General features: G+C 59.6%; 56 protein-coding genes, 4 pseudogenes and 1 riboswitch (1 of these 61 cut by a window edge). Of the genes and pseudogenes, 9 read left to right on the top strand and 51 right to left on the bottom strand.

The genetic code is table 11. The features are described from left to right. From BN871_RS09210 to BN871_RS09145, 16 genes are all read right to left on the bottom strand, one after another. Window positions 1-803, bottom strand: the 5' portion of a protein-coding gene (locus tag BN871_RS09210) for an NAD(P)H-dependent glycerol-3-phosphate dehydrogenase (protein ID WP_048745531.1). 229 nt of this gene lie to the left of the window's left edge; the window shows 803 of its 1,032 coding nt (coding positions 1-803); the start codon lies at window positions 801-803; its stop codon lies off the left edge, out of view. An 8-nt stretch (window positions 804-811) separates the two neighbouring features. Continuing rightward, on the bottom strand, window positions 812-1,411 hold the full coding sequence (gene plsY / locus BN871_RS09205) for a glycerol-3-phosphate 1-O-acyltransferase PlsY (protein WP_048745530.1): 600 nt from the start codon (window positions 1,409-1,411) through the stop codon (window positions 812-814). Window positions 1,412-1,423: 12 nt separating this feature from the next. Beyond that, window positions 1,424-2,746: a ribosome biogenesis GTPase Der gene (gene der / locus BN871_RS09200; RefSeq protein WP_048745527.1), complete on the bottom strand. Its 1,323-nt coding sequence runs from the start codon at window positions 2,744-2,746 to the stop codon at window positions 1,424-1,426. A gap of 100 nt (window positions 2,747-2,846) precedes the next feature. Continuing rightward, window positions 2,847-3,029, bottom strand: a complete 183-nt coding sequence (locus BN871_RS09195; RefSeq protein ID WP_048745525.1) for a capping complex subunit for YIEGIA — start codon at window positions 3,027-3,029, stop codon at window positions 2,847-2,849. Next, window positions 3,022-3,948, bottom strand: coding sequence for a YIEGIA family protein (locus BN871_RS09190; RefSeq protein WP_048745523.1), 927 nt, complete (start codon window positions 3,946-3,948; stop codon window positions 3,022-3,024). Before BN871_RS09190 ends, BN871_RS09195 begins: the two co-directional genes overlap by 8 nt. A gap of 2 nt (window positions 3,949-3,950) precedes the next feature. Beyond that, window positions 3,951-4,589: a hypothetical protein gene (locus BN871_RS09185; RefSeq protein WP_157060246.1), complete on the bottom strand. Its 639-nt coding sequence runs from the start codon at window positions 4,587-4,589 to the stop codon at window positions 3,951-3,953. Window positions 4,590-4,742: 153 nt separating this feature from the next. Continuing rightward, window positions 4,743-5,993, bottom strand: a complete 1,251-nt coding sequence (gene rpsA / locus BN871_RS09180; RefSeq protein WP_048745518.1) for a 30S ribosomal protein S1 — start codon at window positions 5,991-5,993, stop codon at window positions 4,743-4,745. Between the two features lie 127 nt (window positions 5,994-6,120). Then, the gene (locus BN871_RS09175) at window positions 6,121-6,693 is read right to left on the bottom strand and encodes a 1-acyl-sn-glycerol-3-phosphate acyltransferase (RefSeq protein WP_048745515.1); all 573 of its coding nucleotides are present in this window, start codon (window positions 6,691-6,693) and stop codon (window positions 6,121-6,123) included. Continuing rightward, on the bottom strand, window positions 6,690-7,397 hold the full coding sequence (gene cmk / locus BN871_RS09170) for a (d)CMP kinase (protein WP_048745513.1): 708 nt from the start codon (window positions 7,395-7,397) through the stop codon (window positions 6,690-6,692). The genes BN871_RS09175 and cmk overlap by 4 nt, the downstream gene beginning before the upstream one ends. Window positions 7,398-7,515: 118 nt before the next feature. Beyond that, window positions 7,516-7,671: a hypothetical protein gene (locus tag BN871_RS27560; RefSeq protein ID WP_157053894.1), complete on the bottom strand. Its 156-nt coding sequence runs from the start codon at window positions 7,669-7,671 to the stop codon at window positions 7,516-7,518. Window positions 7,672-7,750: 79 nt separating this feature from the next. Beyond that, window positions 7,751-8,401 carry a flagellar brake protein gene (locus tag BN871_RS09165; RefSeq protein WP_174806338.1) on the bottom strand — a complete coding sequence of 217 codons (651 nt, stop codon included), beginning with the start codon at window positions 8,399-8,401 and terminating at the stop codon, window positions 7,751-7,753. A 92-nt stretch (window positions 8,402-8,493) separates the two neighbouring features. Continuing rightward, window positions 8,494-9,840 (bottom strand): germination protein YpeB, encoded by a 1,347-nt coding sequence (gene ypeB, locus BN871_RS09160; RefSeq protein WP_048745510.1) that lies wholly within the window; start codon window positions 9,838-9,840, stop codon window positions 8,494-8,496. Between the two features lie 80 nt (window positions 9,841-9,920). Next, window positions 9,921-10,079, bottom strand: coding sequence for a hypothetical protein (locus BN871_RS28285; RefSeq protein WP_021878400.1), 159 nt, complete (start codon window positions 10,077-10,079; stop codon window positions 9,921-9,923). 58 nt (window positions 10,080-10,137) lie between these two features. Then, window positions 10,138-10,833, bottom strand: a complete 696-nt coding sequence (prsW, locus tag BN871_RS09155) for a glutamic-type intramembrane protease PrsW (protein WP_048745508.1) — start codon at window positions 10,831-10,833, stop codon at window positions 10,138-10,140. Between the two features lie 104 nt (window positions 10,834-10,937). Continuing rightward, window positions 10,938-11,552 carry a genetic competence negative regulator gene (locus BN871_RS09150; RefSeq protein WP_021878398.1) on the bottom strand — a complete coding sequence of 205 codons (615 nt, stop codon included), beginning with the start codon at window positions 11,550-11,552 and terminating at the stop codon, window positions 10,938-10,940. A gap of 164 nt (window positions 11,553-11,716) precedes the next feature. Beyond that, window positions 11,717-11,908, bottom strand: coding sequence for a hypothetical protein (locus tag BN871_RS09145; RefSeq protein ID WP_048745507.1), 192 nt, complete (start codon window positions 11,906-11,908; stop codon window positions 11,717-11,719). A 344-nt stretch (window positions 11,909-12,252) separates the two neighbouring features. Between BN871_RS09145 and BN871_RS09140 the strand changes: the two genes are divergently transcribed. Further along, entirely contained in the window at window positions 12,253-13,116 is an 864-nt protein-coding gene (locus BN871_RS09140; protein ID WP_048745506.1) for a polysaccharide deacetylase family protein, read from the top strand. Here the strand turns inward: BN871_RS09140 and BN871_RS09135 are convergent. The 3 genes from BN871_RS09135 to BN871_RS09125 are packed head-to-tail and all read right to left on the bottom strand — an operon-like array spanning window position 13,071 to window position 14,850. Further along, entirely contained in the window at window positions 13,071-13,991 is a 921-nt protein-coding gene (locus tag BN871_RS09135; protein WP_048745505.1) for a metallophosphoesterase, read from the bottom strand. The genes BN871_RS09140 and BN871_RS09135 overlap by 46 nt on opposite strands. After that, complete coding sequence (locus BN871_RS09130; protein WP_021878395.1) at window positions 13,976-14,260, bottom strand: hypothetical protein; 285 nt, start codon at window positions 14,258-14,260, stop codon at window positions 13,976-13,978. The genes BN871_RS09135 and BN871_RS09130 overlap by 16 nt, the downstream gene beginning before the upstream one ends. Further along, complete coding sequence (locus BN871_RS09125; protein ID WP_048745504.1) at window positions 14,257-14,850, bottom strand: CPBP family intramembrane glutamic endopeptidase; 594 nt, start codon at window positions 14,848-14,850, stop codon at window positions 14,257-14,259. The genes BN871_RS09130 and BN871_RS09125 overlap by 4 nt, the downstream gene beginning before the upstream one ends. 61 nt (window positions 14,851-14,911) lie before the next feature. On the opposite strand from BN871_RS09125, the gene BN871_RS09120 reads away from it, so the two are divergent. Then, window positions 14,912-15,832, top strand: a complete 921-nt coding sequence (locus tag BN871_RS09120; RefSeq protein ID WP_021878393.1) for a hypothetical protein — start codon at window positions 14,912-14,914, stop codon at window positions 15,830-15,832. A gap of 3 nt (window positions 15,833-15,835) precedes the next feature. Here the strand turns inward: BN871_RS09120 and BN871_RS09115 are convergent, their stop codons facing one another. Beyond that, on the bottom strand, window positions 15,836-16,177 hold the full coding sequence (locus BN871_RS09115) for a rhodanese-like domain-containing protein (protein ID WP_048745503.1): 342 nt from the start codon (window positions 16,175-16,177) through the stop codon (window positions 15,836-15,838). Window positions 16,178-16,538: 361 nt separating this feature from the next. On the opposite strand from BN871_RS09115, the gene serA reads away from it, so the two are divergent. Beyond that, on the top strand, window positions 16,539-18,131 hold the full coding sequence (gene serA, locus BN871_RS09110) for a phosphoglycerate dehydrogenase (RefSeq protein ID WP_048745502.1): 1,593 nt from the start codon (window positions 16,539-16,541) through the stop codon (window positions 18,129-18,131). 114 nt (window positions 18,132-18,245) lie between these two features. Here the strand turns inward: serA and BN871_RS09105 are convergent, their stop codons facing one another. From BN871_RS09105 to BN871_RS09000, 22 genes and pseudogenes are all read right to left on the bottom strand, one after another. Beyond that, a complete protein-coding gene (locus BN871_RS09105) occupies window positions 18,246-18,803 on the bottom strand; it encodes a histidine phosphatase family protein (RefSeq protein ID WP_048745501.1) in 558 nt (185 codons plus the stop codon). Between the two features lie 150 nt (window positions 18,804-18,953). Further along, the gene (locus BN871_RS09100) at window positions 18,954-20,396 is read right to left on the bottom strand and encodes an ATP-binding protein (RefSeq protein WP_048745499.1); all 1,443 of its coding nucleotides are present in this window, start codon (window positions 20,394-20,396) and stop codon (window positions 18,954-18,956) included. A gap of 2 nt (window positions 20,397-20,398) precedes the next feature. Further along, on the bottom strand, window positions 20,399-21,115 hold the full coding sequence (locus BN871_RS09095; RefSeq protein WP_021878388.1) for a response regulator transcription factor: 717 nt from the start codon (window positions 21,113-21,115) through the stop codon (window positions 20,399-20,401). 36 nt (window positions 21,116-21,151) lie between these two features. After that, window positions 21,152-22,411 carry a c-type cytochrome biogenesis protein CcsB gene (ccsB, locus tag BN871_RS09090; protein WP_048745498.1) on the bottom strand — a complete coding sequence of 420 codons (1,260 nt, stop codon included), beginning with the start codon at window positions 22,409-22,411 and terminating at the stop codon, window positions 21,152-21,154. Beyond that, the gene (locus BN871_RS09085; protein ID WP_021878385.1) at window positions 22,408-24,066 is read right to left on the bottom strand and encodes a cytochrome c biogenesis protein ResB; all 1,659 of its coding nucleotides are present in this window, start codon (window positions 24,064-24,066) and stop codon (window positions 22,408-22,410) included. The genes ccsB and BN871_RS09085 overlap by 4 nt, the downstream gene beginning before the upstream one ends. Window positions 24,067-24,120: 54 nt before the next feature. Further along, the gene (locus BN871_RS09080) at window positions 24,121-24,651 is read right to left on the bottom strand and encodes a redoxin domain-containing protein (protein WP_048745497.1); all 531 of its coding nucleotides are present in this window, start codon (window positions 24,649-24,651) and stop codon (window positions 24,121-24,123) included. Between the two features lie 76 nt (window positions 24,652-24,727). Then, a pseudogene (locus BN871_RS09075) lies at window positions 24,728-25,475 on the bottom strand (pseudouridine synthase). A 139-nt stretch (window positions 25,476-25,614) separates the two neighbouring features. Beyond that, window positions 25,615-26,148 carry a spore maturation protein gene (locus BN871_RS09070; RefSeq protein ID WP_021878382.1) on the bottom strand — a complete coding sequence of 178 codons (534 nt, stop codon included), beginning with the start codon at window positions 26,146-26,148 and terminating at the stop codon, window positions 25,615-25,617. A gap of 23 nt (window positions 26,149-26,171) precedes the next feature. Next, window positions 26,172-26,858 (bottom strand): nucleoside recognition domain-containing protein, encoded by a 687-nt coding sequence (locus BN871_RS09065; protein WP_021878381.1) that lies wholly within the window; start codon window positions 26,856-26,858, stop codon window positions 26,172-26,174. A gap of 21 nt (window positions 26,859-26,879) precedes the next feature. Further along, window positions 26,880-28,019, bottom strand: a complete 1,140-nt coding sequence (locus tag BN871_RS09060) for a D-alanyl-D-alanine carboxypeptidase family protein (RefSeq protein WP_083436342.1) — start codon at window positions 28,017-28,019, stop codon at window positions 26,880-26,882. Between the two features lie 190 nt (window positions 28,020-28,209). Next, window positions 28,210-28,671 carry a GerW family sporulation protein gene (ytfJ, locus tag BN871_RS09055; protein ID WP_048745494.1) on the bottom strand — a complete coding sequence of 154 codons (462 nt, stop codon included), beginning with the start codon at window positions 28,669-28,671 and terminating at the stop codon, window positions 28,210-28,212. Then, the gene (locus tag BN871_RS09050; RefSeq protein WP_048745492.1) at window positions 28,644-29,330 is read right to left on the bottom strand and encodes a DUF2953 domain-containing protein; all 687 of its coding nucleotides are present in this window, start codon (window positions 29,328-29,330) and stop codon (window positions 28,644-28,646) included. Before BN871_RS09050 ends, ytfJ begins: the two co-directional genes overlap by 28 nt. A gap of 115 nt (window positions 29,331-29,445) precedes the next feature. Further along, window positions 29,446-30,060 (bottom strand): SMC-Scp complex subunit ScpB, encoded by a 615-nt coding sequence (gene scpB, locus BN871_RS09045; RefSeq protein ID WP_048745490.1) that lies wholly within the window; start codon window positions 30,058-30,060, stop codon window positions 29,446-29,448. Beyond that, window positions 30,029-30,811 (bottom strand): ScpA family protein, encoded by a 783-nt coding sequence (locus BN871_RS09040; protein WP_048745488.1) that lies wholly within the window; start codon window positions 30,809-30,811, stop codon window positions 30,029-30,031. Before BN871_RS09040 ends, scpB begins: the two co-directional genes overlap by 32 nt. A gap of 86 nt (window positions 30,812-30,897) precedes the next feature. Further along, window positions 30,898-31,368: a 6,7-dimethyl-8-ribityllumazine synthase gene (gene ribE, locus BN871_RS09035; protein ID WP_048745486.1), complete on the bottom strand. Its 471-nt coding sequence runs from the start codon at window positions 31,366-31,368 to the stop codon at window positions 30,898-30,900. Between the two features lie 37 nt (window positions 31,369-31,405). Continuing rightward, window positions 31,406-32,638, bottom strand: a complete 1,233-nt coding sequence (locus BN871_RS09030; protein ID WP_048745484.1) for a bifunctional 3,4-dihydroxy-2-butanone-4-phosphate synthase/GTP cyclohydrolase II — start codon at window positions 32,636-32,638, stop codon at window positions 31,406-31,408. 24 nt (window positions 32,639-32,662) lie between these two features. Next, complete coding sequence (gene ribE / locus BN871_RS09025; RefSeq protein WP_021878375.1) at window positions 32,663-33,337, bottom strand: riboflavin synthase; 675 nt, start codon at window positions 33,335-33,337, stop codon at window positions 32,663-32,665. A 3-nt stretch (window positions 33,338-33,340) separates the two neighbouring features. Further along, on the bottom strand, window positions 33,341-34,453 hold the full coding sequence (gene ribD, locus BN871_RS09020; protein ID WP_021878374.1) for a bifunctional diaminohydroxyphosphoribosylaminopyrimidine deaminase/5-amino-6-(5-phosphoribosylamino)uracil reductase RibD: 1,113 nt from the start codon (window positions 34,451-34,453) through the stop codon (window positions 33,341-33,343). Window positions 34,454-34,731: 278 nt separating this feature from the next. Next, window positions 34,732-34,936, bottom strand: a riboswitch (FMN riboswitch). Window positions 34,937-35,152: 216 nt separating this feature from the next. After that, window positions 35,153-35,584 carry a peptidylprolyl isomerase gene (locus BN871_RS09015; RefSeq protein WP_048745482.1) on the bottom strand — a complete coding sequence of 144 codons (432 nt, stop codon included), beginning with the start codon at window positions 35,582-35,584 and terminating at the stop codon, window positions 35,153-35,155. A 783-nt stretch (window positions 35,585-36,367) separates the two neighbouring features. Next, window positions 36,368-37,318, bottom strand: a complete 951-nt coding sequence (locus BN871_RS09010) for a sensor histidine kinase (protein WP_053086960.1) — start codon at window positions 37,316-37,318, stop codon at window positions 36,368-36,370. A gap of 1 nt (window position 37,319) precedes the next feature. Then, window positions 37,320-38,063, bottom strand: coding sequence for an ABC transporter permease (locus BN871_RS09005; protein ID WP_021881488.1), 744 nt, complete (start codon window positions 38,061-38,063; stop codon window positions 37,320-37,322). Window positions 38,064-38,157: 94 nt separating this feature from the next. Beyond that, window positions 38,158-39,055, bottom strand: a pseudogene (locus BN871_RS09000) (ABC transporter ATP-binding protein). Between the two features lie 316 nt (window positions 39,056-39,371). Here BN871_RS09000 and BN871_RS08995 point away from each other — a divergent pair. Then, a complete protein-coding gene (locus BN871_RS08995) occupies window positions 39,372-40,616 on the top strand; it encodes an MFS transporter (RefSeq protein WP_048745479.1) in 1,245 nt (414 codons plus the stop codon). A gap of 354 nt (window positions 40,617-40,970) precedes the next feature. On the opposite strand, the gene BN871_RS08990 is transcribed toward BN871_RS08995, so the two are convergent. Beyond that, entirely contained in the window at window positions 40,971-42,038 is a 1,068-nt protein-coding gene (locus tag BN871_RS08990; protein WP_021881485.1) for a branched-chain amino acid aminotransferase, read from the bottom strand. 197 nt (window positions 42,039-42,235) lie between these two features. On the opposite strand from BN871_RS08990, the gene BN871_RS08985 reads away from it, so the two are divergent. Next, window positions 42,236-43,150: a LysR family transcriptional regulator gene (locus BN871_RS08985; RefSeq protein WP_021881484.1), complete on the top strand. Its 915-nt coding sequence runs from the start codon at window positions 42,236-42,238 to the stop codon at window positions 43,148-43,150. 129 nt (window positions 43,151-43,279) lie between these two features. On the opposite strand, the gene BN871_RS08980 is transcribed toward BN871_RS08985, so the two are convergent. The 3 genes from BN871_RS08980 to BN871_RS08970 all read right to left on the bottom strand — a co-directional run bounded on the left by BN871_RS08980 (window position 43,280) and on the right by BN871_RS08970 (window position 47,383). After that, window positions 43,280-43,765, bottom strand: coding sequence for an S-layer homology domain-containing protein (locus BN871_RS08980; RefSeq protein ID WP_048745477.1), 486 nt, complete (start codon window positions 43,763-43,765; stop codon window positions 43,280-43,282). Then, complete coding sequence (locus tag BN871_RS26720) at window positions 43,737-46,304, bottom strand: metallophosphoesterase family protein (protein ID WP_232312927.1); 2,568 nt, start codon at window positions 46,302-46,304, stop codon at window positions 43,737-43,739. Before BN871_RS26720 ends, BN871_RS08980 begins: the two co-directional genes overlap by 29 nt. A gap of 149 nt (window positions 46,305-46,453) precedes the next feature. Next, a complete protein-coding gene (locus BN871_RS08970; protein ID WP_048745475.1) occupies window positions 46,454-47,383 on the bottom strand; it encodes an aromatic acid exporter family protein in 930 nt (309 codons plus the stop codon). A gap of 212 nt (window positions 47,384-47,595) precedes the next feature. Here BN871_RS08970 and BN871_RS08965 point away from each other — a divergent pair, with 212 nt between their 5' ends. After that, window positions 47,596-48,969 carry a carbohydrate-binding protein gene (locus tag BN871_RS08965; RefSeq protein ID WP_048745473.1) on the top strand — a complete coding sequence of 458 codons (1,374 nt, stop codon included), beginning with the start codon at window positions 47,596-47,598 and terminating at the stop codon, window positions 48,967-48,969. A gap of 187 nt (window positions 48,970-49,156) precedes the next feature. On the opposite strand, the gene BN871_RS08960 is transcribed toward BN871_RS08965, so the two are convergent. From BN871_RS08960 to BN871_RS08950, 3 genes and pseudogenes are all read right to left on the bottom strand, one after another. Beyond that, window positions 49,157-49,885 carry an ABC transporter permease gene (locus BN871_RS08960; RefSeq protein WP_021880491.1) on the bottom strand — a complete coding sequence of 243 codons (729 nt, stop codon included), beginning with the start codon at window positions 49,883-49,885 and terminating at the stop codon, window positions 49,157-49,159. A gap of 1 nt (window position 49,886) precedes the next feature. Further along, window positions 49,887-50,600 carry an ABC transporter permease gene (locus tag BN871_RS08955; RefSeq protein ID WP_232312925.1) on the bottom strand — a complete coding sequence of 238 codons (714 nt, stop codon included), beginning with the start codon at window positions 50,598-50,600 and terminating at the stop codon, window positions 49,887-49,889. Beyond that, window positions 50,597-51,522: pseudogene (locus BN871_RS08950) on the bottom strand (ABC transporter ATP-binding protein). Before BN871_RS08950 ends, BN871_RS08955 begins: the two are co-directional and overlap by 4 nt. Window positions 51,523-51,667: 145 nt before the next feature. On the opposite strand from BN871_RS08950, the gene BN871_RS08945 reads away from it, so the two are divergent. After that, entirely contained in the window at window positions 51,668-52,117 is a 450-nt protein-coding gene (locus BN871_RS08945; protein ID WP_021880488.1) for a hypothetical protein, read from the top strand. Between the two features lie 69 nt (window positions 52,118-52,186). Here BN871_RS08945 and BN871_RS08940 read toward each other — a convergent pair whose 3' ends face one another. Together BN871_RS08940 and BN871_RS08935 are read right to left on the bottom strand one after the other, a co-directional pair. Then, a complete protein-coding gene (locus BN871_RS08940; RefSeq protein ID WP_048745472.1) occupies window positions 52,187-53,569 on the bottom strand; it encodes a HAMP domain-containing sensor histidine kinase in 1,383 nt (460 codons plus the stop codon). Continuing rightward, a complete protein-coding gene (locus tag BN871_RS08935; RefSeq protein WP_048745470.1) occupies window positions 53,566-54,246 on the bottom strand; it encodes a response regulator transcription factor in 681 nt (226 codons plus the stop codon). Before BN871_RS08935 ends, BN871_RS08940 begins: the two co-directional genes overlap by 4 nt. Before the next feature lie 452 nt (window positions 54,247-54,698). On the opposite strand from BN871_RS08935, the gene BN871_RS08930 reads away from it, so the two are divergent. After that, a complete protein-coding gene (locus BN871_RS08930; protein ID WP_021880486.1) occupies window positions 54,699-55,766 on the top strand; it encodes a YafY family protein in 1,068 nt (355 codons plus the stop codon). A gap of 55 nt (window positions 55,767-55,821) precedes the next feature. Beyond that, window positions 55,822-56,254, top strand: a pseudogene (locus BN871_RS08925) (RNA methyltransferase); the annotation flags it as partial.

Below are 56,254 nucleotides of genomic sequence, written 5' to 3'. Positions count from 1 at the left end.
CAGTTGCGGCTATGCGGGCTCGTGCAGGTCGCGATGAGGTCGCCGACTCCGGCAAGCCCGGCGAACGTCATCATCGTCGCCCCCATCGCGGAGCCGAGCCGGCCGATTTCAGCCAAGCCGCGGGTCAGCAGCGCCGCCTTGGCGTTGTCGCCAAAGCCGAGTCCGTCGGAGAGGCCGGCTCCCAGCGCGATGATGTTCTTGATGGCGCCGGCGACCTCGACTCCGATGACATCGGGGTTGGTGTAGACCCGGAAGCAGGAATTGATGAAGGCGTCCTGCGCCCGTTTGGCCGGTCCAGGGAAGATCGAGGCGACGACAACCGTCGTCGGCAGCTTGCGCACGACCTCCTCCGCGTGACTCGGTCCGGAGAGCACGACGATTTCGCGCTCATCCCTTCCAAGCTCGCCCGCAAGCACCTGGGACATGCGCTCCAGCGTCTCCGCTTCAAATCCTTTGGTGGCATGGACGATGACGGCGTCCGGGCCGATCGACCCCGCCGCGGCGGCTGCTACTTCCCGCATTGCCGAGGAAGGGGCTGCGAACAGCACCAGCTCGGCTTCGCGAAGAGCTTCCTTCATGTCCGTCGTCGCGCGGAGCGCAGCCGCCAGCGGAATATCGGGCAAATAACGGGAGTTGGTGCGGCGCTGGCTGATCTCCTCCGCCTGTCCGGCGCTGCGGGTCCATATGGTCACCTCATGACCGTTGTCCGCAAGCACCGAAGACAGCGCCGTTCCCCAGCTGCCTGCGACAAGTACCGCTACGCGGAGGCGCCGCCGACCGTTGGTTTCCGCATTTGTCGGCATTGTGCTGCTCACCCTTTCTTCGTTCCGAGCTTGTTTTCCTGGCCGCGCGCCAGCTTGACGATATTGGTCCGATGGCGGACAAAAGCGAATAAGCATAACAGCATCGCTGCCCATAACGCCGGCTCGGCGCCTTCGAGGAAGAAAATGAATAATGGCGTCAACAAAGCGAAGACGAGCGAGCCGAGCGAAACGTAGCGGGTCAGAGCGATGACCGCGATCGCAATGATGCCGGCGATCAGGCAGGGAAGGAACGACAGAACGACGAGTGCTCCTACTGTCGTGGCGATTCCTTTGCCTCCCTTGAAGCGGAAATAAAGCGGCCAGTTATGGCCCATGATCGCGGCCAGTCCGCAAATGGCGGGCACCCAGTCCGAGTCCGGGACGAGCAGCTGCCCCAGCAGGACGGCGCAGACGCCTTTGGCGATGTCCAGCAGGAAGACGGCGATGCCGGGGCCTTTGCCGAGCACGCGGAGCGTATTGGTCGCTCCCGCGTTGCCGCTTCCATGCTGGCGGATATCAATGCCCTTCACATACCGTCCAATCAGTATGCTGAAGGAAACCGAGCCGAGCAGATAGCTCGCTGCAATCGCAAGGATGGATATGAGCAACGTTCTTCTCCCCTAGTCCTCATCCGACTTCCGACGCGTGAACAGACGGATCGGCGTGCCCTCGAAGTCGAACGCGGCGCGTATTTTGTTCTCCAGGTAGCGTTCGTAGGAGAAGTGCATGATCTCCGGCGCATTGACGAAGATGACGATCGTCGGCGGCCTTACGGCTACTTGCGTGACGTAGTTGATGCGCAGACGGCGGCCCTTGTCCGTAGGAGGAGGGTTGATCGCGACCGCATCGGAAATGACGTCATTGAGAAGATGGGTCTGTATGCGCAGGGAATGCTGCTCGGATACATGGTTGATGATCGGAAGCAGCTTGTGCAGGCGCGACTTCGTAAGAGCGGACAGGAAAGCGATCGGCGCATACGACATGAACAGGAAGTGATCCCGGATGTTCTGCGTGAAATGCTGCATCGACTTGTCGTCCTTGTCCACCGCGTCCCACTTGTTGACGACGAAAATGGAAGCCTTGCCGGCTTCATGGGAATAACCGGCTATATGCTTGTCCTGCTCGATGATGCCTTCCTCGGCATTGATCAGGATCAGAACGACATCCGCCCGCTCGATCGCCTTGAGCGATCTCATGACGCTGTATTTCTCCGTCGTTTCGTACACTTTGCCGCGCTTGCGCATGCCGGCCGTATCGATAAGAACATAACGCTGGCCGTCCTTCTCAAACGGGGTGTCGATCGCGTCGCGGGTCGTTCCCGCCACATCGCTGACGATAACGCGCTCTTCGCCGAGCAGCGCGTTGACGAGCGAGGACTTGCCGACATTCGGCCTGCCGATCAAGGCGACCTTGATGACATCCTCGTCGTAATGATCTTCTTCCAGTTCGGGAAGCTTCGATACGGCTTCGTCCAGAAGGTCGCCGATGCCGGTGCCATGGGAACCGGAAATGGCGATCGGGCTTCCGAAGCCGAGTCCGAAGAACTCGTAAATGTCTTCCATCCGGCCCTGATTGTCCACCTTGTTGACGGCTACGACAACCGGCTTGCGCGAACGGAACAGCATTTGAGCCACTTCTTCATCCGCAAGGGTAAGTCCGGTTTTGGCGTCGACCATGAAGATGATGACATCCGCTTCCTCGACAGCCAGTTCAGCCTGCATCCGGACTGATTTCATGATTTCGTCTTCGCCGTCAATCTCGATGCCGCCTGTATCGACGATGCTGAACGATCTTCCATTCCATTCACCGGTTCCATAGATCCGGTCACGCGTGACGCCAGGTTTATCCTCAACGATAGCCAGGCGGTCGCCTATGACCCGGTTGAAGATCGTGGATTTCCCCACATTAGGCCTGCCCACGATGGCTATAACGGGTCTTGCCATAGTATACACCCTCTCAAAAATACTCACGCCATCCATCATAGCAAAAAACAGCCTGGTTGGCTAACTTTTCAATGGTTTCCTATGGAAACGCAGGGTTCGCCTACCGGCTTCTGTCCACCAGGATGAACGATCCGTTTTTCAGATCATGCGCGGTCGCGTCCATGATCTTCTCCAGGAAAAATGCCGTTTCCTGGGCTTTTTCAGCATCTTTCTCAATAAAGATCGGAGCTCCGCCAGCCACGGATTCATGGCTGGTGCTGACAATGGCGACAATGCTAGCCATTCGATCCGCCCTCCCCCTGGTTGACTCCCGCTTTGGACGGCATTCGGACCGCCATCTCCAGCAGCGGGACACGCCCGGCGATTTCGCACGCCTTGGACAGGTCGCGCTCATGCGGAATGATGAAGACGCCGAGGCAGCCGCTGTCCAAATCCAGCTTGGCCAGAGGCACCAGGGCCGGCTCCCCTGTGTCGCTATGGAGGCCGAGAATCGTGGACAGATCGTAGAGAATCGCCTGCCTCTGTCCAAGATTCGACAAGGTGACCCGGCCGTTGGCGCTGCGGGGCTTGACGATGAGACCAAGGCCATGCTTCGCGATGATGTCCCGATTGCTCTGCAGCCCGACATTCATGATATAGATGTTGTCGACATAGAGATCCGGACCTTCGATCCTGACCTTGCCGGGAATAATATCCGCAATGGCAGAGATCGATTTTCCGGACTTCAATTTCCAAACGATAATTAAGGACAGCAATCCTCCTGCGATCCCGATCCAGAGATTGAAAGCGACGGCGAACAGGCTGGCGGCCATGGCGGCCATGATGACCAGATAATTGCGGCCTTCGAAAACCATAGCGATCCCCTCGATGTACGAAGTCCCTCTGGAGACGATTTCCATGGAATCCATCTTGCTCAGCGTCTCCCTTTCCATATTGCGCACCTCGCGGAACTGCTGGGCGGCAACCGTCAGAAAGGTGAGGGCCGTCAGGTTTTTCTGGTAAAGAGCCGGAACCGCCACCGCTCCAAGCGCCGAGGCGATCACTCCGAGCGAGATATGGATGATCTGGCCGTGCGGGTAAGTGGGATACTGCCTGTAATCCGTGCGCAGCAGCAGGATCCGGGCAAGCAAGCCGAAGGCGATGCCGGCCATCACGCCGACGACCATTCGATGCTCATGCAAGTAATTCGACAAGTCGTCCATCCTCATATATCCCCTTCCCTGTTATCCATCCGCTGAACGAACAAGCGCGAGAATCCGGACGCTGCCGCGGAAATGACAACGGTCAGAAGACGGCATGACGCTGCGGCTGCGGCAAAGCCGTCCCACCAGCCGGCCTTGCCGATGACGGACGCGGCACCAATCGTTGAGGGAAGCCATGCGGGAAAAACCGAGGCGATCCAGTAGCCCACGGCGATAATGACCAATTGATTGACCGCCCGCAGAGAGAGCAGGGCAGCGAGCATGCCGCATAAGATCGGAATGTCCCAGCCCGCCCTCACGACGGTCAGCAGCGGGCTTGAAGCATACATTGTGTTCATCCATGCCATAAGCAGCCCCAGAAGCAGGCCGCAGCCCGCCGTATAGAAGCGGTCTCCGCGCGGAACTCCGAGCCGCCAGACCGCCAGGCAGGCCAGCAGCAGGGCAGCGGCCGACGCGCTTGCCCTCAAGCCCCATGGCAGATCAACCTCGATCCGGGACAGCATGATCATGCCGGCGATGCCTGCCGCCGCCATCCTCCAGCCCAGTCCTCCAGCCGCTTCCTTGTTCCAGCCGGTCGCAAGCAGGATGAGCCAGACGGCTGCGAGCTCCAATGCCAGAAATCCTTCTTCCATTCCACTCATTGCCTGCACCTCCTACGCGTATTATGCGCGAAGTGCCGAGGTTTGAATCGCGGAGCGGAAGCAAATAAAAAAAGCCTTTCCGACCTGAATCGGAAAGGCTTTCGAGCCGATGCGGCCCTAGCGCACGAGAAGCGCGGGGCTGCATCGCCTGGATCACTTGAATTTGCTCAGCTTGTCGCCGAAGCGCTCGCCAAGGTTGAAGCTCATGCTTTGGTTGCTCAGGGAGACGTTCGGGTTGTCGATCTTCTCCTTGAATCCGCCGCGGTCGGAACGCTCGCGCTGAGGACGCTCGGCGCGCGGAGCTTGCTCCGGAGCTTCTTCCGTTTCTTTGATGCTCAGGCTTACGCGCTTCTCGGACGGGTTGAAGTCAAGGATTTTGGCTTGAACTTCTTGGCCTTCCTTGAGCACTTCCTGAGGAGTCGCCACGTGGCGGTGAGCGATTTGGGAAATATGAACGAGGCCTTCCACTCCAGGAGCGATCTCAACGAAAGCTCCGAAGGTTACGAGGCGGCGAACGGTACCCGTTACGATGTCGCCCGTTTTGAATTGGCCGCTTACGGATTCCCAAGGTCCCGGTTGGGCAGCTTTGATGCTGAGGCTGATTTTGCCGGCGTTAGGGTCCAGCTTGAGGACTTTGACGCGGACGGATTGGCCTTCCGTTACGACATCCTTCGGATGCGCAACATGCTGCCAGGACATTTCGGAAACGTGAACAAGACCGTCAACGCCGCCGATATCGACGAACGCGCCGAACGGAGTCAGGCGTTGAACCGTTCCGTCAAGCTCTTGGCCGACTTCAAGGCCGGAAATGACGTTTTGCTTGTTTTTCTCGAATTCCTGCTCCAAGACATCTTTGGCGGAGAGGATGATTTTGTTGTTTTCGCGGTCGATTTCCTTGATCTTGACGTTCAGGGTACGGCCCTTGTAGTCTTTGAAGTCCTCGACGAAATGACGCTCCACCATGGAAGCCGGAATGAAGCCGCGCACGCCTACGTCGACGACGAGACCGCCCTTGACGACGTCAGCCACGGTAACTTCAAGAACTTCGCCAGCTTCGAATTGGGCTTGCAGGGAATCCCAAGCCTTTTCGCCGTCGACGGCTTTCTTGGAGAGAACGAGCTTCTCCTTCTCGTCGTCGATCGTGATGACCTTCAGCGTGATTTCCTCGCCGAGCTTCACCGCGTCATTGGCGCTGTCCAGCTGTACGGAGCTGAGCTCGCGCAGCGGAACGACACCGTCATATTTATAACCTAGGCTTACGGTTGCCTGGTTGTCTTCAACTTTCACAATCGTGCCGGTCACGATGTCGCCCTTTTTGAGGGAAACGATGTTCTCAAGCTCATCTTGGCTAAGACCTTGCTGAGATTCTTGGACAGAGTCCTGGATCTTTGTTTCTTCTGACATTGAAATAACCTCCTCAGTTCATACCCCAACTTTATTTAAACCCATATTGCACCATTGAAACGGAAGGGCGGGAACTTGGGCTCCCGATGGATCCCTACCCTGACAGGAACAAGGGAATAAAACATGCTTACGCTTGCTTGCGCAGTTCTTCGATTCGCATCATGATGGCTCTGGTCACCTGTTCCAGCGCATCTCCGGATGAATTCATGAATTCGGATAAGTCCACGGGCTTGCCGTAGGAGACGACCGTCTTGCGGAACAGCTTGTAAGACCCCGAGATGGCGACCGGTATGACGACCGCTCCGCTGCGCATGGCGATCATGGCCGCGCCTTTCTTGGCCGCGTCGCCTCCGCTGTTGCGGCTTCCTTCGGGGAAGATGCCCATGACGCTGCCTTCCTTGAGAAGCGCGATCGCCGTCTTGATGGAGTCCTTGCTCACTCCGCCGCGCTTGACGGGGAATGCGCCCAGAGCCCTGATCAAGGGGCCGAACAGCGGCACGTCGAACAGCTCGGCCTTAGCCATATAGTGGACCTTGCGGCTGAGCTTGATGCCGACAGTCGGCGGATCGAAATTGCTAATGTGGTTGGAGCAGAGAATGACAGGCCCATCGGCCGGTATGTTCTCCAGTCCCCTGGCTTCGAGACGGAACAGCAGGGCGTAGGCGCCTCTCAGGACAGCGCGGCAAAAGGTATAGATCATGGCAAGTTCGCCTCCGCCAGTTTTTTGCGGCTGAGCGATGCGATCGTGTCGATGACCCCGCTGGCAGAAATGCCGGTCGTATCCACCAGAATATGATCCGGCGTGCGGATCAGAGGCGAAACGGCGCGCTGCATGTCCTTGCGGTCCCTCTCCTCGATCTCCTTCTCCAGCTGCTGAAGCGTCAGCCCCGAAGCGGGATCCGTCTCTCGGAACCTTCTGAGCGCCCTTTCCTCGACGCTGGCCGTCAGATAGATCTTGAGCTCGGCATCCGGCAGCACATGCGAGCCGATGTCCCGGCCGTCCATGACGACGCCCTTGCCGTCCGCGAGCTTGCGCTGCTTGTCCGCCAGCAGCATCCGGACCCGATCGTTGGCCGCGACTTGGGAAACATTCAGATTGATGTCCCTCGAGCGGATCAAGGCCGTGATATCCTCTCCGTTCAGCAAGACGATCTGGCCGTCGGGTCCCGGAGCCAAGGAAATGTCCAGCCCCTCCGCATGTTCCGCCAGCGCGCCGTCGTCGCCGATGTCGATGCCGGCGTTACGCGCGCTCCATGTAACTGCGCGGTACATGGCGCCAGTATCGATATAAATATAGCCTAATGCCTCGGCAACGCTCCGGGCAACGGTGCTCTTGCCGGCACCGGCGGGTCCGTCGATCGCGATGTTGATGCGCTCGCCTCCCCCGTCGTGATGGGTACTCAAAGGGCGTTCCTCCAAGCGATGTCCATGAGAATTTCTCGTTCAAAATCAGTAAAAAAGCAGGCTGTGCCTGCCAAATAATTATATCACAGTCGACTGTTGGATGCAAAACAGTAACCGTCTATCGGAATTCCTCCCCCTCCTGGCTGCGGCGGCTGACGATATCCCCCCGGTCGGGAAGCAGGCATGCGGCAGCCTGGACGGCCAGCAAAGCTGCGAACAGAAGAAGAGCGCATGCGGCAAGTCCCCAAGTGACCTTGTCCTCCATCCTCCTCATCGGCCCATCCCTTCCAATCGTAGGAATATAGGCCTATGTTGCCCATTAAAAACTCCGTTATGTATGCCCGGGAACGAGATTACTTCCGGAATTCCAATTGCCGTTCGAAGCAGAAACGGATGATCCTTTGCCGGTCCGGCTCCGAGATCGTCGTGAATTTGATCATCGCCTGCTTCTTGCCCGTCTCCGTCATGTCGACACGGACAATTTCGCCCTTGAAGAAGGCATGCTCAAGCGTCCCGTTCTTGTAGGGCACGAGCAGCCAGCACTCCAGCTCCATTCCCTGCTCGACCGGCTTGGCCTTGTCGCAGAGGAACGAGATGCCGCCGCCGCCGATATCGTCCGTCATCGCCACGAACCGGATGCGGCCGCGGATGGACACCGCAAGCTCCAGATCGGCCGGCACCCGCAGGAAGCTGCGCCTCTGGATTTTCGTCATGCTGTCGGGATCGGCCTTGCGGATTCGAACGAGGCGGATGACGTCTTCCCGGAAGCCGAGAACATGGGAGTTGAAATAATGCTTGATGCCTTCCGAGCTGATGACATGGGCCGAAAGCTCGTCCCCGATATAAAGCTTTTTCAGCTTGCGGCTGGGCTCATGAAGCGGAACCTCGATGTATATGGCCTCGGCATCCTCGTCCGCGATTCGGGACTTGAAGACCATCTGAGCTTCTTCTTCGTCGGAAGAAGCCACTTGAATATATAGATTTTCGTTAACCCTAGGCAGCAAAATAGGCTCCCCCTCCCGTAATGCCATGATTATAGCATGTCGGATGATGGGGAGCCATATCGAAAAATGGGCTTTTTTGCCTGGAAGGCGGTCTAGGAGCGGCTCTCTCCCGGCAGTTCCTCCACCGCTTCCTCGAGCCCGCTGTCCGCATTCAGGTAGATGCGGTATTTGGTGCCGTTGCTCTCGCCTTTGAATTCGTAGCAGAGCACTTCCTGATTGTCGTCGTTCTTGATCAGGGCCAGCTTGGCCGGCGACTTTTTCATCGCCTCGCTCAGGCCGCCGCGCACCTTGGCCTCCGTCATCGCCGGCTTGCCGAGCTTGCGCTCCTTGTGCGAGAAGACATAGTCGCTAGCCTGCAGGCCGATCACATCGCCTTTGTCCAACGCGACCTTCACGCTGAGCTTGTCCGGATAGATCAGCACGCCGTTGTCGTTACCTACATAAGTGAATACCGCTTCCTTGCCGTATTCGTCGTAGGTGACGGGCGTCATTTTCTTGTAGCCGTGCTTGTCCAGGAATTCATCGGCTTTGTCGCGGGCTTCCTTCATGCCGATCTTCTTGTCGGCCACATCGCGGGGATGGACGAACCAGATCAGATCGCCTCCGCGGGAAGTAAAGTCCATCGCGATGTTTTTGCCTGTCCCCTTTTCCTTGACGACGGCGGAGAAGGATTTATAGTTGGTGTCCTTGCCGTTCTCGACGACCCGGATGCCTTCCGTCGAAGGCATGTCGAGGAACCTGGCCGCCTTGGTTTTGATCTCCTCGGCGGTAACGGGCCTGCCGCTCAGCATGCTCACGGATCTCTTCTCATACAAGCCGCTTACCGTCGGTCCCCAATCGACCGAAGCCATTTTGTCCATCCGGGAATCGACGTCCTTGAATCCGTCGACGATGACGTTGCCGGATTTCTGCTTGTCGGCGGCCATCGCCAATTCGACATCCATCCAACGGAGCTTGTCCTGGAGCACTTTATCCTGCACTTTTCCGAGCTCGTGGGCGATCTCGGCCGATTTTGCATACAAGGTTTTCATCGTGCTCATCTCGCCGTCGCTCAGCGGCTGCTTCGTCAAATCCCGCATGGATGCCTTGTAGGCGAAATTCGAAATATGCGACAGGAAGTCCTCGGTTTTATTGAAAGGAATCATCCTGACCGGCAGCTGGTTGATCTCGCTCTGCGCCTGGCTGGTCAGTCTCCACACATTGACGAGGCTTTTGCGCTGGTAGCCCTGGGAGGCGGCATTGACGGCCAGCGTGCTGCCGAGCTGGTGATGGAGCTGGTCCACATGATAGCTCAATTCATGGAATGCTTTCTGATACTGGTTTTCCGCCTTGACCAAGACCGAATTCTTCTCTTGATGCTCCTGGTAGCCCCAATAGATCGCGCCGACAAAAAGCAGCGTCATAACGGGAAAAAGCACACGGCTTAAACGTTGGTACATACGGCAAAAGCTCCTTTCTTATGCCAAACCTGGTGTTAGTTTGGTTGAAGGAAAGGAGCTTTATGCATGGGGCTATGACTTTATACCGGCAGCTCTTCGATTTCGAAATCATCGGTATTGCTGCACAGGCATTGCTTGAAGCCGGTATCGACTCTTCCCTGGTCCCTGCGGCCGCGAAGAACGAACTTCTCTCCGCAGAGCCGGCAGCGAATGCTGATCTTCACTCTTGCCTCATCCATATGCTTGCGTCCTCCCGCATTGAGCGTTTGTCTCTACAAGCAAGTATGGACGGAACGGTCAAAGCTTAACCTCTTCCTCCCTGCCCACGATCCGAAACGGAGAGCGGGAATTGGCCCTGCCGATCTTCCGGAGGCCCCAGATCCACAGCACCGCCATGAACGGCACGATGATCCATGCCCATTCCCTCGCTGTCGAGGTCAGGATCCAGTCGTACAAGCCGTGCCACAAGACAGGCAGAATCAAAGACAGCAGCAGGAACCTGCGGATATGGCGCTTGGGAGCGAACTTCGCCTTGCCGAAATAGTAGCCCATCATGATGCCGAACAAGGCATGTCCCGACACGGGCAGCAATGCCCTCAGCATCATCGTTCCGAAAGTGGACGGATAGAATACGGCGTACATGATGTTCTCCAGGGTGGCGAAGCCGAGGGAGACACTGGCCGCATAAACGATGCCGTCATACGGCTCGTCGAATTCCATGTGATTGTAGATGATATGATAAAGGACGAACCATTTGAACAATTCCTCGACGCCTCCGGAGAGGGCGAAGGAGAACAGAAGCGGATGGCTGCCGAGCCAGAGCTCCAGTCCTCTTTGGATGACCATGATCGGCACGACGACCAGCATGCCGGTGACGAACAGCCTGAAGACAAGATGGATGGGCTCGCTGTCGTAACGGTCCTTCAAGTACAAATAGGTGAGCAGCGAGATGCCCGGAGCCACTGCGGCCGTCAAAATTGAGAAAAGCAGCAAGGGATCCCCTGCCTCCTTCTTGTTGATGAAAGTATAGGTTCAGTCCCGTTCAGCACAAAAGAAGAGCATTCCCGATGGATCGCGAATGCTCTTGGCAACTGGGGCTAGGATTTAAAATGATGGCAAAGCCCGCGAACAGCATCGGCCGGCATGACTATCTTGCCGTACTCCTCCAAAACCGCGTAGGTAACCGAGGTCGCGTCTCCAAACTCCGCCAGGATGGCAATCATCGCATTCTGTCCCGCCGGTTCCGCCGAAGCGGTATCGAAAGCGAGAATCCAGCGTCCGTTGTATGCGTACAGTCTTCCTTCTTCCGTCAGTTCCGAGGCCGAAAGCTGCTTGGCTGCGGAGATGACATCCTCGAAATCCTTGAACATGTACATGATCGTGTCGCTGGATTCGAGCGTCACTTCCATCTCGTACATATCCTCGTCCGCATCGTCCTCGTCGGCACGTCCCGCGTCCGAGCTCACATTCATCTTGCCGCGGGTGACGATCACCACCATGCCTTGAGCCGGCATCGCGATGACTTCGACCGCAAGCGGTCCGTTCGCATCGAAGCCGAGTTCCGAATAGGCCTGGTCCATCATTTCGCTGAACAGCTCATGCACTTTCGGTATCTCGCGCCACATGTCGTCCTTCTGGATCCCGCGCTCCAGCAGGTCGTCGAACGTCAGAAAAATGCGAATTTTGTCTTGCCCCAACCGTTCGATCTTCATGACAGGATCCTCCTCTGCAGCATCGGATATAACAGCGTATGAAGCGCAAGCCATAATGTGCGGCATACGTGCCATATAACTATATTACCATCTATGAAGGAGGAATGCACGAGCAGGTCAAAAAAAACAGCCGCCTCCCAATATAGGGAAGCGGCCGGGAAGATTCAATGGGCAGCCGGGGACGACGAAGCTTCTGCGATGATCTTTTCCGATTCCTTTTTGACCTCCGGATCGCTGTTCACGAGCGCAGCGATCCGCTCCCAGGAACCGCTGTCCGCGACCCGGCCGGAGCTTTTCGCCGACGAGGATCTTGCGGGGCCGCGGCGCGTCGCCGCGCCGCTTTTGTCTCGGATCATTCCAGACATCGCTCTTCCGGCGGCCTTGGACCACAGCTCTCCGGCAATTCCCGACGCTACCGCTGCCGCCCCCGGCCTTTTGCGGGCAACATACAGGCTGCCGCCGCTCCAATCAAACTTCCGGCAATAAATCCTCCCAGTTTCATTTTATCTGCCTCCTAAGCGCCGTATCCGGCTGTTCATGATGGGAGTAGTATGCCCGGCCGACTCCTTCTCATCCATTCCGATTGGGTAAGCGAAGCAAGGTTTAATATGATAAAATGGGTGTCTTGGATCCGTTTTCCCGGTGTAGGGAAGGCTGGATCCCCATGAAAACAGCTTTGCTTGTGGAGGTTGAAACGCACATGAAATCCTATGCACTCCAGTCCATCGGACTTGCTGCCGCGGCAGCCGTCCTGCTGTCCGGCTGCGGAGGGAAGACGGACGGCGCAAGCGCATCCGGAACACCTGCTCCCTCCTCGCCGCCTGCCGTATCGGCCTCTCCTGCGCCGTCGGCGGCAGCGCCTTCGCCGACCTTGTCGCCGTCACCTTCGCCGCAGCCTTCGGCAACCCCGCAGCAGGCCGAAGCCAGATTCAAAATGAGCTCGAAAACATTCCGCTTCTCCCCCGTCGATCCGGAAACGTCGAACAAGGCCGTCCTGCTCACGTTCGATGACGGGCCGAAGGAAAAGGAAGAGCTTACGTCCATGCTCGACACGCTGGACAAGCACGGCGCCAAGGCGATCTTTTTCGTCAACGGGTACAGGGTGAAGCAAAATCCCGAGCTGCTGAAGCTCATCGACGAACGCGGACAGACGATCGGCAACCATTCCTGGGACCATATCGATCTCCATAAAAAAAGCAAAGCCGAGGTGCAAAAGCAGCTCGGCGATGTATCGGATCTGGTTGAGGAGCTGACGGGCAAACGGCCGCAGTTTTTCCGGCCGCCATTCGGAACCGGCGGAGATGTCGGCAAGGAAGTCGCCAAGGAAGACGGCATGCTGTACATGACCTGGTCGAACGGTTCCCTTGATTGGGATCTCAAGGCGACGAAGAAAGATCCCCAGCTCGTCATCAAAAACGTGCTGGAGCAGCTGCATCCCGGAGCCAACATCCTGATGCACGAGCTTCCGTGGACGAAGGAAGCCCTCGACAGCCTCCTGACGAAGCTCGAGGAAAAAGGCTACGGCTTCATCGACCCTGCCTCGATCGACTTGGAGCAAGGCTGATTGTCGCGGGTCAGCGACAGCAGATGGATGACAGGCGGACAATTCCAGCGGATCGGCGCTTTTGAAGTGCCGTATCCAGGACTCACCAGCATGCGGACCCTTTCGGGTCCGTTTTTGTCTTTTCCGGGCCAGCCCGCAAGATCGAACCATCCGGACGGAAACCTGCGGACGCTGGCCGTTCTCATCGCGGGTCCGATCCACGGCAGGATGATCTGCCCGCCGTGCGTATGCCCGGAAAGAACGAGATCGGCTTCAATCGTAGGATTGCGATGCGCGATGATGGGATCATGGGCTAGCATAATCGTAAATGGAGGATCGGACCGATTGTCGCCTTCGGCTCCCGCTGCATCAAGCGGCGTCTCCAAAGCAGCTTTCAGACGGTCCTTGCCCAAGCGCGGATCATCGACTCCGGCCAGCTTGAACGGCATCGCCCCGACTTGAAGCCATACATAACGATTCACAAGCACGGTGACTCCGCACCGTTCCAACAGCTTCGCCAAGGAGCCGATATCCTCGTCGTAATCGTGATTTCCGAACACCGCGTATACGGGAGCTATCCGAGCGAGCAGACGCATATTGTCCTCCACTCTATCGAGCGGAACGCCTTTCTCCCTCATATCTCCGCCGATCAGCACGATGTCGGCTCCTCCCTCGCCGCGTGCCTGAAGGAGGACTTCTTCATTGAGAATACGCCTGTGGATGTCGCTGATATACAGGATGCGATAGCCATCCAGCGCCTCGGGAAGGCGCTCGAGAGCAACCGTCTCGACTTCGATCCGGCTGCTTGCCGCTTCGGCCATCATCCGTCTGATCAACAGGACTGCCAGCCATGCAGCAGCGGCGGCGAGAATGGACAGCATCAGGTAGAAGCGCAAAGGCAAGCTCCTTTCCATGCTTCTGCCGCATCGTGGGTGCCTTCATGCGGGGCGAACAGGCTGCGTCCCCAGAAAAAGAGCGTGCAGGCCAGGACGATGAACAGCAGCATCAAGGTATTGACAAGCCATTTCGTCAGCTTGGGCTGCAAGGACGGATGTTTTTCCCGCCGCGGAGGGTAACCGTCGCCTTCAAGCTCAACCCCGGCTTCAACGGATGCCGTTTTCTGCTCCTGAGGCCTTCGTCTTCCGAATTTCTCGATCCTGCTCATGGCTGTCTCCTGTAGCGGATGATCATGCCCATGATGAAGTCGACGGCGAAATGGGCGGCGATCGGAGCCAGAAGCGTTCCGGTGCGGATATAGATCCAGCCAAGACCGTAACTGATGCCGAAGACGAGCGCGGTCGGAATCCAATGCTTCAAATACCGGACGTGGATAGCCGCGAACAGGATGCTGGTCCAATAAGCTCCAAGCGAATGCTGGATCGCGCCCCGGAACAGAAGCTCCTCGCATACGGCGACGACCAGGGACAAAAGGGCGATATGCCAGACCGGCCTGTTGCGGAAGATGCGTTCGTTCACGCCGCCGTCATCGGCCGCCTCCTCTGGCACCCAACGGGAAATGAACAGGTCTACCGCAAGAATAAGGAGGGCGAAACCGAAGCCCCAGTATAGAAAGGCGAGGCTGTCGGGCCAGCGGAACAGCGCAATCGAATTGCGGCCCTGAAAAAAACACCAGACCAAGCCGATAATGAGGGTAATAGCCTGCGTCATGTACAAGTTGAGCAGCAGCATCCGGTCGTCGAGCTCGTCTACCGAAACGCTCCGGACGCGAATGTTGCGGATGTCGAATTTTTTCATGTAGTCCCGCCTGTCTTGAAGGAATCGAAATCCGTTAATCTTTATCATCGAGGAGAAAACAATGGACAAACATCTCAGCCGCTATCAAATGCTATTCAGCCTCGGTTTCATCTTCATGCTCGTCGCTGCGGTAGGCGCATTTTTCGCCGGCGTCGAAGTGGGATCAAGCCGCACGGAATCCAGATACGAGGCCAAGAAGCTGATGGCCTCAGCCGCTTCCGCCAAAACCTCGTACTCCCAGCAAGATCTGGTATCGTTCTATCATACCGTATTTTCGCCTTACCGTGAATTTCAGAACGAATGGCTCGCCATGGAGAAGAAAGTGGAAACCCGGAACATACCGGCTTCCTCCTCTCTACTCAAGGACCTCGGAGATCTCGCGGACGAGAAGCGCAAGGAGATCGGATCGGTGCGCTCCGTCCCGGACTCAGGCCTTCTGGCCAGCGCAAGAAACGGTTATCTGGCCAGCCTCGACTCCATCTCGCAGGCTTCGGCTGCGGCGGCCAAGGCGGCATCCGGCCAGCCGGCGGACAGCTTCCTCGCCTCCCTCCGCAAGCAGCCGTCCTATAAGGATGCCGCCCGAAAAGGCTTGGCCGCGCAGAAGGATTATTATTCCTCCATGCTGAAGTGGGCAACCGGCATCGACGGCAGCATTCCGTCCGAAGCCGTCCTGACCGGCACGGTCCAAACGAGCGCATGGAAATCCTACCCGCTCCTCGTCAAGATCAAGCTGATGGCCGACCTGCTCGAGAAGCGCGGGAAGTGGACGGATTATTATCCCCAGGATCTTGCGGGATCCGTCGACGCCCTCCTTCAATCCGGCGAATCGCAGCGCCTGCATGCGTCGTCCATCAATGAGCTCGCCGATGTCGTTACCGGCACGGGAGCAGTCAGAGGCGGCGACTTCTGGACCATGAAGTCCCGTTTGTACGGCAAGGAGACGCTGCCTCAGCTGCCTTTCTTCCTGCCGCCGGACAACTAGGCCTTAATCATAGCTGAAGCCGAGCTCGGACGCGGCGGCGCTGATGCCCCCCGTCACGTTCACCAGATTGGAAAATCCCTGCTTGCGCATGTAATCCAGGACATATAGGCTCCTTACTCCGTGAGCGCACATGAGGTACCATTCCTGTCCGGCGTCGAGCTCCGGCAGATGCTCCGGTATGGAATTCATCGGAATATGGCGGGAGCCTTCCAGACGGTAGTATTCCCACTCGCCCTCTTCTCTCACATCGATGATCTGATCCATCCGGACGGCTCCGGAACGGACCCTTTCCAGCAGGTCCGAGGGTTGGATTTCCCTAATGGAAGGCTGTTGAAATGCTGACATGGGATGTTCTTCCTCCCCCTAGTGTTGGTAGGAAGAATGATAGCGAAAAAAAGCGCCTCCATCAAGTTTTGTCATTGCAATTAGGACTTCACCGCTTTAGAATAGTAGAGGTCAGCCAGCACCAGCATATGGTTACCAATGACAGGACCAAGGCGATTCCATCCCCGGCCCGCTTCGCAAGGCCCGGGCAGTTCTCCAGAAATTCCCGTCCCGGCTGGGCATTCCCATCGTCGGAACGGGCTTTTTTCTATATTGAACCACGATAGTCTGCATGATGTTCCTGCGCATACGGCTGCCGTCTCCTCGAAGGCGGCGCTGCACAGCGCCGTATGCCTACACCCCATTGCTAGGAGGCAATCCCATGTTCAAAGTGTTAGTATCCGATCCTATCAGCGATTTGGGCATCCAGCAGCTGATGGACGCTCCCGACGTATCGGTGGACAAGAAGCCCGGCCTCAGCGAGGACGAGCTTGTAGCCATCATCGGCGAATATGACGCCTTGCTGGTCCGCAGCCAAACGCGCGTGACGGCCAGAGTGCTTGAAGCCGGCACTTCCCTCAAGGTCGTCGGACGGGCGGGAGTCGGCGTGGACAACATCGATCTTCCTGCCGCTACAGGCAAAGGCATCATCGTCATCAACGCGCCGGACGGCAATACGATTACGACCTGCGAGCATACCTTCGCCATGATGATGGCTGTAGCCCGCCACATCCCGCAGGCTTACGCCAAAACCGTCAACGGCGAATGGGACCGCAAATCCTTCCTGGGGGTAGAGCTGCGGGGCAAGAAGCTCGGCGTCGTCGGCATGGGCCGGATCGGCAGCGAGGTGGCCAAGCGCGCCAAGGCGTTCGGCATGGACATTCTCGGCTACGATCCGTTCCTCACCGAAGAGAAAGCCGACAAGCTCGGCGTCACGCTGGCCAGCGTCGACGATATCGTGCGCGGCGCGGATTTCATGACCGTCCACACCCCGCTTACGCCGGAAACCCGCCACATGATCGGAGCGGAGCAGTTCAAGGTCATGAAGCCGGGCATGCGGATCGTCAACTGCGCCCGCGGCGGCATCGTGGACGAATATGCTCTCGTCGATGCCGTGAACGAAGGCATCGTGGCCGGAGCGGCCTTCGACGTCTTTGAATCGGAGCCTCCTGCAGCGGATCATCCTTTCCTGAACAATCCTAAAATCATCGTCACTCCGCATCTTGGCGCTTCGACCGTCGAAGCTCAAGAGAACGTCGCCATCGACGTGTCGGAGCAGGTGCTTCATATTCTTCGCAGCGAGCCTTTCGTGAATGCGGTCAATATGCCTCCGGTCGCCGCAGCGGTCATGACCAAGCTGCAGCCGTATTTCGAGCTCGGAGAAATGCTCGGCTCGCTGGCCGCCCAGATCACCGAAGGACCGGTCGCCGAAATAACGGTGGGCTATTCCGGCGATCTTGCCGAAGTAGACACCCAGCCTCTAACCCGATATATTATCAAAGGCGTGCTTGGACACCATCTGGGAAGCGACCAGGTCAACATCATCAACTCCCTGCATCTGGCCAAGGAGCGCGGCGTCAACGTCGTCATCAACCAGTCCCATGCCGCCAAGGACTTCACCAATCTGGTCACCGTATCGTTGCGCACCTCCGGCGAAAGCCGCCATGTCGCCGGCACGCTGCTGACCGGATACGGCCCCCGCATCGTGCAGATCGACAACTTCCCGGTTGACGTCGCTCCATCCGGCCATCTCGTCCTGATCTCCCATCATGACCGTCCGGGAATCATCGGCCGCATCGGAACGCTGCTCGGCTCGAACGAAGTCAACATCGCGACCATGCAGGTCGGACGCCAGGCCGAAGGCGGCGCCGCCATCATGGTCCTGACGGTAGACAAAGGCGTTCCGAGGAACGTGCTCGAACAGATGACGCAGCTCGACGAGCTCAAATCAGCCAAGGAAATCACGCTGTACTGATTTCTCCAGGTATAACAGCAACCCCCGGGCAGGCTGCCCGGGGGTTTTTTCCGCTGCTCAATATCCTCTTGGGCCGTTTCACGGGAGAGAAACAAACGTTTGTCCTTCCGCGGCCTATCGGCTCCAGATGCGCTTGGCTCCCTTATATCTTCCTTCCTTTCCGAAGGAAAGCTTATAGATATCCGGCATCTCCAGCCCTCTCCAGAACTCGTAGCCGAAGCTTCCGCCCAGGGCGTTCATCATCATCGCCATGATATTGCCATGCGTTCCGACGGCTATGCGGCTTGAACGGGAGCTTGCCAGCACTCCCCTCAGCGCCTCCATCCCGCGGATCGTCGCCATGCGGTTGGATTCCCCTCCGGGCAAGGCATGCTCGGGCTCATCCCATAACCGCCTCACGGAATCCTCGAAATCGCCGACAGGCCCGTCAGAGAGCAGCCGCTCCCTGAAGCCCTCCTGCAGCCGGATGGGCTGCCCGATCCGCTCTGCCAGCTTTTCCACGGTCTGGACAGACCTCAAATAAGGACTGGACCAGATTTCCCCGATTTCTTCTTGCTCCAAAAGATCCGCTACACGCCAGGCATCCGCCTTCCCCGCATCCGACAAAGGCCGGCTGCGCTCGTCGGGAGTATATACAGAATGGGCATGGCGGATCAAATAAACGGTTTTCATTCCAGCTTCCCTCTCCCTCCGTCTGCCATCGGATCCTATTCCGAACTTTCGGCATTCCGGCAGGCGTCTCCTCCTATTCGCCTTAAATGTTTCACAAGCAACAAGATTAGAGCCCCGAATTCAACAAAAAACACCCTCGTTGGGAGGGTGTTAAGACATAACGCGATGGCCTTCGACAGGCAGCAGCAGCGTAAAGGATGTTCCGACGCCTTCGGTGCTCTCTGCGCGGATCGTGCCGCCATGGGCGTCCACGATGTTGCGCACGATCGCAAGCCCCAGCCCTGTGCCGCCTCCCGCGCCGCGCTTGCGGGCTTTGTCGGCCTTATAAAAGCGCTCGAAAATATATGGGAGGTCATCCGCCGGAATCCCCTGGCCTTCGTCGGCAACCTTGAGCACGGCAGCTGTGCCGCCGGCATCATGACTTCTTCCGAGCGTAAGACGGATGGCGGATCCGTCGGAGCTGTGCCGCACGGCGTTGTCGAGCAGATTGGTAAGCACCTGCTCCAGCCTGTCCTCGTCGGCCTCCGCCAAGATGACAGCCTCTTCCGGAGAACGGTATTCAATCCTGATGTCCCGGTCCATGCTGTATACCTGGAACTTGTGCACGACACGGCTCACCAGCCCGTCCAAATCCACGCGATTGAAGTTGAGCTCCACATGGCCGGCTTCCATTCGCGCCAGATCAAGCAGATCCTTGACGAGCCTGCCCATTCGCAGAGACTCGTCGTGGATGACTTGAACGAGCTCGCGCCGCTCCTCCGGCGAGCCGGCGATATCGTCGAGCAGCGCTTCGCTGTATCCTTGCAGCATCGACAGCGGCGTCCGGATTTCGTGGGACACATTGGCGACGAAATCCCGCCTCAGCTTCTCCAGGCGATGCTCTTCCGTCACATCCCGCATGACGGCGACGACTCCGCGCACGGTGTCCTCCGACTTGAGAGGGGCCATGACGACCGACCAGACCCCGCTCTGGACCTGCAGCTTCTGGCTGAGATCCCTGCCTTCGATCGAAACCGTGCGGAACAGGTCCCGCAGCGGACGAGGCGCCGACTCCAGGGGAAGCCCTTCCGGATCCTCGTCCTGGTTCCAGTCCACCCTTCTCCAGCGTTCCAGCAGCAGCTCTCCAGGCGGATTCGCCAGCACGACGTTGCCCCCTGCATCCAGCGTGATGACCGCATCCGCCATGCTGCGCAGCACGCTCGAAAGATGCTCCTTCTCATGGTTGAGATCCGTAATGAGCTCATGCAGCTCGGATGCCATCCGGTTGAAGGTTCCTGCCAGCTCGCCGATTTCATCGGAGGAGCGGATCGGCACTCTTGTCCGATACTCGCCCTGTGAAATCAGGTCAGCCGCATCCTTGAGCTGAAGGAGCGGCTGAGTGATTTTGCTGGATAGGAAGAAAGCGAAAAAAGTAGACAGCAGGAACCCGATGATCCCGATATAAACGAACAGCACCTTGACCCGGAATGAATCCTCGAAGGCGATGTCGATGTATTGGAGCAGGAACATGCCCAGGATGATCAGAACGACCGCTACGAGCAGCATGATCGTAATCCAAAGCTTGCCGACGACGCTTCTCCACAGCCATCTCATCTTTATTTCGGAACCTCGAGCTTGTAGCCGACTCCCCAGACGGTCGTTATCATCGAGGCCGCTTCCGGAGACACCTTGTTGAGCTTCTCGCGGAGACGCTTGACATGGGTGTCGACCGTCCGCAGGTCGCCGAAGAACTCATAGTTCCATACATCCTTCAGCAGCTCTTCCCTGGAAAATACTTTATCCGGGCTGACGGCCAGATAATGGAGCAGCTCGTACTCTTTCGGCGTCAGGCTGATCTCCTGCCCGCCGGCGGTTACCCGGTGAGCGTCATGCTCGATGACGAGATGCGGGAATACGATGTTGCTGCTGGCGGACGTTTCCCGCGACAGGAACGCCGTCGCCGAGGAACGGCGCAGGATCGCCTTGACGCGGTAGATGATTTCGCGCGGGCTGAACGGCTTGACGACATAATCGTCCGCCCCGACCTCGAAGCCTTGTACGCGGTTCATTTCCTCGCCTTTGGCCGTCAGCATGATGACCGGCGTCGCCTTGATCTGGCGCAGCCGGCTGCATACCTCGATGCCGTCGATGCCGGGAAGCATGACATCCAGCAGGATGAGATCGAAATCCTGGCTGGAAGCCATGCGCAGAGCCGTCTCCCCGTCATCGGCCTCCTCGATTTGATACCCTTCCTTCTCAAGGTACATCTTGAGCAGGCGGCGAATCCGTTCCTCGTCGTCGACGACGAGGATGCGATGCAAATATTCGTTCACTCCGTATCAGCTCCTTTTGATCCCATAACGAATTGATTAGGCGCCTGCGTAGGAGTGAAGCCCGGCGATGACCAGGTTGACGCCTACGAGCGTAAACATGATGATGAGAAAGCCGATGACGGTCAGCCACGACGAGCGCTTGCCGTGCCAGCCGCGCGACAGCCGCAGATGGAGGTAGGCGCTGTAGTAGAGCCAGGTGATGAGCGCCCATACTTCCTTCGGATCCCAGCCCCAGAAGCGCGACCAGGCGATGCTCGCCCAGATCATGGCGAAGATAAGCGCTCCGAGCGTGAAGATCGGGAAGCCGATCGCGATCGCCCGGTAGCTGATCTCGTCCAGATCGTCGGGATCGATATCCGTCGTGTACGGATGGATGGCTGCCGACAGCGTCCGTCTCAGAACAAGACGCAGGATGCCGTACAGGATCAAGCCTGAAAGGAAGGACCAGATGACGGTGTTCAGCTTGCGGCCGGCATTGATGCCGTTCATCCAGGATGGAGCTTCCAGTACAGGCTGCTTGATGCCGAGGAAGCTGTCCATATGGACGAGCGTGCTGTTGAACGGCTTGACGATCGGAGGCATGGAGTATTTTACGGTCTCCACTTTGGAGCTCTCCTCGCCAGCCTGGCTGACCTGAACGTTCTCTTGGGTGAACTGGGCTTCATATCCCGCCGCCCGGAAAGCGAATACGGTGACGATGAATCCGACGGCGACGACGATCATGAACATCGTCACTTCGATCCAGAGGCGCTCCTTGCGCGAATCTTCGGATTTGCCGGCAAAGTCGATCGTGCGGAGCAGATGAAGCAGCCCTGCGGCGAAGCCGACGGCCAGGAAGGCCTCGCCGAGCGCCGCCGTCGTCACGTGGATCTTGAGCCAGTAGGAGTTGAGCGCCGGGATCAGCGGCTGCACCTCCTGCGGGAACACGGATGCGTAAGCGACGATGATCACGACAAGCGGCAGGGCGAACATGCCGAGAATCGGCTTGCGGTAGATGAGATAAATAATGGTAAAGGCCACCATGATAGCCATGCCCAGGAAGGTCATGAACTCATACATGTTGCTGATCGGAATATGGCCCCCGCCGACCCAGCGGGTGATGAAGAACAGGAGATGGGCGGCAAGTCCGAGCACGGATACGACAAAAGCGATATTCCCCCATCGCTTTTCATGCCGATCCGGGTTGCCGTGGCTCCATCTGCGGCCGACGATGGCCGTTACGAAAAATAAAAATCCGAAGCAGTAAAGAAAGAAAGCAGCGACGAAAGCAGAGCTGCTGAAATCAAGCCAATTCACGTCCGGTTCCCTCCGTTGTCGAGGCTCTTGGGATCAACCTGGATTCCTGCTGCTTTGAGCGCAGCGGCCAGGTCGGCCCTCATGCCGTACCAGTTTTTGTTCGTATGCGCGCCGATCGTGACGGCATTGCCGTCCAGACGAAGCCAGATGCGGCGATGCTGCCAGTAGGCGCCCATGATCAAGCCGATCATCGAGATGGCCAGGCCGGTCCAGATGTAAGGCATCGCCTTGTCGACCCTGACGTTGAGGAACGTCGTGAACTCGACGAATTTGACGTCCGTCATGCTGCCGACCTTGATTTCGAACCGGTCGGCGATGCCTTTGTTGAGCTTGTCCTGGCTGAACGCGGCTTTGTCCTTCTGCATCGGGAAGTAGATATAAGGCTCCCCTTCCTCCGACAGCCCGGGTCCTTTGATGAGGAAGATGAACGCCGGCGCCTTCGGATCCCTCGACTTGGTGATCGGCTTGCCGTCCTCGCCGATGGCGAACTCCATGAAGTTCTGCCTCAGCTCCAGCTTGTAGGGCCCGAGCTCGTAGCTGGTCTGCGGATTTTTCATCGCCAGCTTGAACGGACCGTACTGCTTGCCGGTCTGCTTGTCGATCAGCATGGGGCTGACCTCGCGCAGGACAGGAGTGCTGTCATAGTCGAACTGGTACAGCTTGAGCCCCTTGTATTCCAAAGGGCTGTTCACCTCGATGTCATGGGAAGCCACCTGCTCCAGCTTCGGTTCCGGCGACGACGGACCGCAGTCCGCCAGGCAGCGGTAAAGGACCGCATCGGTCCGGTACAGCTTGGCGCGGTTCGTTCCCCGCAGCTCGGCAGGCAGCTCCTCGTCCTTGTAGTACTGGACCGTGAACTTTTCGTTCTTGACGAAAAAGTCCGTATTCTCGATCCTCACCGTATCTCCTTCCGGCACCGTCACATACTCGTCCAGCTGCCAGCTCGGAATCGCTCTTGCAAGCACCGCCAGAAGAAAAACGATGAGGCCGATATGATTGATGTACGGTCCCCAGCGGCTGAAGCGGCTCTTCTCCGCCAGCAGGGCGTCTTCGGTCCTCGTCACCTTGTAGTGACGCTTCTTGGCCTGCTTCGCGAATAAGGCGATGAATTCCTCTCCGTTGTCGGTTGCCCCCGTATAGACGGCCTTCTGCCGCTGCAGGAACGATTCGTGCTTGCGGATCTGCTGCTTGTTGAGCGCCCGGTATAAAGGCAGTACCCGGTCGAGGCTGCAGATGACGAGCGAGGTGCCGATCATGACGAGCAGCAGGATGAACCACCAGGATTCGTATGTATGCGACAGTCCCAGCTTGTAATAGATGCTGCCTAGCGTTCCGTATGTATCCTTGTAATAGGAAGCCATGTCCATGTTCGAGAGGAATATATCCTCCTGCGGATAGATCGTGCCCAGCGATGCCCCGATCAGCGTGATGATGATCAGATAAACGGCGATCTTGACGGAAGAGAAGAAATTCCAGACCTGGTCGATGATCGATGGATCGGCTTTCTGGGAACGGCGTGCCGCTCCGTCGTAGCGCATCTCCAGCAGGTCGGTGCCGCCGGCTTCCTTCTCGTCGAGCGGCTTGCCGCAAGCCTCGCACAACACAGTGCCGGTCGGGTTTTGATGGCCGCATTCGCATTTGGTGTTTTGGAACACCGATGTATCCCCCTGTCATGAAGCTGTGTGCTGCGAAGCTGCGGCGAATGGACCTCAGTCCTTGAGCAGCCGCTGCACGCGCTCGTCGATGTCCGCTTCCTTCATTCCTCCGGCGTACACTTCCCCGATCTTGCCGTCCGGACGGATGAAGAACGTGGTCGGATACTGCCTGAGCTTGTACCGCCGCTCCGTGTCCTTGTCCACATCTCGCAGGATCGGATAGGTTAGCCCCATGCCGGCGACGAAATTCTGCACGGTCAGATTGTCCTCGCTCAGGTTGACGGCCAGAATTTCCAGGCCTTCTCCCTTCCACTTCTCGTACTGACGCTCGAACTCCGGCATTTCCTTGACGCATGGAGGACAGAAGCTCCCCCAGAAATTGAGCACGACGGGCTTGCCCTTGTACTCCTCCAGGGAGACCGTCCTGCCGTCAAGAGTGGACAGCGTGAAGGCCGGCGGCGTGTCGCCAGGCGACGGCAAGCCTTCCTTCGACGCAAACAGCGTCTTGCCGATGGCGTAACCGCCCAGGAGCAAGACGCCGAGAAGGATTATGATTTGAACGGGTCTGCGGGCAGAGCCCCTCATGATGTTCACCATCCTAATGAAAGCGTTTCTTATCATTCATTATAGCGCGGAAAAGTTTCCAGCAGCAGGCTGCCTCTTACTTTTTATGAACTTTATGTGACTTGCTGTTCGCCGCGTCGATAAGCTCCTTGATTTCGGAGACCGTCAGATGACGGAATTTGCCCCTTTGCATGTTCTCCAGCCCAAGATGGCCGAACTTGACCCGCTTCAGGCGCGTTACGGGATGTCCCACCGCCTCGAACATGCGGCGCACCTGCCGGTTGCGTCCCTCGTAGATCGTAATCTGGACGGTGGACTGCTTGCTGTCCATGTCGACGTCATGATACTCGACCTCCGCAGGAGCGGTCATCCCATCCTCCAGCTTGATGCCGTTCTGCAGCTTCTCCAGCGCGGTTCCGTGCGGCACGCCCTTCACGGTCGCCAAATACGTTTTCGGCACGTGGTGGCTCGGATGCGTCAGCAGGTTGGCGAACTCGCCGTCGTTCGTAAGCAGCAGCAGTCCTTCCGTATCATAGTCCAGCCGGCCTACGGGGTATACCCTCTCCTTGATGCCGGGCAGGAAGTCGCTGACGATCTTGCGTCCTTTCGGGTCCGAAGCGCTCGTAATGACGCCTTTCGGTTTGTTGAGCATCAAATAAACTTTTTTTTTCGGATGCGATCGGCTTGCCCTTGACGGCAATGATGTCGTTGGCCGGATCGGCTTTCGTGCCGAGCTCCTTGACGACGATCCCGTTGACCTCGACCGCCCCGCTCGTAATGAGCTCCTCGCATTTGCGGCGCGATGCCACGCCGGCAGCGGCCAGGATTTTCTGTAAACGTTCCACTTCCTTCACCTCACCCCTCATCATACCGATTGCAGGACAAAAGCACAAGCCGGGCGGAGCCATGCTGCCCCATGCGCAAAATAGCCTGCCCTCAGGAGGGGCAGGCTTGATCTAGGGTACGCTGGGCAAACGTCGCGGCTCAGTTGAATATGTACAGGCAGATGAACACCGCCGCGAGAAAACCGACCAGATCGGAAACCAAGCCGACTTTCAGGGCATAACGGGTTTTGCGGATCCCGACCGCTCCGAAATAAACCGTCAAGACGTACAGCGTCGTATCCGTGCTTCCTTGAATCGTGGAGGCGATTCTTCCGATCATGCTGTCCGGTCCATAGGTCTGGATCAGGTCGGCCGTGAAGGCGAGCGAGCCGGCGCCGGTAAGCGGACGCAGGAAGGCCAGCGGAAGAACCTCTCCCGGGATGCCGGCCTTTCCGAGCAGAGGCTGGATGAAGCCTACGATGACATCCATCGCTCCCGAAGCACGGAACATGCTGATCGCGACCAGCATGCCGACAAGATGGGGGATGATGCCGATCGCCGTGCCGAAGCCCTCCTTGGCCCCCTCCGTGAACGTCTCGTAGACGGGAACTTTGCGGTAGGCGCCGTAGAGCGGGATGAAGGCGATGATCGCGGGGATCATCCAGGCGGATAGAATATTGATCATCTGCAGCATGGCATGTCTCCCCTTCCCGTTGTTTACGCCGGAGGCCGGGCAGCGCCGGGCGGCGCCGTGCCGGAGGAGCGGCTCCTGCCGCTGGAACGAAGCCCGTTGTCATGCGGATAGGCAGGGGGTATGAGCTTCGCCGGCGGCTGCTTGCGCCTATACCAGCGGTCCAGGGCGATGGCGGCCGCAGTCGCGACAGCGGTAGCGGCCAGCGTCGTCCCGACGATCTCCGCCGGATTCGCCGAGCCGTAGTTCATCCGGATTGCAATCAGAGTCGTAGGCACGAGCGTGATGCTGGATGTATTGAGCGCAAGCAAGGTGCACATCGCCGGGCTGGCCGTGTCCGGCCTCGGATTGAGCTTCTGCAGCTCCTGCATCGCCTTGATTCCCATCGGAGTGGCGGCATTGCCGAGTCCGAGGATGTTGGCGCTCATGTTGCTCATGATATAGCCGAGGGCCGGATGCCCGCTCGGCACATCCGGGAACAGCAGGCGGACGAGAGGGCTGAGCAGCTTGGCCAGCCGTTTCAGCAGCCCAGCGTCCTCGGCAATTCTCATGAGTCCCATCCAGAAGACGAGAATGCTGATCAGCCCGAAACAGATCGTCACTCCGTTTTTGGCTCCGTCGAATGCCGCCTGCGTGACTTGGTCCATCCTGCCTGTGAATGCCGCCGCCGCGATGCTGACCACGATGAAAAACAGCCAGATCCAGTTGACCAACCGGCATCAGCTCCTTCCGCTCTACTTGCCGAACAATACCTCTTCCGTCTTCTTGAGCGCTGCCGCGAATCTCTCGGAGCGGCTCGGGAACATGCCGCCCGGCCGGAACGAACCGGCAGGCCTGTCTGGCATTCCGAGCCTCGGGCTGCCCGCATCATAGACGGGAGACCCGCCGATCGGCTTGCCTTCCAGCGACCATTCCAGCCTGCCTCGTTCTCCGAGAGCATAACGCGTCGGCTGCTTCGCGGAGTCCAGCAGAACAAGCTTCGCGCTCAGTCCGGCTTCCTCGCCCTCGGCAAGCGGGTAGCTGAAGCTTCTCCCGGAAGCCAGGGGATAGCCCTGGACAGCCTCGCCTTTCTTGGCGATCTGGCGCAATGGGTAATGCTGGAATCCCCAATCGAGCATGTTCTGATGATCCTTCCAATCGTCCCGGTCGTTGAGGGTGACAGCCGCAAGCTGCTGGCCGCCCCGGGTCGCCGAGCTGACCAGGCAGCGCAGAGCTGCTTTCGTATAGCCGGTTTTGACTCCGTCCGCGCCTTCATAGAAGGCCAGCATCTTGTTTTTGTTCGCCCAGCTGTAGTCCCACGGATCGTTGGGGTTCGGAGCTTTGCGGATTCTGGTCTTGACGATGTCCGCGAACACCGGATTGTGCAGGGCATAGGCGGAAAGCTTGGCAAGATCGTTCGCCGTGGAGAGATGGCCCTTCTGGTCCAGTCCATGCGGGTTTTCGAAATTCGAATGCTCCAGCCCGATCCACTCCGCCTTCTCGTTCATCATGCGGACGAAGCCTTCCTCCGAACCTCCGACATGCTCCGCAATCGCTGTGGCGGCATCGTTGCCGGAGCGGAGCATCAGGCCGTACAGCATATTGTGCAGGCTCATTTTCTCGCCCAGGCGCAAATAGATCGAAGATCCTTCCTTGCCGACGGCACGCGGACCTACCGTAACCGTATCCTTGATATTGCCTTCTTCGATGGCGGTGATCGCGGTCATGATCTTGGTCAGGCTGGCGATAAGCATCGGGTCGTCGCCCGACTCGCTGTACAGAATTCTGCCGGACTGCACGTCGATCAGCGCGCTGGCCTTGGCGCTGGTGGACAATGGAGCGGGCTCGGCCGCTGCCGCTCCCGTCTGGACTGCAAGGACAAGAGCGCAGGACATCAGCACCGCGGCCCACGTTTTGAATGCCGATATTTCCTTCAATTCGTACATCCTCCTTGAAAGGATCAGCCAAGGGCCGACTCCCTGTTGATAGATTATGTGTCTTGTCCCTCAATTATGAACAAGCTCTCTTCCAAGAAAAAAAAACTGCCCGTCTCGCGGGCAGCGGTAAGGCCTATTGGCCCGGAAATCAAATGAGATGATCGGTGTCGATAAGAGTGCTTTCCACACGCTCTGTCCCGTTGTTGCTGCGGAACATGCCGGTAATCTTCTCGAATGCCTGCGGCACCGAATCGATGACTCTTTCGACCAGATGCGTCTGGTTGTCTAGCGGCACGACGCGGACGCCATGGCTGCCTACGACCAGAAACGCTATCGGCGTGATGGATACCCCGCCGCCGCTGCCGCCGCCGAATGGCAGCGATATGTTCGCCGAGCTTCCCTCCGTGTGGGAATGGGCGCTGTTGTCTGCTCCGTCATAACGGATATCGCTTCCTCCCGCGACAAAACCGAAGCCGACCTTGCTGATCGGCATGATGACGCTGCCGTCCGGCGTCTGCACGGGATCGCCGACGATCGTGTTGACGTCCACCATTTCCTTGATGTTCTCCATGGCGGTCTGCATTAAGCCTTGAATAGGATGTTCTGCCATAGTCTGACGCCTCCTCCCGTTTTCTTCATCCGGACAAGCAGCTGCAGTCCGGCAAGGATAGCATAACCAAAGCGGATTTGGGCTATGCACAAGAAACTCGTTGTGAACCCTGCGCCGCGGTATTCGGGCTGGACCGTGACGGAGGGCTTGGTTTTGAGCCGGGTCAGCTGCGAGAGCGCGCCGAGAAGGGTCGACTTGATGGACCATATCATCCCCGTAGCCATTGCGGTCCATACCGCATCGCCGGTTCCGATGGCGGAATTCCATTCCCATTTCCGCACTTCCACCCTCGAAAGCGTATGGCGGGCAAGTCCGGTCAGATCGTCTGTCTGCCTCAGGATCCGTTTGGCCCGCTCAATCCACTTGTTCACGCTCTCCATCGTAACCTTGCTGTCTCTGCGTGTCTCCGTGTCCAGGACGCCCTCGTCCAGGTTGGTTTGGTTGCGGACATCGACACCGCCGCCGGTCAGGCGGATGAACGGAACGGACCACTTGTAATGGAGAAGCCCGAACAAGGTCCGGAATTCAACGGCGATATTGTCATCTTTGCCTGTTCGTTCGAACTCCGCCCGGATCCGCAGCGGAGCCAGCCAAACAGAGGTGACGGCGATTGCAAGCAGAACGAGCGCCGCAAGCCAGCCATAGGGGTAGCCAAGCATGTTCGCACCACCTTTGAGGGCAGCCTTGGCTGTTCTTCAGCGGCCGCGCCTATGGCTAGCATGCCCAGAAATGACAAAAAAGACCGGCGGATGCCGATCTTTTTTGTCATTTCCGTCATGCAGTGCCTTCGGACTCCGTATCGTCGATCGTCATCTGGCGCTGCTCAAGCCGATCGAACAGAAGCTGGGTCTGCTCGTCCAGATCCGTATCGGGGCTGACGGAGGAAGGCTCGGGCAGAGACTCCAGGGAAGACAGCTCGAAGTGGTCGAGGAAGGAACGGGTCGTCCCGTACAGGATCGGCCTGCCCATCTGCTCGGCTCTGCCCTTCTCTTCGATCAGGTCCTTGGCGGCCAGAGTCTGAATCGCCTTCTCGCTCTTGACCCCTCTGATCTCCTCGATCTCCACCCTCGTAATCGGCTGGCGGTAGGCTACGATTGCCAGCGTTTCAAGCGCCGCCTGGGACAAGCTCGACCGCGTCGGACTGTAAGCCATCCGCTCGAAGTAGGCCGCATGGCCGGGGTGGGTCGTAAACCGGAATGCCCCGGCCACTTCGGCGATGCGGATTCCCCTCCCCTCCTTCTCCATATCCGCCTGGAGAGAGCGGGCGATGTCCGCCGCGGCCTTGGCGTCGATCTCCATGATATCCGCCAGCTGCCGGGCGTTAAGTCCCTCGTCTCCTGCCATGAACAGGAGTCCCTCAATAATCGATTTCAGTTGCTGATACATCACTTTCAGACGTTTCCCCTCTCCAATGGATGACAATATCGTCGAACAGGCTGTTCTGGAAGACGCGGACCTGCTTCATCTTCATCAGCTCCAGAATGGCCAGAAACGTCACGACGATCTCATGGCGCTCCAGACCGCCGCCGATCAGCCGGGAGAAGCGGACGGTCTCATGCTCGCGCAGCAGCTCCGAGATGTCCCGGATGCGGTCCTTCACGCTGATCTCGTCCCTGTGCACCGTAGCGACGGCGCTGCGGCGTACGGCCTTGCGCAGAGCTTTGCGGAAGGCGGCCATGAGGTCGGTTAGGTCAAGCCCTTCCAGAGGATGGGTGTCGTCTTCCTTCAAATAAGGAGTCAGGTCCTCCGGCTCCTTGCTGTACACGAGGCTTCTGGCCATCTCGCGGTCGCGAAGCTGCTCGGCAAGCTGCTTGAACCTGCGGTATTCCACCAGCTTGAGCACGAGCTCATCCCGCGGGTCAAGGCCTTCGTCCTCATCCCAGTACTCTTCGTATTCCTCCATGACCGGCGGCCTTGGCAGCAGCTGGCCGCTCTTCATCGCGAGCAGGGTGGCGGCCATGACGAGAAACTCGCTCGTCACATCCAGCTCCATCTCCTGCATCGCATGAAGATAGTCCATATACTGGTCCGTAATTCGGCTTACCGGTATGTCGTAGATTTCGATTTCTTCCTTGTCGAGCAAGTGAAGCAGCAGATCCAGCGGCCCTTCAAATGACTCCAGTTTGTAGTGCACGGACATGCCGCTTCACCCTCCGTCTAGTCGTCCCGCTCGTCAGCATGTGTACCGGACGGCGGAACGTTGCGCCGGCAAGGTCGGTTCCTTGCTCAGCCCTGGATGGATCGGGTCAGATTCGCCATCTCGATGGCTGCTGTCGCCGCTTCCCATCCTTTATTGCCCGCCTTTGTTCCGGCCCGTTCCACGGCCTGTTCGATGGAATCCGTCGTCAGGACGCCGAATATGGTCGGAATCCCGGTCTTGAGATTGATGGCCGCCACCCCTTTGGCTACCTCGCTGCAGACGTAGTCGAAGTGGGGCGTTGAACCCCGAATGACAGCCCCTAGCGTAATGACCGCATCGTACTTGCCGCTTTCCGCCATTTTCTGCGCGATCAAGGGAATCTCGAACGCTCCCGGAACCCAGGCCACTTCCACTTCGTCTTCTCCGGCGCCATGGCGCTTGAACGCATCCAGCGCCCCGCTCAGGAGCTTGCCTGTGATGAATTCATTGAACCTGCCGACGACAACCCCGTATTTAAGACCTTGCGAGACCAGATGTCCTTCATAATATTTCGTCATGGAACCGAACACACCTTTCTATTCTATGATAATCGGCTTAAATTTCAAACTCCAACAGATGGCCGAGCTTCGATTTTTTTGTATTCAGATAGTTCGTATTGCTTTCGTTGCGCTCCATCTGGATCGGCACCCGCTCCACAACGCTCAGTCCGTACCCTTCCAGGCCGCGGATTTTGCGGGGATTGTTCGTCATCAGGCGCATCTCGGCGATGCCGAGATCGCGCAGGATCTGGGCCCCGATGCCGTAGTCCCGCAGATCCGCCCCGAAGCCGAGCTTCAGGTTCGCCTCTACCGTATCCAATCCTTGCTCTTGCAGCTTGTAGGCTTTGAGCTTGTTGATGAGCCCGATCCCTCTGCCTTCCTGCCTCATGTAGAGAAGGACGCCGCTGCCGGCTTCCTCGATCTGACGGAGAGCCGCCGCCAGCTGCGGACCGCAATCGCAGCGGCGCGAATGAAAGACGTCGCCCGTCAAGCATTCGGAGTGGACGCGGACAAGCGTCGGCTTGGACGGATCGATTTCTCCCTTCACGAAGGCTACATGCTCCTTCCCGTCGGTCTCATTGGTATAGGCGACGGCCCGGAAAACGCCGAAGTCGGTCGGCATGTTCACCTCCACTACCCGTTCGACGAGCTTGTCGCGGCGATGGCGGTACTGGATCAGGGCTTGAATCGTAATGAGCTTCAAGCCGTGCTTTTCCTTGAATGCGGTCAGATCGGACAGCCGGGCCATCGTTCCGTCTTCCTTGATGATTTCGCAGATCGCCGCTCCGGGCTTGGAGCCGCAAAGACGGGCCAGATCGATCGCAGCCTCCGTATGTCCAGCCCGGCGCAGCACCCCGCCGTTCTTGGCGATCAGCGGGAAGATATGGCCCGGACGGCGGAAGTCGCCCGCCTTGGCCTTGCCGTCCACGAGCGCCTTGATCGTCTCCGCGCGTTCATGGGCGGAGATGCCGGTCGTCGTGGAGATATGGTCGACGGATACCGTGAACGCCGTTCCGTGATAGTCCGTATTTTGCGACACCATCGGAGGCAGCTCCAGCTCCTCGGCTCTCTCCGCCGTAATCGGCACGCAGACGAGTCCGCGGGCCTCCGTAATCATGAAATTGACGACGGCCGGAGACAGCTTGTCGGCAAGCGCGATCAGATCCCCTTCGTTTTCGCGGTCCTCGTCGTCGACGACGATGATCGGCTTGCCTGCAAGCAGCTCCTGGATCGCTTCCTCGACGGTATCGAACGGTGTCGGTCCTTCTTGATGGTCAAAGTGTTCCACTTCTGTCCTCTCCCTTCAGGCGTCTCAAATAAATCCATTATCGGCAAGGAAGGCGGCGCTTAGACCGCCAGCTGGTCGCGGCGCGGAAGGTCCGGAAACGGAACGGCTGCCGTAATGAAGCAGGTGGTCCACGTATTTTCCGAGAATGTCCCCTTCCAGATTGACGGTGTCTCCGGCTTTCTTATGCTGAAGAACCGTCTGACCCAATGTGTGGGGGATGATCGATACGTCGAGCCCTCCGCCGTCCGTACCGGTTACCGTGAGGCTGATCCCGTCGACCGTAATGGATCCCTGGGGAATGACATACCGCATAAGCGCGTCGTCATGAGGCTTGATCCGGAACACGACCGCGTTGGCGTCGACCCTGCGCTGCGTGATCAAGCCGGTGCCGTCCACATGCCCTTGAACGATATGTCCTCCGAACCTCCCTCCTGCCGCCATCGCCCGCTCCAGATTGACGGGGCTGCCGGCCGGTAGGTCCTTCAGATTCGTATGGCGGTACGTTTCCGGCATGACGTCGACGCTGAAGCTTCGACTGTCCCAGGAAGTAACCGTCAGGCACACTCCATTGACGGAAATGCTGTCCCCGAGGCCGACGCCTTCCAGAACTTTGGAGGCTCCAATAGTGAGCAAGAGCGCCTCGCCTCTCTGGGACACCCGATGCAGAGTGCCTATTTCTTCGATCAAGCCGGTGAACATGGCTCAGCCTCCTCCTCTTTCGTACAGCGGCACTCCGGACAAGCACCAGTCGTCTCCGAACCGCTCCAGCTCCGTATCCGCGAGAGTTATCGCCTCTTCCATCCGCAGGAACCCGCCGAAATCAAAGCTTCCCGGCGAAGCGGCTCCCCCGCCGATGATTTTCGGAGCGAAAAACAGCCGGATCCGGTCGACGAGCCGCCTCTCCAGCATGGCGCCGTTCAGCCTGCCCCCGCCTTCGAGAAGGAGGGAGCCAATCTCTCTTTTGCCGAGAAGCTTCATCCCCTGCTTCAAGTCGACCGTACGGCCATTGCCGCAAAGGATCACCTCGGCGCCGGCAGCTTCCAGAGCCGCCCGCTTTGCCGGGTCGGCAGCGCCGGACGCCAGCACGATGACCGGGGCGGATCCATCCATCAGCTTCGCATTCGGCGGAAGTCTCAGCGTCGAATCGACGACGATTCGGATCGGCTGGATCGCCGGCACGGGCAGTCTTGCGCTGAGCGACGGGTCGTCGGCCAGCACGGTCCCGATCCCGACCATGATGCCTTGATGGCGATGCCTCAGCGCATGGACCGCCTCGCGTGATTCCGGTCCGGTAATCCACCGGCTGTCTCCGCTTTTCGCTGCGATTTTGCCGTCCAGCGTCGAGGCCGTCTTGAGCGTGACGAACGGAAGCCCGGTCGTAATGAACTTGTTGAACGCTTCATTCAGACGTCTGGATTCCGCTTCGCGGACTCCGGCGACGACCTCGATGCCGGCCTCGCGAAGCTTGCGGGCTCCGCTTCCCGCGACGGCGGGATTCGGGTCGATCGCCGCAATTACGACCTTGGCCGCGCGGGCGGCAATGATCCGGTCGCAGCACGGCGGCGTCCGGCCGAAGTGGCTGCATGGCTCAAGCGTCACATAGACGGTCGAGCCTTCCGCTTCTTCGCCGGCCATATTCAGCGCATGAACCTCGGCATGGCCTTCTCCCCGGTTCAAGTGCGCTCCGATGCCGACGATGCGGCCGTTGTTGACGACGACGCAGCCGACGACCGGATTGACCGAGGTCTGTCCCGTCGTCCTTGCGGCCATCTCCAAGGCCAGATCCATATAAAATCCGTCGTCCATCACTTCCATAACGCAAAAACACCCCCGACGCTAAACCTTCGGGGGTGAGGATGGCAAACCGAGTCCGCTTAGGATGATCACGCCGGCAAGAAACGATGAGGTTTCTTGCCGGAGTAGGGGAAAGCAGACGGGCACCCGTCGCTGTTCCTACATGCAAGCCTTCGTACAAGCAGGAATCTTTGGCCAACCGTTCGCGAATAAGCCGGTCATCCTCCATAACGGGGGATGGCCTTCGCAGACGGATGCCAAATAGACGCCTTTGAACAAGGCATGGCGAGCATCAAAAGCGGCTCCTTCTCCCATCCAGACTGTACTGTCGGTCCTGGAATCTCACCAGGTCCACCGCTTGCCTTGCGCCGCAGGCTCTCGAGAGCTTGGGGGAAATGGCAATCGGGTCACGGACTTGCCGCGCTGCGGAGGCGGAGCATGTGCTCTGGCGCTCGCAGGCGGATCACCGCCGGTTGGGACTTTCACCCGACCCCGAAGGAAACCGCTGTATTTGGTTCAAACCTGTCGAACGGTCATGCCGGCAGTAAACTGTATCCGGAATGATAACTGTTCTTTCTGCATCTTACCTTGCCTCCATCCAAATTGCAAGTCGGCGGCTTGGAATTGAAGCCGTACCGCCCTCGCGGCATCGGACAAGAGGAAAAGAAAAAAGCCGGCAGAGGGTTCTCCCTCCGCCGGTCTATTCGGGCAAAGCCTTCCTTAAGCCTCGGAAACTTCGACTTTGGCCATTTTCGTGCCGTTGTTGAACGCATCGACATACTCCATGCCTTTGGCAACTTTGCCGAAGACCGTATGCTGTCCGTCCAGATGCGGCTGCGGCTGGTAGCAGATGTAGAACTGGCTGCCGCCCGTATTGCGTCCCGCATGCGCCATCGCGAGGGAACCGCGCTCATGCTTGTTCGGGTTGATCTCGCAGTTGATCGTATAGCCAGGGCCGCCGGTGCCGGTGCCGTTCGGGCAGCCGCCTTGAGCGACGAATCCCGGAATGACGCGGTGGAAGCTCAGGCCGTTGTAAAAGCCCTCGTTCGCGAGCTTTTCAAAGTTGGCAACCGTGTTCGGAGCGTCCTTTTCGAACAGGTCCAGAACCACTTCTCCGCCGTTTTCCAGCGTAATTTTTGCTTGTTTTGCCATGATAGTCACTCCTTGTCCTCTAACGGTATGTACGGATTCTATCATACACTACGGCAGCATTCCAAGCAAAACGGCCGCTGTCCCGTATTATGGACAGCTCCGTTTGCGCAGGAGTAGAGAGAAACCGCGCGTTTGGCGCGGATTTTATTCTCGAAAAGCAAAACGGCCGCTGGCCCGTATTATGGACAGCTCCGTTTGCGCAGGAGAAGAGAGAAGCCGCGGGTTTGGCACGGATTTTATTCTCGAAAAGCAAAACGGCCGCTTTTCCTTACTGTGGACAGCTCCGTTTGCTCAGGAGAAGAGAGAAACCGCGGGTTTGGCGCGGATTCTAATTCTCGAAAAGCAAAACGGCCGCTGGCCCTTACTCCGGACAGCTCCGTTTGCTCAGGAGAAGAGAGAAACCGCGGGTTTGGCACGGATTCTATTCTCGAAAAGCAAAACGGCCGCTACCCCTTACTTCGGACATCTCCGTTTGCACACGAGTAGAGAGAAACCTTTGTATCCGTCCTTCAATTCGTCGGATAAGTTCGTCAATCACTGTGTTCATCCAACTTTTTAAAATTAGACGCCCATCTCAATCCTGTTCATTTGAGTTAGACGAAATATTCGTCTTATTCACTCCTGTTCACCCTAAATCCATTGAATAAGACGAAAAATTCGTCTTATTCGCTCCTGTTCATCCTAAATCCATTGAATAAGACGAAAAATTCGTCTTATTCGCTCCTGTTCACTCTAAATCCATTGAATAAGACGAAAAATTCGTCTTATTCACTCCTGTTCACCCTAAATCCATTGAATAAGACGAAAAATTCGTCTTATTCGCTCCATCTCAAGCTCGGAAGCCTTGCTATGCTTGACCGCGTTCGTGACCGCCTCCCGCAGGCACATGCCGAGGATATTGTCCGCAAGCGCGGGCACGGTCCCCTCGGGCGGCATGCTCCCTGCGTTCAGCGCGATGCCCGCCGCCGCCAGAATCTGCCGCGCATGGAGCAGCTCATCCCGGAGCGTCGCGCCGTTCATCCCCGACACCAGCTCGCGGACCTGCTTCAAGGCCGCCCGCGAGGCGGCCTGAATATCGCGGGCTTCCTGCTCGGCCCGCGCCGGGTCTCCCCGCACGAGCCGCTCGGCCAGCTCGCCCTTCAGCGTAATGAGCGACAGCGTATGGCCCAGCGTATCGTGAAGGTCTCTCGAGATGCGCTGCCTCTCTTCGTTTTTGGACAAGCGGGCGATCTCCTCCTCGGCCATGGTCAAGCGGCTCCGCAGCTCGCGCGACCTCATCCCTATCCGGATGCCGAGCGGCATGACGAGCATGATGATCAGCGCAGGAACGAGCTGCAGCAGGTCTCCGCCTTGAATCTCATCTCTCTGCAGCCATGCCGTCGCCGCGAACAGGAGCGCCATGCCGGATAATCCGGCCGCCGCCTGCCGACCCGACTTGAGGAAGCCGATGATCGGGGACGGAAAAAACGCCATGTACAAAAAGTTGATGCTGAGCCTCGTGCTGAAATAAACGATGATCGCCTGCTGCAGCAAAATGCCTGCGAGACGATGCCTCGGCTTGAGGAAGCTGTAGACATACACGGCGCTGAACGCGCCGAGCAGCCCGAACGAAGCCGCCTGCTCCCCGGCGGGCAGCTGCAGGATGCTGGCGACCGGGAAGGTCAGGTAAACCAGCCAGACGAGGGGAAAATAAATAGGCGGACCCGAGCGGGGCCGCCTGCCTTTTGGGGCCATCCTACACCGCTTCCTGTTTTTTCATGATATAAGCGGATACTACCATAAACAGAATCATATAAACAGCCAGCACGCCGATCCCGCTCCAATCGACCGGCTGCCCGCCGATGAGCGCCCACGGCCCTTGGCCCATCCGGTACGTCGGCGTGAACTTGGCGATCGTCTGCATGATCTGCGGCATCGCGGAGGTCGGCATCCATAAGCCTCCGACGATGGAGAGGGACATATAGAGAATCGTCGCCAGCACCTGCACGACGTCGCTGTTCCTCATCGTGCCGAGCAGCATGCCGAGCGCCATGAAGGCGAACCCGCCTGCCCAGATCCATAGGCCGGCCTCGATCCAGACGGACGCCGGCAGATCGATTGACTTGCTCAGGCCGCCCGTCAGGAACAGGACGAGAATAAGCCCGATATTGATGGCGCCTTGAGCGGCGGCCTTGGATAGGACATAGGCGCCGGAAGGCAGCGGAGTCATGCGGAGCAGCCGGATCCAGCCTTGGGCTCGTTCCCTGGACACCCGCTGGGAGAAGGTGACCAGGCTCGCCCCGACGACGCCGTAGGAGGTCATCGACATCAGGTAATATGCCGCCCAGTTGTGCATTCCGCCTCCGTCCATCGTGCCGGTGAAGATGAAAAAGAAAGCGGCCGGCATCAAAATCGAGAAAAAGACGAAGCGGCGGTTGCGGATCGTGCGGAGCATTTCGGCGCGGCACTGCGCCCATGTCGCTCTATAGGTTTGGCTCATCGGAAATCTCTCCTTGGAATTGGGTTAAAAAAGCGGCGTCCAGCCGTTTCCCGGCCTCGCCTCTATGAAGGCTGCAGGGAATCACCCCGCCGCGTCACTGGGCTTTCTTCAGCAGATTCTGAAACGCTTCTTCCAGCCCTCCGCTTTGGATCTCGATGTCCCGCATCGGCATTTTCCTCTCCAGCAGGACGCCGATCAGCCGGTCCGTGTCCGTGCTGTACAGCCTCACCCGGCTGCCCTTCCAGTCGATATCCGCCACTCCGGGAACGACGAGCAGCATATCGCGCGTCAGCGCTTCCCCTGCCGTGAACGATATCGAGCGGCCCGTCGCGGAGGCTTTGATGCTGCTCGGCGTGCCGTCGGCGATAAGCCTGCCTTGGCTGATGACCGCCGCCCGGTCGGCGATCTGATCCGCCTCCTCCAGGTAATGCGTCGTCATCAGGACGGTTTTGCCCTTGCCGGCCATCGCCCGGACCGTATCCCAGAACAGCGCGCGCGCCGTGACGTCCATGCCGACCGTCGGCTCGTCGAGGAAGAGCACCTCGGGGTCGCCTGCCGCAGCCAGCGCGAAGCCGAGCCTGCGCTGCTGTCCTCCCGACAGCGACGCCGCCAGCTTGCCCCGCTCCGCGCCCGAGGCCGGAAATCGCCAGCAGCCGCTCCAGCGGGAGAGGCCGGCTGTAGTAGCTGCGGAACAGGTCGATCGTCTCTCCGACCTTGAGGTCATCGATGACGCTCGTGTCCTGCAGCATCGCCCCGATCCGGCTTCGCACCGCCCGGTCGTGCGGATCTCCGCCGAGCAGCTTCACCGTGCCGCTCGTCGGCTTCATCAAGCCGAGAATCATCGAGACCGTTGTTGTCTTGCCGGCTCCGTTCGGTCCGAGCAGCGCCGTTACGCTTCCTTTCTCGATCGTCAGGCTGAGGCGGTCGACGGCTTTTTTATCTTTGAACTGCTTCGTCACGTTATCGATCTGGATGGCAGGCTCATGCTTCATTCGTTCCACTCCCGTTCGGCCTCGCTCGGCCGTGCTCGACTTCCTGCTCTCAGCTTAAGGGAAGCGGGAGCGGACTTGAATTCAAACGTATCATCTGTTTCGCATGACAGTTGTCATACGTCGGATAAGCTCACGAGGCCGGCCTCGCCGGGCTTGGCGGCACGGCTCCTTGACTTTAGCCCGTTTATTTTCAGGAAAATTCAATTAAAAGAAAACTTGACCTGAATTGGAATCGGATTGCACATACAATGGATGCGGAGGTCAATCAAGCCTGCCCGGCCTCGAATTTTTTTCATCCGAAAAGGTGGTTGATACCATGAGCATTCCATCCGCGGCGGAGTCTCCTCCGAGCCTTTTCCGCAACCGATTCCTGCAGACGATCCTGCTATCCAGCATGCTTCTGCAGATCGGCATCTGGGTGCGGAACTTCGCGATCCTCCTCTTTGTCGCCGAGAAAACGAACAACGATCCGTACGCCATATCGCTTATCAGCGTAGCCGAATTCGCACCCATATTCGTCTTCTCGTTCATCGGCGGAACGTTCGCCGACCGCTGGCCGCCCAAACGGACGATGGTCTGGTGCGATCTGCTGTCCGCCGTTTCCGTGTTCGTCGTCCTGCTGGCCATCCATTTCGGCTCTTGGGAGTCGGTGTACCTCGTCGCCTTCATCTCCGCCATCCTGTCGCAGTTCTCCCAGCCGTCCGGAATGAGGCTGTTCAAGCAGCATGTGCCGGAAACGCAGATGCAGCAGGGCATGGCTCTGTTCCAATCGCTGCAGGCGACGTTCATGGTGCTGGGACCCATGCTCGGCACGTTCGTCTACAGCCGCTTCGGTCTGGAGACTTCGGTCGCCATCATGGGCGTCGCCTTCCTGCTCTCGGCGCTCGTCCTCGTCCGGCTGCCCAAAGATCTCCCGCAGCCGCGGGCGGCGGCAACGAAGGGGCAATTCCTCCGGGAGCTGGCGGAAGGGTTCCGGTACGTCTGGCAGAGCCAGGTGCTCCGCATGCTCGGCGCGGCCTTCATTCTGGCCGGGCTCGCGGTCGGCATCGCCCAAGCGCTCAACCTGTTCATCGTGACGGAGAGGCTAGGCCGGGACAAAGAATTCCTCCAATACCTCCTCATGGTGAGCGGCGTAGCCATGCTGATCGGGGGCGGGATCGTGGCGACATTCGCCAAGCGCGTCTCTCCCCAGCTGCTGCTGGCGACCGGCATGCTCGTCGGAGCCGTATGCACGGTCATCGTCGGCTTCTCGACGAGCGTGACGCTCACGCTCGTCACCCAGTTCGTCAACGGACTCGTGTTCCCGTGCATCCACATCGGCATCAGCACGATGATTCTGAAATGGTCGCATCCATCGATCGTCGGCCGGGTGAACGGCGTGCTGAATCCGATGTTCATCGGCATGATGGTCATCTCCATGTCCGTCGCCGGGGTGCTCAAGAGCGCATTCCCGCTCGTAGCCATCTACAGCGGCTCGGGGCTGCTGTTCCTGCTCGGCGCGATGGTCATGATGCCGATCCTGAATCATCGAGCTCCCGAACAGGCGCAGGCCGTCTCCTAGAGGGTCGAGGAATGCCGAAAAGTCGCCCCCCAAGGGGGAGGCCGCTGAAAAAGTTGTCGCTGCGTTCGCGGATCATTCTTCCGATCGCTGTTGTCCCCGTATTTCTCTGATTCTTTGCCATTTTTGCGGTCGAAATCCGGTGACAAAGGCGACCACATTCGTTTCTCCAGAACGATTCCGGAACTTTCGCTTGTTTTTCAGCCGCCCCCCCCCCCAAGGGGACGGCTTTTTTTGACGTCTTCTTCCGCTCTTCCATCGGCGCAACGAAAAAGCCCCCGGACGCCTCTTCGCTTGAAGAGTGTCCGAGGGGCTTCCCTGTGTCTCCGATAACGAAACCTCGTTGTCCGTTCTCTTTTACAGCTCCATCGTCCAGCCGAACGGATCTTCCTTCTCGCCGCGCTGCAGTCCGGTGACCTCGTCGTACAGACGCTGGGACAGTTCGCCCGTCTTGCCGCCGTTGACCGGCATCGCCTCGCCCTGCCAATACAGCTCGCCGATCGGCGAGATGACAGCGGCGGTGCCCGTGCCGAACGCCTCCTTCAGCGTGCCGTCATGGTAGGCGTCCGCAACCTCCTGCATGGAAAGCTGGCGCTCCTCCACGTCGTAGCCCCAGTGCTTCAGCAACGTAATGACGGAGTCGCGCGTAATGCCGTGCAGGATGCTGCCGTTCAGCGCCGGCGTCACGACCTTGTCTCCGATGACGAAGAACACGTTCATGCTGCCGACTTCCTCGATGTATTTGCGGTGCACGCCGTCGAGCCAGAGCACCTGCGAGTAGCCCTTGGCCGTCGCTTCCTCCTGCGCCTGCAGGCCGGCCGCGTAGTTGCCCGCCGTCTTGGCTTCGCCGACGCCGCCAGGCACCGCGCGGACGTAGCTGGATTCCACGTAGATGGAGACGGGATTCACGCCCTCTGCGTAGTAAGCGCCGACCGGCGAGAGGATGATCATGAATTTGTACTGATGGGAAGGAGCGACGCCAAGCGTCGGCTGCGTCGCGATGACGAACGGACGCACGTACAGGGAAGTTCCTTCCTCCGACGGCACCCAGTCGCGCTCGGCCTGGATCAGCTGGCGCAGCGCCTCCAGCACGAGCTCCTCGTCGAGCTGCGGAATGCTGAGGCGGGCGTTGGACAGGTTCATCCGCTTGATGTTGCTGCGGGGACGGAACAGCAGGACGCGGCCGTCAGCGGTCAGGTACGCCTTGAGCCCTTCGAAGATCGTCTGGCCGTAGTGGAACACCTTGGCCGCCGGATCCAGCGAGATCGGCTGGTAAGGAACGATGCGGCCGTCATGCCAGCCCTGCCCTTTGTCATAGTCCAGAATAAACATATGGTCCGTGAAGCGGGTGCCGAATACCGAGCCCTGAAGCGATTCCTTCGTTCTCGGGGAAGCCGTGCGCTCATGCTTGAATTCGTATGCCATTACTCTTAACTTCCTCTCTCCGGGAGTCTGCCCGCCGGGGGCGTCCCGTTCATTCTTCTACTAGTCATCCTACCACTTGATCCCCTATAGTTAAAGGATCGGTTTCATTCAGCTTCCCATACCTTCCAGGTATGGATGCCGCTGAGCGCCCGCTCGCGGCCTTTCTTCCATTGTTCCCCAACTAGGAGGATTTCGATATGGATATGCGCCAGCTGAATTATTTCGCGACGATCGCCCGGGAAGGCCAGATTACGCGGGCCGCCCGCGCCCTGCATATGGAGCAGCCGCCGCTCAGCCGCCAGCTCAGGCAGATGGAGGAGGAGCTCGGCGTCAGGCTGTTCGACCGCACCGGCCGCAGCCTGAGGCTTACCGCCGCCGGCAAGCTGCTGCTCGAAAGGGCGGAGCGGCTCATGCGGGAATTCTCCGATGCGCTCCAGCAGGTGCGCGAGCAAGGAGAGGGCATCCGCGGCGTGCTGTCCGTCGGAGCCGTCGTTTCCTGCATCTCCCTGCTGCCGGAGCCGATCCGGCAGTTCCATGCCCGCTATCCCGAGGTGACGTTCAAGGTTCATGAAGGCGACCACTTCTCGCTCGGACAGGAGCTCGACGCGGGAGAGATCGAGCTGATCGTCACCCGGCTGCCGTTCGAGTTCGACGCCGATCCGTCCGCTTATCAGATCGCCTATCTGCCCTCCGATCCGTTCACCGCCATTTTGCCGTCCGGCTGGCCGCTCGCGCGTCCCGGTCCGATTACGCTCGCCGAGCTTGCCAAGCATCCTTTTCTCACCTTGAAGACCGAGCGGACAACCGCCATGCATGAAAAGCTGCTGCAGGAATTCCGCCGCGCCGGCTGCGAGCCGCATGTCCTGTGCGAATGCTCCAGCGTCGCCGTCATTCTGGCCCTCGTCTCGGAAGGCATCGGAGCGACCGTCCTGCCGCGCTCCGTGCTGTCCTCGTTCCAGATGGCCGGGATCGAGCTGCGCGAGCTCGACGGCGAGAGCTTCCACTCCGAGGTCGGCATCGTCTGGCGGCGGGACCGCTACCTGTCCAAGAGCTCCGAGCGCTTCATCGAGACGCTGGTATCCGAAACGCAGGACGCCGCGGACAGCGGCTGACGCCCCCTTCGGCCCCAAGCCGTGCTACCCTCTCTTCATAAAAAAACGCAAGCGCCGGGATCAGAATCTGATCGCCTCGCTTGCGTTTATTCTTTTAAACCGCTGCCCGAAATCCGAGCTCCTGCTTGCTCAGGCAGCCTGCTGGGCAGCCAGCTTCACCAGCAGCGCCGCGGCTTGAGCGCGCGACACCGGCTCCGCCGGAGCGAACAGGCTGCCGCCGACGCCGCCCATCAGTCCGGCTTGCTGCAGCGCAGCGACCGAAGGGCGGGCCCAGACCGGAATGCCGGCCAGATCCAGATAGCTCGGCTTCTCGCCGGCGACCGTCTTGAGTCCGGCCGCTTTGGCGGCGATTACGGCAAGCTCCGCACGGCTGATCGGACGATCCGGACGGAAGCTGCCGTCCTCGTAGCCGCCGATCCAGCCGGAGGAAGCGGCTCCCGCGACAGCGCCGCGCGCCCAGGCCGGGATGCTCGAAGCATCCTTGAAGGCGGACGGGCTGCCGGATTCCGGCAGCTTCATCGCCCGCGAGAGCAGCACGGCAAGCTCCGCACGGCTGACCGAGCGTTCGGGACGGAAGCTTCCGTCCTCATAACCTTGAGCGATGCCAAGCTCCATCGCCCGGGCGATGCTGGCATAAGCCCAATGGGTCGCTGGAACGTCCTTCGCCGGTGCAGGCGTCATGCTCGGCGCCGGTGTCGGCGTCGGGCTTGCACTCGGCGCTGCGCTTGGCGTCGGCGTCGGGCTTGCGCTCGGACTTGCGCTCGGCGACGGACTTGCGCTCGGGGTCCAGACCGGACCCGTTGTCGGACTCGGGGTTGGCGCCGGCGCTCGTCGATGGACTTGCCGACGGGCTTGCGCTCGGACTTGCCGATGGGCTTGCGCTTGGCGTCGGGCTCGCCGACGGGCTTGCGCTTGGCTGAACGGCTTCATTCGGCTTCACCGCAACCGCGGCCGAATTGCCGCGGCCGCCGGTCGCACGGATAGCCAGCTCATATTGGCCTTTTGGATCGGCATTTTCCAGTACATAGACGTAGCTCGTCTTGCCTGCTTCATGGTTCACCGTAGCATTCCAGTTCGCGCCAAGCGCGTCCTTCTGCTCATAAATCCGGTAAGCCGCGGGAGCCGCGCCGGCCGGAGCCGTCCATTCCAGCTGCAGCTTGCCGTCGGCATTGACGGACCACGCCGCATGCTGCACCGGTGCGGGAGCGGCATCCGTACGCTTGATTCCATAGGCATCGTACGCATCCGTGCTGCCTGCCTCCGTCGTCGTGTAGGCCTGGAAGCTGATTTCATCCTCCGTCACCCGCACGCCGGTGAACATTTCCTTGCCGGGCTGATCATACTTGGCGGCATAAGGGAACGTCGTTCCCGTTTTCACGTTGTAGCGCTTGTCGCCTGCCGCGTTCGTGATGAGGTAGAGCGTGCCCTTCGGATCGACGACCTGTCCGCCGGAATCCGGCGCGATGTCAGTCTGAGGCACGTTGTTCAGCATCTGATAGCTGCGCGCATACGTATGGTCATGGCCGCCGAGCACGAGATCGACGCCCATCTCGTCGAACGCCTTCGTCAGGTCCTGGCGGAAGCTCAGGACATCGGAGTCGCTGGAGTGGTTGGCCACCGAATACATCGATTTGTGGAGCAGGACGATCTTCCATTTCTTGTCCGTGCGGGCCGCTTCGCTCTTCAGCCATTGCACCTGATTGCGGTAAATCTGCTTCTGCTCCTCGGTGCTGCTGACGAGCGAATATTCCGTATTGACGACCATGAAGTGCGCCGGGCCGTAGTCGAAGGAATACACGGAGCCGTCCGGCTTGGCGCCCGTCTGCGACACGTTCGGAAGATTGAAATGCTGCGCGTAGTCATTGTAGTTCTTGGATTCATGGTTGCCGACGAGCGGCACCAGCGGCCGGCTCATCAGAAGCTCCTTGGGCTTGTTGAAGAACCAGCTCCACTGCTCCTCGAGATCCCCGTTGTCGACCAGATCGCCCGTATTGGCGATGAAGGCCGATTGCGGGAAGCGCGCGATTCCTTCCTGAAGCGTATGCGCCCAAGTGGCGAAGTCCGCCTCCGTCGTTCCCTGCGAATCCGTCGTGTAGAGGAATGTGAAGCCTTCCGGCTGCGCCGCTTCCGTACGGAAGGAGCCTGCCGGGCTCCAATGGCCGTCCTCGCCGTCGCCGACGCGATAGACATAGTCCGTGCCCGGCTTCAGGCCGGCGGCCTTCGCCTTATGGCTGATGTACGCCGTCTTTTTGGCGGCAGTCTTGTCCGCCTTGGTCTGGAACGTCTCGATCCGCTCCGACGTCCCCTCGAACGTCGCCGCCTTGTCCGCCGGGAATTCCGTCCCTGCGCCAGCGGCGGCCTTCTCGGCGACCTGCAGCTTCGTGCCGGGGTAGTTCTCGTACGTGTACCAGGCTACGCCCAGCTCCGTGCGCGGATCGCCGTTGAATGTCAGCGCTACCGACTGGGGCAGCGGCGACTTGGACGGCTCGACCGGCGGCTGCGCCGGCGATTTGTACGCCGTCAGCTCCATGTCGAAGTACAGGTCCGAGCTGCTCTTGCTCTGCTGATGCACCTCGACGGCGATCTGATTCGCGCCTTCCTTGACGACGCCCGCCAGCTTGTCCGTCAGATCGACGTCATCGAAGAACAGCGGTGCCGCCTTGCCCTCCACCGACAGCGTCGTGTAGCTGATCGGCCCCTCCGGCATATTGTAGCGGGCGATTTCCGCACCGTTGACATAGAGCACCATGCCGTCGTCGACGCCGAAGCTGCCGACGAACCGCTTGTAGTCCGCCGCTCCGCTGACTTGAATCGTTTTGCGGAAATAGGTCGTCAAGTATTTGTTGCTGCTGTTGCCGCCGTATCCGATCGTCGTCGCGATGCCGCCGAATTTCGACGTTGCCGTCTCGGCGCGCACGGGATACCCGAGCGGCGCGGCGCCGCTGGTCCAGGCCGTATCGTCGTACACGTTCCTCCAGACGCTTCCTTGATCGGAAGGAGTCTCCAGATACTTCCAGGAGCTGTTTCCTTCCACGAGCTTGACCGGCGTTTCCTCGACCGCCGCCTGCGCTTCCCGAGCGCCCGGCAGCGAGATGCCGACAGCGAGCGCGGCGGAGAGCACAATGCCGACACTTTTTCGTAACCATGGTTTCATTTCCCCACACCTGCCTATTCGGATAAGATTGCACTTTTGCAAGCGTACCGGTCCAGATTCATGGGAATGTCAGGAATTGATGTTCCTTTTGTAAAGATAGAAACCCTCTTCTCCAGTAAAGAAAAAAAAAACGGCCCCTCTGCGCCGGCCTACGCCAGCGTCAGAATGAACCGTTCCAGCTCGTTCGCAAGGCCGTACAGGGTCGCCCGCGTCTCGAACTCCTCGCGCGTCTCCGGCAGCGGGAGCTCCTTGTGATAATCGCGGATGGCGCGCAGCTTGGCATGGTAATCCCGGCCCCCCGGAATGGAATTCCAGTTGTCGGCCAGGTCCAGCAGGAAGCCGCCGATGCGCTCCCCCTGCTCCAGCCTTCCGTCGACCTGCGAGCAGAGCGGGATGAGCACCTTCAGAATCTCCACCTGCCTGCGGCGGGTTTCATAATAGGCATAGAACAAGCTGCGGCGCCCGCTGAAGTCGTTTTCGGTCGCTTGGATTCCAAGGCTCCGCGCCTCGTCCAGCAGCTTGTCCAGCTCGAGCACCTCGCGTCCGTCCCAGCGAGTGCTTCCTTCCTTCAGATACAGCGCCAGCTCGCGCAATATATTTTCCATGCGCTGCTCGATTCCGTTTTTCAGCTCCCGCACCTTGCGGTCGATTCCGGGCATATAGAGATTGACGATCAGCGCCACCCCCAGTCCGATCAGGATGAGAAGAAGCTCGTTGCCGATAAATTTCAGCGTCACGCCCTCATGGATATATACATGCATCATGATGACGGAGCTGCTCGCGATGCCTCCCTGAATGCCGAGCTTCACGCAGAGGGGAATCAGGATCAAATAGATGGGAACGAACAGAAGCGCGTAATAACCGGCCCATTCAAAGAAAGCTCCCGACAGGGCGATGGAAATCAAACAGGCGAACAGCCGGTCCAATATGGCCGACAGGCTCTGCCTGCGGGTCTTTTGAATGCAGAGCAGGGTCAGAATGCCCGCCGATGCGAAGTTGAGCAGTCCGAGCTGCTGCGCGAGGAGGACGGACAGGCTGACTCCGACGGCGGTTTTCCAGGTACGAAATCCGATTCGCATGATGAGGCTCCTTGTTAGATAAAGAAATCGTCTTCAACGATAAGATAAGCTATTATACCATCCCTCCTGGCGCCTTTTCGAACCGAAAAAGACTCGACAAAGGAAAATATGCCCTGTCCTCTATGAAATTTATCCCTTATCCGCCATGTCTTTTCGTGGTCCAATAGAGAAGCGGACTCCACGAAGGAGCCGCTACGAAAGGGGATGCACTTATGAAAAGCAAAGGCTTGGCCCTGACGCTCGTCCTTCTGCTGCTCGTCTCGCTGCTGCCGGCCACCGTATTCGGCGCCGCGGCCTGGACACCCGGAACGGCCTACAAGACGGGAGACGTCGTCACGTACAGCGGCAAGGATTACAAATGCCTGCAATCCCATACCGCCCTTGCGGGCTGGGAGCCGCCGAACGTGCCGGCGCTTTGGACGGCGACCGGCGGCACGACGCCGACTCCGACGCCTAGCGCTACACCGGCTCCGACCGTCACGCCGACTCCGACTCCAAAACCGACCGTAACCCCGACCCCTACGGCCACTCCGAAACCGACAGCCACTCCGACCGCGACTCCGATTCCTACCGTGACCCCGACTCCGACGCCGAAGCCGACCGCGACTCCGTCCACCGGCAAAGTGGTCGTCGGCTACTGGCATAACTTCGACAACGGCTCCGGCGTCATCCCGCTGCGAAATGTTTCGAACAACTTCAACGTCATCAACGTCAGCTTCGCCGAGACGCTCAGCGACCACGCGACGCTCACGTTTACCCCGTTCCAGACGACGCCGGCGCAGTTCAAGGCCGATGTCGCCTACCTGCAAAGCCAAGGCAAGCGCGTCCACATCTCCATCGGCGGCGCCAACGCCACGGTGGATCTGGAAACGGCGGCGAACAAGGCCAGCTTCGTCAGCTCTCTTAAATCCATCATCGACACCTATGGCTTCGACGGCATCGACATCGACCTGGAAGGCGCCTCTCTCTCCCTGAACGCCGGCGATTCCGACTTCAAAAATCCGACGACGCCCAAAATCGTCAATCTGATCGCCGCCATCAAGGAAATCATGACGGCATACGGCTCCGGCTTCGACCTGACGATGGCTCCCGAGACGGCTTACGTCCAAGGCGGCCAGATCGCCTACGGCGGACCTTGGGGAGCTTACCTGCCCGTCATCTACGCCGTCCGCGACCAGCTCGACTACATCCATGTCCAGCACTACAACAGCGGCTCCATGCAAGCGCTCGACGGCAAGTCCTATTCCCAGGGCACGGCCGACTTCCAGGTCGCCATGGCCGAGGTGCTGCTGAAAGGGTTCGCGGTCGCCGGCAACGCCGCCAACATGTTCCCCGCCCTGCGCGCGGATCAAGTCGCCATCGGGCTGCCGTCCTCGCCGGCCGCTGCGGGCGGCGGCTACACCGCTCCGGCCGACATCGTGAAGGCTCTGAACTACATCACCAAAGGCCAGTCGTTCGGCGGCGGCTACAAGCTGCAGACTCCGGCCGGCTACGCAGGCTTCCGCGGCGTCATGACGTGGTCGATCAACTGGGACGCGACGACCGGCTACGCCTGGTCCAATGCGATGAAGAGCTACTTCGGCTGAATGCGGTGATGCAGACTGAATGCAAATAAAAAAGCAAAAGCGGCTCCAAAGCGCCTGACTGGCGTTTCGGAGCCGCTTTTTTTGCGTCCGGGAATCCGTTCCCCGGCTTTCAATCCGTCAAGCATGGCCCTTTCAAGGCCGGGGACCGATCCCGCCGCTCTTCGGCCCGGATACCCGCCCGCCTACGTCAAACCGCCCTCCGGACGAAATACAGCAAGCCGGAGCAGAGGAAGACGAGGAAGCTGCCCCCGATAACGGCGAGCAAAGTCTCCAGCGAGACGTTGAACGCGCCGAAGCCGTACGTATCCTGCGGCACCATGGCCAGCAGCGGCTGCACCCACGGGTACCAGGGAGCGAAGTCCCGCGAGTTGGCGACGAGCATGTTGGGGATCGTGAAGACGACGTTGACCGCGAGCGGCGCCGCGAAGCTCTGAAAAGCGGTGGACGCGAGCAACTGGAGGGCGGCCAGAGGAAGGCAGGCGAGCCAGCCTCCGAAAGCCGACATGCCGATCATGCCCCAAGGAACGGGAGCATCCAGCCCGCGCAGCAGCCCGGCTCCGGCAATGGCGGCGCACATCAGCAGCTGCAGGATGGCGGCCAGCGCCATGATCGCCGCAAGCTTCGCTCCATAGACAGCCGCAGGCCGGACCGGGAGGGCGAGCAGCTGCTTCCAGCCGCCGGAAGCATGCTCGAAGCGGCAGAGCAGTGCCGCGAAGATGCCGACCAGCAGCGGGAGAAAGAGGTAGCCGTGCACCATCGCGCCGACTGCGAGCACTTCCCTCCAAGCCTGGGCGCCCCCGCTGTCGAGACTGGATCTCCAGCTGGCGACGAAAGCCAGCAGCGGGCTTGCAGGCAGCAGCAGCCAAATGATGGAGCGCCTCAGCTTGATCCACTCCGATGCCAATAACCTCGCCATGTCAGCTCACGTCCTTTCGGGCAAAATGGGCATAACCGATCAGCAGCACGAATACGCCGAGCGCGAGCCCGGAGCCGGCAGCCTGAAGGGCATCGGCGGAGCGTACGGCCCGGTCCGGCCAGCCCCAGGGCATCCAGGCCGGCATCAGCAAGCTGAACATGGAGAGCACCATGCCGAGCGTGCCGACGGTAAGCGGCAGCGCCTGATTCGCCATGACGATCGACAGCCAGCTCTGCAGGGCGATGAAGGGGAGCGCGGCCAAGTAAGGCAGGTAAGACTGGCGGACGATTTCCGCCCACGGAACCTGCGGATCGAAGCCGAGCAGCAAGCCCATTCCGAGAGTCAGCAGCAGGAGCAGCGTGCAGGAGGCCAGCAGCAGCAGGAGCGACAGCATCACTTTGCCCCCGAACACCTGCAGCCGGGTAACCGGAAGAGCGAGCAGCTGCTTCCAGGCGCCGGCCTGATGCTCGATGCCCGCGGACATGGAGGCGACCAGCGCCAGGCCGATGAACAAAGCCGGCAGCATAAGGGATCCTACCTGCTGCAGCAGACCTTCCCATGGAGAATCTCCGTACAGCTTCATCAAGTAATCGTACCGCAAGCCGTAGTTGACCGCCTGCAGGCCGATGACGCCGACGGGGCCGAGCGCGGCAAGCATCCATAACAGCTTGCGGCGGATCTTGAGCAGCTCCACCGAGAGCATGCGGCCGATCACAGGCTGCCTCCCGTCCCGGTCATCTCCAGGAAGACGCTCTCGAGGGACGAACGCTCTTCCTCCACCCGGTACACGGAGTGGCCGCACCTCACGAGTTCCGCCACGATGGAGCTACCGTCCGGTCGGCCGCGCCGCCTACCGTCAGCCTGCTCTGGTCGCGCTCGGCTTCAAACCCGAGCTCCAGCAGCCGCTTCCAAGCGTCTTCCGGCTCGCTGACGGAGAAGCGGATCCTGCCGGCCGTCCTCGCCTTGAGGCTGGCGATGCTGTCCTGGTAGATCAGGCTGCCGCTGCGGATGATGCCCACCTTCGTCGCCATCAGCTCGACCTCCGAGAGCAGATGGCTGGAGAGCAGGATCGTCACTCCCCGCTGGCCGGGCAGGCTTTTGATCAGCTCGCGCATTTCCTGGATGCCCGCCGGATCGAGGCCGTTGGTCGGCTCGTCGAGAATGAGCAGCCTCGGGTTGCCGAGCAGCGCAGCCGCGATGCCGAGCCGCTGCTTCATCCCGAGCGAGTAGCCTTTGACGGCGCGGCCGGCATCCTTCTCCAGCCGCACGATCGACAGCGCCTCGGCGATTCTCTCCTTGGGCACGTCCAGGAGCCGGCGAATGACCTCCAGATTTTCCGTACCGGTCAGATGGCCGTAATACGACGGATATTCAACCAGCGAGCCGACATGACGGAGTATTTCCATCCGGTTCGCCGCCAAGCTCTTTCCGAATACCGTCACGCCGCCTCTCGTCGGCTTGGCAAGGCCGAGCAGCATGCGGATCGTCGTCGTCTTGCCGGCTCCGTTGGGGCCGAGAAAGCCGTAGATGTCGCCTTCCCCGATCCGCAGATCCACATCGCGGACCACCGCTTTGCCGCCAAGCTTCTTGGTCAGCCCTTTCGTTTCCAGCAGCCAGGAGCCGCTTGCCTGCTTCATCATCTTCATCAGGAATCACCTCTGCATCCATCGTAACGGGCCGAGGTTAAAATCCGGGACGGGCCGAGGTTAAAAAGCGGTTAAAAAGCGGGCAACCTTCCGCAAAGCGACTGCGTCTTAGGAATCATTAAGGAGGGATAGGAGGATGAAATTATCTGTGCAAGCGACTGCCCTCGCGCTCATGCTGGCAGCCGCGATCCCGATTCAAGGCTCAGGCGATATCGGCGAGCCGTCCTCGTCGAAAGAGCCACTCCCCTCGGAAAGCCGGTCAGCCGGAATAGTGGGATCATCCTCTGCCGTTCCGGGCAGGGGTGCGCTAGTGGACTCCCAGACGGAGCTTTTCCAATCAATCCGAAAAGCCGCCTGGGAAAGCCTGTCCCAGAACACGAAGAAAACCGTAACGACGGATTGGCGGACGGCTCCCGTCCAGAAATCCAGACTCCCTTATGATGCCGACACGAATTCCCAAATCTCAAGCGATCGTACAATCTACAAGGTAACTCTGAACACGTCCATGGACGAGCTGCTCGGTCCGATCGGATTGTACTTGGACGGAGAGACGCTGGAAATTGTCGAGCAGGATATCCGCATGTAGACAAATAGAGCCGGGAGCGCTGCTCCCCGGCTCTTTCATTGTTTTTTGCACCCGAACAAACAGTTTTCATCAGTCCGTTTGTTCCGGCCTGACCGCAACCGTCGTTCCTCCTTCGCCGGAGCTCACTTCCTTGCGCAGACCCATCTCCTTCAGCATCAGCTGCACGATGGACAGGCCGAGCCCGCTTCCCTTGTTCGGCGAGTCGCCGCCAAGTCCCGGCCCTTTATCCTCAATGAGGAGCCGGCCTCCCCCGTCCCCGACGATGCGGACAGCCGTCCAGCCTCCCGAAGCAGCGTGCCGGAGGGCGTTCTGCAGCAGATTGTCCAGCACCCGCTCCAGCCAGTGAGGATCGGTATGCCAATAGACGGGAGCATCCGGAAGCTCCGGCTCCAATTCCATGCCGGCCTGCTCGAAGGCGGGATACCAGGCGGCCAGCTGCGTTCTCGCCAGCCGCACGATATCCGTCTTCTCCGGGCGGTAGGCGTATTTGCCCGCGGACAGCAGGCTGTAGGAGAACAGATTCTCAATCAGCTGCGACAGGTAATCCAGCTTGCCGCCGATCAGCGCCACCGACCTGCGTCCCTGGTCGCTCAGCGGCTCCCGCTCCAGAGAGTATGCATGGCTGCGCACGACGGTGAGCGGGGTGCGCAGATCATGCGACAGCCGCGCCACAAGCTCGCGCCGCAGCGACTCCTCCTCGGCTTCGCGGCGGCGTCCGGCCTCGAGCTCGCGGATCATGCCGTTGAAGCTCTCCTCCAGGCGGCCGACCTCGTCCGCTCCCGACACCTCCACAGGCAGCGGCAGCCCGCTGCCCGACGGCTGCTCCATCGCCGCCTGCAGCCTTACCAGCCGCTTGCGGATGCGATTGAAGAACAAGAAGCTGACCGTGAGGAACAGTCCCAGCAGGACAATGGCGCCGGCCGTGTATGCGGTTCCTCCGAGCATCCCCAGCCGCTGTCCATAAGGCAGCGTGAGGTATCGGGGCACCTGCATGGCCATGAAGCCCTGCTCGCCATCCTTGCCGATGAACGCCACGACCGAATATTTTGTCCCGTTGACCGCTTCCTTCATGAAATCCACCGTGTACACGGATGACCACACCCGGGGCAGGTCTTCGTTGAAGGGGAGGCTTGCCCGCAGCCGGCTCCCGCCGTCTACCCAGAAGACGCTGGACCTGGGATAGCGGCTGTGCCACGACTCCAGGCTGCGGACGATCGTCTCCGGATCGGCATGCCGGAGCGAGGCCGCCTCCCGGTGCCACTCCTCGATCAGCCTGCTCGTGTCCGCATAAGGGTTGTCCCTCTCCTTGGGGGAGACAAGCCCGGAGATGACGACCGACCCCGTTCCCACCATGAGCAGGGCGACGGGCAGGACGACAAGGGCCGACACAATGATCAGAAGATATCGGACCAGCAGAGACGGCCGGCGCGCGGCCCCGAACAGCCTTTTCACGGCTTCACCCGGTATCCGATGCCCCGGACCGTCTCCACGATCCGCGGCTGGGCCGGATCCAGCTCGATTCTCTCCCTCAGGTACCGGATATGCACCATGACGGTTTTGTCCCCTTCCATGTATGGCTCTCCCCAGACCGCTTCGTAGATCTGCTCCTTGGTCAGGATGCGCCCGGCATGGCGAAGCAGGTACAGCAAAATCTGCAGCTGCTTGGGGGTGAGAGCGATCTCGGCCCCGCTGCGGGAATCCGTTACCGTCAGCTCCCGGGGGCGCACCTCCAGATGGCCGATGAGGACCGCATCTTCGCCGCCTTGCCCCGATCGGCGCAGCAGCACCTCCAGCCTGGCGGCCAGCTCGTCGGGATGGAACGGCTTGGTCACGTAATCGTCCGCGAAGCCGAGACCGTGCAGCTTGTCCTCGACCGCTGTGCGGGCGGACAGCATCAGGATCGGCAGCTCGGGGCGCCGCTTCTTGAGCCTCCTGCCGACGGAGAAGCCGTCGAGGCCCGGCAGCATGACGTCCAGAACGGCTACGTCGGCCGCTCCGGCATGCTCCTCCGCCTTCTCGCCCGACTGCAGCCACGTCACCTCGTAGCCTCTCCGGACAAGATCGTCCGCGAGCCAGGCGCCGATCTCGGCGTCGTCTTCGATGTAGAGAATTCTTGCGCGTGCCGCCATCGGGCGCACCTCCTGTTCGTCTTTATATCATAGTATTAGCTAGCGGATCCACGGAAGTTAAACTTCGTTTAAAAGTTAGAAGCGGACGAACCTTGGCTGTGGTAGCCAAGGCTCGTTCGCTTCTGCGTTAAAGAAGAATGACTTTTTGTTTCTGCTTTTGCTGTTGATCTTCGGAGAACATCTAATAAAATAATCGGTGCAGAGGTAATCGCCCGAATCGAGGAAGATCCATCGTATTATGAAGCTCGAAAAATTCGCAGCTGTCGCTGCCGACCTGATCCGGAACCTCCGTCCCAATGACCGGAGGAACTCCCGGCAGGGCAGCCGTTTGCATGATAGAGAACGCTGGAGGGAACAGGATTCCTGCCGAGAGGCTGACGGCCAGCGCGGCCTCTCCCGTCCTCTATCCATTGCGACACCGCGTATAGAAACGGCAAAGGAGCCGATCGCCCATGAACCGCAACGACCGCCTCATCGCCCTGCTGATCGCGCTGCAGCGCAATTCCTTTACAGCCTCGCAGCTCGCGGAGCGTTTCGAGGTGTCTGTGAGAACGATTTTGCGGGACATGCAGTCGCTCTCTGAGATGGGTGTGCCGCTCTACTCCGCGACCGGTCCCGGCGGAGGCTTCCGCCTCATGGAGGGCTACCGGCTGCCTCCGCTTCAGCTCGATACGCAGGAAGCGCTGACGGCGCTGTTCGCTCTGCATGCCGTTACCCGCTTCGGCGACAGCCCTTTCAACCGGGAACGCTGGACGGTGCTGGACAAGATCCGGGCCTTGCTGCCCGAGGAGACGCTTCGGCAGATCGAGCCGATCTTGGGCAAAATGCATCTGGAGGTGCCTCGGCGAAGCGTCCGTTCCCCTATGCTTCCGCTGCTGCTGGAGCTGCTTGCCGAGTCGCGCATTTTCCGGACGCTGTACCGCTCCCAGACAACCAGGCGCTGGCTGGAGCTGCACCCGCTGCGGGTGTTTGCGGCGCACGGCTTCTGGTACTGCGAGGCGTTCTCCCCTCTGCATGGGGAAGCCCGAACGTTCCGCGTCGACCGGATGGACGAGCTGCATCCTTTGGAGGAGGAGGGAGACCGCAACAAGTGCAAAGGCGGGCAGGCGGAAAGCAGCGCAGCGCCTCGCAGCAGCCTTGCCGGCGCAGCCGGGGACAGCAGCACGGATGAAGATACACTTCTCCGCGTTGAGGTGCCCGGCGAGCTGTCTGCGGCTTCGGCTGTCGCCGCAGCTGCAGGCAGCTCGATTCCCATCGCGGTCCGGCTCACCTACCGCGGCTCCCTGCTGGCTGAGCAGGACGAGCATATCGGAGAACTCGTGGAGCAGGTCGGAGACGAGGAATGGGAGCTCCGCTTCGATTGCCCGGCCGCCGAATGGACATGGGCGGTCCGCTTTTTCTACGGAATGGGACTGGATGCGGAGGTGCTGTCGCCTCCGGAGCTGCGGGCAGCTGTCGCCTCTATGGCGGCCTCCGTGCTGGAGAGGTACAATGAAGATTCCGATAGCGGATGCTCCTGAAGACGGGAGATTCCGCCTTCCTCATGCCTGAACGACGAAAAGGAACCGATCCTCTATGCCTATTAACAGCGAGAACCTTCGTTATCTCTATACTTATGCCTGCCACGAATCCGAGGCCGAGCTCTGCTCCCTGGAGCTTCGCTGTCTCTTCCCGGGACTGACTCTGCCGCCGGATCACGATGCCTTCATCCACAGCCGCCGGCTCGATCCCAGCCGCAGCCCCTTCCTGAAGCAGCGCCTCAGGATCGAGATCGACGCCGCTTCGCCGGAGGAGCTGCTGGAGCGGGCAGCCGGCCTGTCCGCCGGCGAGCGCACTTTCCGCGTGCGCTACGCCAAGACGGGAGCGCCTGGCCAGCCAGACAATGAAGGCCGACTTGCTCTTGAGAGGCAGCTCGGCATGGCCATTCATGGAGAGCCTGACCTGCGCCGGCCGGAGACCGTGTTCGGCGCCGCGCTGCTGGACGGCCGCTGGCTGTGCGGCGAGATGG

This window comes from Paenibacillus sp. P22, from assembly GCF_000469945.2.
Lineage (GTDB): Bacteria > Bacillota > Bacilli > Paenibacillales > Paenibacillaceae > Paenibacillus_O > Paenibacillus_O humicus.
Note: the sequence above shows the minus strand (reverse complement) of the source record. Positions and strands in the feature narration are given on the sequence as shown.

Bases quoted from the DNA above. Each gene is read 5' to 3' on its own strand.
- BN871_RS09125 (WP_048745504.1), bottom strand. From the start codon at position 14,850: ATGAAAAAATTCGACATCCGCAACATTCGCGTCCGGAGCGTTTCGGTA.
- BN871_RS08945 (WP_021880488.1), top strand. From the start codon at position 51,668: ATGAAATTATCTGTGCAAGCGACTGCCCTCGCGCTCATGCTGGCAGCC.
- BN871_RS09050 (WP_048745492.1), bottom strand. From the start codon at position 29,330: ATGCTTGGCTACCCCTATGGCTGGCTTGCGGCGCTCGTTCTGCTTGCA.
- BN871_RS08990 (WP_021881485.1), bottom strand. From the start codon at position 42,038: ATGGCATACGAATTCAAGCATGAGCGCACGGCTTCCCCGAGAACGAAG.
- BN871_RS09145 (WP_048745507.1), bottom strand. From the start codon at position 11,908: ATGATCCGAGACAAAAGCGGCGCGGCGACGCGCCGCGGCCCCGCAAGA.
- BN871_RS09005 (WP_021881488.1), bottom strand. From the start codon at position 38,063: ATGAGCCAAACCTATAGAGCGACATGGGCGCAGTGCCGCGCCGAAATG.
- ytfJ (WP_048745494.1), bottom strand. From the start codon at position 28,671: ATGGCAGAACATCCTATTCAAGGCTTAATGCAGACCGCCATGGAGAAC.
- BN871_RS09060 (WP_083436342.1), bottom strand. From the start codon at position 28,019: ATGTCCTGCGCTCTTGTCCTTGCAGTCCAGACGGGAGCGGCAGCGGCC.
- BN871_RS09040 (WP_048745488.1), bottom strand. From the start codon at position 30,811: ATGTCCGTGCACTACAAACTGGAGTCATTTGAAGGGCCGCTGGATCTG.
- ribE (WP_048745486.1), bottom strand. From the start codon at position 31,368: ATGACGAAATATTATGAAGGACATCTGGTCTCGCAAGGTCTTAAATAC.
- BN871_RS09105 (WP_048745501.1), bottom strand. From the start codon at position 18,803: ATGAAAACCGTTTATTTGATCCGCCATGCCCATTCTGTATATACTCCC.
- der (WP_048745527.1), bottom strand. From the start codon at position 2,746: ATGGCAAGACCCGTTATAGCCATCGTGGGCAGGCCTAATGTGGGGAAA.
- BN871_RS08960 (WP_021880491.1), bottom strand. From the start codon at position 49,885: ATGGCGAGGTTATTGGCATCGGAGTGGATCAAGCTGAGGCGCTCCATC.
- BN871_RS09185 (WP_157060246.1), bottom strand. From the start codon at position 4,589: ATGAGTGGAATGGAAGAAGGATTTCTGGCATTGGAGCTCGCAGCCGTC.
- BN871_RS09140 (WP_048745506.1), top strand. From the start codon at position 12,253: ATGAAATCCTATGCACTCCAGTCCATCGGACTTGCTGCCGCGGCAGCC.
- serA (WP_048745502.1), top strand. From the start codon at position 16,539: ATGTTCAAAGTGTTAGTATCCGATCCTATCAGCGATTTGGGCATCCAG.
- BN871_RS09080 (WP_048745497.1), bottom strand. From the start codon at position 24,651: ATGAGGGGCTCTGCCCGCAGACCCGTTCAAATCATAATCCTTCTCGGC.
- BN871_RS09100 (WP_048745499.1), bottom strand. From the start codon at position 20,396: ATGAGATGGCTGTGGAGAAGCGTCGTCGGCAAGCTTTGGATTACGATC.
- BN871_RS08930 (WP_021880486.1), top strand. From the start codon at position 54,699: ATGAACCGCAACGACCGCCTCATCGCCCTGCTGATCGCGCTGCAGCGC.
- BN871_RS09195 (WP_048745525.1), bottom strand. From the start codon at position 3,029: ATGGCTAGCATTGTCGCCATTGTCAGCACCAGCCATGAATCCGTGGCT.
- BN871_RS09015 (WP_048745482.1), bottom strand. From the start codon at position 35,584: ATGGCAAAACAAGCAAAAATTACGCTGGAAAACGGCGGAGAAGTGGTT.
- BN871_RS09190 (WP_048745523.1), bottom strand. From the start codon at position 3,948: ATGGACGACTTGTCGAATTACTTGCATGAGCATCGAATGGTCGTCGGC.
- BN871_RS27560 (WP_157053894.1), bottom strand. From the start codon at position 7,671: ATGAGGAGGATGGAGGACAAGGTCACTTGGGGACTTGCCGCATGCGCT.
- BN871_RS09115 (WP_048745503.1), bottom strand. From the start codon at position 16,177: ATGTCAGCATTTCAACAGCCTTCCATTAGGGAAATCCAACCCTCGGAC.
- ribE (WP_021878375.1), bottom strand. From the start codon at position 33,337: ATGTTCACCGGCTTGATCGAAGAAATAGGCACTCTGCATCGGGTGTCC.
- BN871_RS09175 (WP_048745515.1), bottom strand. From the start codon at position 6,693: ATGATCTATACCTTTTGCCGCGCTGTCCTGAGAGGCGCCTACGCCCTG.
- BN871_RS08970 (WP_048745475.1), bottom strand. From the start codon at position 47,383: ATGCGAATCGGATTTCGTACCTGGAAAACCGCCGTCGGAGTCAGCCTG.
- BN871_RS26720 (WP_232312927.1), bottom strand. From the start codon at position 46,304: ATGAAACCATGGTTACGAAAAAGTGTCGGCATTGTGCTCTCCGCCGCG.
- BN871_RS08965 (WP_048745473.1), top strand. From the start codon at position 47,596: ATGAAAAGCAAAGGCTTGGCCCTGACGCTCGTCCTTCTGCTGCTCGTC.
- BN871_RS28285 (WP_021878400.1), bottom strand. From the start codon at position 10,079: ATGGATGAGGCAAGAGTGAAGATCAGCATTCGCTGCCGGCTCTGCGGA.
- BN871_RS09130 (WP_021878395.1), bottom strand. From the start codon at position 14,260: ATGAGCAGGATCGAGAAATTCGGAAGACGAAGGCCTCAGGAGCAGAAA.
- BN871_RS08995 (WP_048745479.1), top strand. From the start codon at position 39,372: ATGAGCATTCCATCCGCGGCGGAGTCTCCTCCGAGCCTTTTCCGCAAC.
- ypeB (WP_048745510.1), bottom strand. From the start codon at position 9,840: ATGTACCAACGTTTAAGCCGTGTGCTTTTTCCCGTTATGACGCTGCTT.
- BN871_RS09070 (WP_021878382.1), bottom strand. From the start codon at position 26,148: ATGCTGCAGATGATCAATATTCTATCCGCCTGGATGATCCCCGCGATC.
- BN871_RS09150 (WP_021878398.1), bottom strand. From the start codon at position 11,552: ATGAAGATCGAACGGTTGGGGCAAGACAAAATTCGCATTTTTCTGACG.
- ribD (WP_021878374.1), bottom strand. From the start codon at position 34,453: ATGGAAGTGATGGACGACGGATTTTATATGGATCTGGCCTTGGAGATG.
- BN871_RS09120 (WP_021878393.1), top strand. From the start codon at position 14,912: ATGGACAAACATCTCAGCCGCTATCAAATGCTATTCAGCCTCGGTTTC.
- BN871_RS09010 (WP_053086960.1), bottom strand. From the start codon at position 37,318: ATGGCCCCAAAAGGCAGGCGGCCCCGCTCGGGTCCGCCTATTTATTTT.
- BN871_RS08935 (WP_048745470.1), bottom strand. From the start codon at position 54,246: ATGGCGGCACGCGCAAGAATTCTCTACATCGAAGACGACGCCGAGATC.
- rpsA (WP_048745518.1), bottom strand. From the start codon at position 5,993: ATGTCAGAAGAAACAAAGATCCAGGACTCTGTCCAAGAATCTCAGCAA.
- BN871_RS08985 (WP_021881484.1), top strand. From the start codon at position 42,236: ATGGATATGCGCCAGCTGAATTATTTCGCGACGATCGCCCGGGAAGGC.
- BN871_RS08980 (WP_048745477.1), bottom strand. From the start codon at position 43,765: ATGGAGCTTGGCATCGCTCAAGGTTATGAGGACGGAAGCTTCCGTCCC.